Source organism: Bradyrhizobium sp. 521_C7_N1_3 (assembly GCF_052075975.1).
In the GTDB taxonomy this organism is placed as follows: domain Bacteria; phylum Pseudomonadota; class Alphaproteobacteria; order Rhizobiales; family Xanthobacteraceae; genus Bradyrhizobium; species Bradyrhizobium japonicum.
The window spans coordinates 173,014-229,071 of record NZ_CP197232.1 but is presented as its reverse complement, the minus strand read 5'-3'; the positions used below and the strand labels follow the sequence as shown (position 1 = coordinate 229,071).

Genomic DNA, 56,058 nt, shown 5'->3' with positions numbered 1-56,058 from the left:
GACATGCCAGTGCTTGCCGATGGCATCGAGCACCGCGCCGACCGTTGCGGGCTGCATCAGCGACGGCGTGCCGCCGCCGAGGAAAATCGAGGTGACTTCACGCCCGGGCGCACGCTGCGCCGTCGTTTCGATTTCACGCGCGAAAGCTGAAGCGAAGCGCGCCTCGTCGATCGCGGCGTGGCGGACATGGCTGTTGAAGTCGCAATAGGGGCACTTCGACAGGCAGAACGGCCAGTGCACGTAGACGCCGAAAGCTTGCTTAGCGCGGCTCAAGGCAGATCTCCGCCAGTTTCACGAAGGCGCGGGCGCGATGCGACAGGCCGAGGCCGAGCGGCGGCAGGCCGTGCTTCTCGATGCTGGTCATCTCGCCGAACGTGCGATCGTGGCCATTGGGCAGGAACATCGGATCATAGCCGAAGCCGGCGGTGCCGCGCGGCGGCCAGACCAGGGTGCCGTCGACGCGCGCCTCGACCTCTTCGAGATGATCGTCGGGCCAGGCGACGCAGAGCGCGGAGACGAAATGCGCGGTGCGCTTGTCCGGCGTGGTGGCGCCGCGCTCCTGCAGCAGCCGTTCGATCTGCGCCATCGCGGCGGCAAAATCCTTGGTTGGACCGGCCCAGCGCGCGCTGTAGATGCCGGGCGCGCCATCGAGCGCGTCGACCACGATGCCGGAATCGTCGGCGAAGGAGGGAAGCTTGGTCGCCTGCGCCGCCGCGATCGCCTTGATCGCGGCATTGCTGCGGAAATCGTTGCCGGTCTCGACGGGCTCGGGCAGGCCGAGCTCACCGGCCGACACCGCCTCGATGCCGTAAGGCGCGAGCAACTCCTTCATCTCGGCGAGCTTGCCGGGATTGTGGGTCGCGATGACGAGCTTTCCGGTGATTCGGCGGTGCATGGGCCTATTGACTACGCCACGGCCAGTTTCTGCAAGTCCACGAGCCGCGCGATGCCCTTCTGGGCCAGCGCCATCAGCGCGAGGAACTCGTCCTGTGTGAACGGTTCGCGTTCCGCGGTGCCCTGCACCTCGATGATGCGGCCATCGCCGGTCATGACGAAATTGGCGTCGGTCTGGGCTTCCGAATCCTCGGCATAGTCGAGGTCGAGCACGGGCGTGCCGTTGTAGATACCGCAGGAGATCGCGGCGACGTTGTCGCGCAGCACCTTGGCCTTGATCATGTTGCGCGCCTTCATCCAGTTGATGCAATCGGCGAGCGCGACCCAGGCACCGGTGATCGAGGCCGTGCGCGTGCCGCCGTCGGCCTGGAGCACGTCGCAATCGACCGTGATCTGGCGCTCACCGAGCGCTTCGAGATCGACGATGGTGCGAAGCGAGCGGCCGATCAGGCGCTGAATCTCGACGGTGCGGCCGCTTTGCTTGCCGGCGGAGGCCTCGCGGCGGGTGCGTTCGGAGGTCGCGCGCGGCAGCATGCCGTATTCGGCAGTGACCCAGCCGCGGCCCTGACCCTTCAGCCACGGCGGCAGGCGGTCTTCCAGCGTGGCGGTGACCAGCACATGGGTGTCGCCGAATTTCACCAGGCAGGAGCCTTCCGCATATTTGACCACGCCGCGCTCCAGCGTCACGGGGCGCAATTCGTCGGGCGCACGGCGGCTTGGCCGCATGGGAAATCCTCCAAAACTCTCGGAAAAGGGCTATTCGCGGTGCTTGTAGGTGGGGTGAGGGTGGGCGGCAAGGCTTTTTCACCCCGGGTTTTCCACCCCGCAAACGCCACGCTTGTCAGAACCCTCCGGGATGGACAAATTATAAGCGTCTGAGAGGAGTTACCGTCCGTGGCCCATCACGATCCGATCCATCTGATCGCGCCGCGCGCAGGCCTCGCCCAGCTCAACGAGCGTTCCCGCGACATCTTTCGTCAAATTGTCGAAAGCTATCTCGCGACCGGCGAGCCGGTCGGCTCGCGCAATATTTCGCGGCTGATCGCGATGCCGCTGTCGCCGGCCTCGGTTCGTAATGTCATGGCCGACCTGGAACAGCTCGGCCTGATCTATGCGCCCCACACCTCCGCCGGCCGCTTGCCGACGGAACTCGGCCTGCGCTTCTTCGTCGATGCCCTGATGCAGGTCGGCGACCTCAATGACGCCGAGCGGCAGTCGATCCAGAGCCAGCTCACCTCCGTCGGTCAGGCACAATCGGTCGAGGCGGCGCTGGACCAGGCGCTGACGCGGCTGTCCGGTCTCACCCGCGCCGCAGCGGTCGTGCTGACCCCGAAATCCAATGCGCGGCTGAAACACATCGAATTCGTCCGGCTGGAACCCGAGAAAGCACTGGTGATCCTGGTCGGCGAGGATGGTCAGGTCGAAAACCGCGTGCTGTCTCTGCCGCCGGGAGTTCCCTCCTCGGCGCTCACGGAAGCCGGTAATTTCCTCAATGCGCGGATCCGCGGCCGCACGCTGGCCGAGGCGCGGCTCGAGCTCGAAACCGCGCTCGGCGAAGCCCGTGCCGAGCTCGATCAGCTGACGCAAAAGGTGATTTCGGCCGGGATTGCCAGCTGGTCCGGCGGCGAGAACGAGGACCGCCAGCTCATCGTTCGCGGCCACGCCAATCTGCTCGAGGATCTGCACGCGCTGGAGGATCTGGAGCGTGTTCGCCTGTTGTTCGACGATCTCGAGACCAAGCGCGGCGTGATCGACCTTCTGGGGCGCGCCGAGACCGCCGAGGGCGTGCGGATCTTCATCGGTTCGGAGAACAAGCTGTTTTCCTTGTCAGGCTCCTCCACCATCATCTCGCCCTATCGGGATGCCGCCGGCCACATCGTCGGCGTTTTGGGCGTGATCGGGCCGACGCGGCTGAATTATGCCCGCGTGATCCCGACCGTGGACTACGCCGCACGCATCGTCAGCCGCCTCCTGGGGGGCTGACCGGCGTTTCCTCCGATCACGGGCGCTTGATTTTCGTCAGCTTAGGCACGATATCCGGGCCAACAATCCCTTGAGACGAGTTCGAGAAGAGAGCCGATGACCGATCGAGACCGGCAGCCCGACGACACGACCCCACCGACCGACGAGCCCGTGGTGTCAAAACCCTACATCATGCCCGACGATCCGGAGCCCGGCTCGGTCGAGCTGTTGCAGAAGGAAGTCGCCGAGGCGCGTGACCGCATGCTGCGGACGCTGGCCGAGATGGAAAATCTGCGCAAGCGCACCACCAAGGAGGTCGCCGACGCCCGGCTCTACGGCATCACCGGCTTTGCCCGCGACGTGCTCGACATCGCCGACAATCTCCAGCGTGCGCTCGATGCCGTTCCGGCCGAGGCCCGTGCCGCGGCCGATCCCGGCCTGACCTCGCTGATCGAGGGCGTCGAACTCACCGAGCGCTCGCTGCTCAACGCGCTGGAAAAGCACGGCGTGAAGAGGTTCGATCCGCAGGGCCAGAAATTCGACCCGAACTTCCAGCAGGCGATGTACGAGGTGCCGGATGCATCGGTGCCTGCGGGCACCGTCGTGCAGGTCATGCAGGCCGGCTACACCATCGGCGAGCGCGTGCTGCGCCCCGCGCTGGTCGGTGTCGCCAAGGGCGGCACCAAGGCTGCGGCCGCGGCGAACAGCAACGAGTCGAACTGAGTTCTGGCATCATTCCGGGTTCGGCTCTTCGAGCCGCCCCGGAATGACAGCGCGAAATGCTTACGCGCTCACCGCGATATCCGCGGACTGGATCCGCTTCACGCCGGCCTTGGCCATGTCGGCCCAGGCTTTTGCGAGCGACCCCTGCGTGTCGATGCCGCGGCAGGCGTCCTCCACCACATAAACCTCGAAGCCCGCCTTGCGCGCATCGAGCGCGGTCCAGGCGACGCAGAAGTCTGTCGCGAGGCCGGCGACGAAGACGCGCTTGATCTTGCGGCCCTTCAGGTAGCCGGCGAGGCCGGTCGAGGTCTTGCCGTCGGCTTCCAGGAAGGCCGAATAGCTGTCGACGTCCTTGTGAAAACCCTTGCGGATGATGAGCTCGGTATGCGGGATCGCGAGATCCTTCGACAGCGCGGCGCCATCGGTGCCCTGCACGCAATGGTCGGGCCACAGCACCTGCTTGCCGTAGGGGAGATCGACGGTCTCGAACGGCTTTTTGCCGGAGTGCACCGACGCAAACGAAATGTGGCCTGGCGTGTGCCAGTCCTGGGTCATCACCACGTTCGCAAACGCTTTCGCCATCTTGTTGATGACGGGAACGACCTGCTCGCCTTCCTTCACGGCGAGGCTGCCGCCGGGCAGGAAGCAGTTCTGCACGTCGATCACGAGCAGCGCGGAGGCATCGTCCGGCTTGATCGATGCGGCCGCAAGGAGCGCGGTTGGAGCAAGGGCTACGAGAGCGCTTGTCCCAAGCGCCGCGAGGATTTGTCGTCGATCAAGCATCGTTCGCCTCCCTCCAGGATGATCCAATGGAAGGAAGCCTAGTTCCGTTCGTATACGAACAGAAGCCCGAAAATGCAGCCGGTTCTGTCCAGCGCTTGGGCTAACCCTTGAGCTAACCCTTGAGCTAACCCTTGGGCTGGATGCCGTCGCGCACGGCGCGGAAGCGGGTGAAGGCGGCCGACCATTGGTCGCGCGGGGCGCTGGCGATGATACGCAGCGAGGCGCCGCCGCTCGAGAAGCGGATCCACTGCACCACGGTCACGGGCGTCTTGTCCTTGCCGCTGACGCCGTCGATCCGGGTCTCGAAACCCGGCTGGCCGTTGATGCGGATCGGCTCGGACATGGTGACGCGCGACTCGCGCAAGCCGGGGATCTGGAGCGCCGCCTCCTGGGCGAAGCGGGCGCGGTCGTCGGTCTGCTGCGGGGTGGCGCCGATCAGGCCGAGGATCATGAACGGCTTCGATTCATAACCCGCGCTCTCGTTGCCGTCGGCCAGGATGATGCTGGAGCCCGGCGCCAGGGTGCGGATGTCCTTGAAGTCGGCGAGATCGGTGATCTTGAACGGCATCAGCGCGATCTGCTCTTCGGCCGAGACCTGCTTGCGGGTGACGGTGCTCGCAAACATCTGCCGCACCGCTTCGTCGGTGTAGATCTTGCTCGCATTCTCCGGGATCTGCACCGCGACATAGCCGGAGAAGCCGGCGCCCGGCACGATCATCGAGTAGCGCTTCACCGGCGTCTCGCCGGCCTTGCCGCTTTCCGTGGTGAAATAGGCAAGACCCGCGGGGGTCTCGATCTTGTCCTGCTTGACGCCGGCGGCGCCGCCGGGATTGGAATTGAAGGCGCTCACGACCTCGCCATAGGCCGCCGGCGGCAGCTCGGTGATCAGCACCTTGACGCTGCCGTCCTCGCTCTCGAAGCCCGGAAACGTCTTGGCCGTGCTCAGGCCAACCAGCGGCACCATGCCGAGGCGCAAGCCGGGCGGGAAAACGGCATCGGCCGCAAGGGCTGGAAGCGCTGTGGCGACGAGGACGGCGAGCGCGGCGAGGGGGCGGATGAGCTTCATGGGCACTCTGATTGGTTCATATTGAGGCCGTTCGATGGTCGGCCGCTGGGCCGCTTTGTCGCGCGAAGCCGCCTCGATGGCGGCGGTCCGGCCGCCCGCCTTTTAACGGGTTTGGCCCGCCGGTAATAGGGCGGGGCAGATCACGGCGGCGGGGCCGGCTGACGCCTGAACCTGTTAATAATTCATCACCTGCAAGGGCGGTTGAGCCCGGATATGATCTTCCAAAACCCAATGTTTTCATGGCCGAAACTTGCGTTCGGTCCTTGCGGGCCCCTCCCCCCCTCCTATATGAGCGTCAACCATCGCAATATCGCGGATGTTTGATCTTAGGGGGTTTGGATCGGGTGCCTCTTGGGCCCAGCCAACCTGCCGCAAAAACAAGGATATCAGGACCATGGGAAAGGTCATTGGGATCGACCTCGGCACCACGAATTCGTGCGTCGCCGTGATGGATGGCAAGAACGCCAAAGTCATCGAGAATTCCGAAGGCATGCGCACGACGCCTTCGATCGTCGCCGTGACGGACGACGGTGAGCGCCTCGTCGGCCAGCCTGCCAAGCGCCAGGCCGTTACCAATCCCGAGCGTACGTTCTTCGCAGTGAAGCGCCTCATCGGCCGCCGCTACGACGACCCGATGGTCGAGAAGGACAAGAAGCTCGTTCCGTACAAGATCGTGAAGGCTTCCAACGGCGACGCCTGGGTCGAGGCCGACGGCCAGACCTACTCGCCCTCGCAGGTGTCTGCGTTCATCCTGCAGAAGATGAAGGAGACCGCGGAAGCCCATCTCGGCCAGAAGGTCGACCAGGCTGTCATCACCGTTCCCGCTTACTTCAACGACGCGCAGCGCCAGGCGACCAAGGACGCCGGCAAGATCGCGGGCCTTGAAGTGCTGCGCATCATCAACGAGCCGACCGCGGCCGCGCTCGCCTATGGTCTGGACAAGACCAAGACCGGCACGATCGCCGTGTACGATCTCGGCGGCGGCACGTTCGATATCTCCATTCTCGAAATCGGCGACGGCGTGTTCGAGGTGAAGTCGACCAACGGCGACACCTTCCTCGGCGGCGAAGACTTCGACATGCGCCTCGTGGGTTATCTGGCCGATGAGTTCCAGAAGGAGCAGGGCATCAACCTGCGCAACGACAAGCTCGCGTTGCAGCGCCTGAAGGAAGCTGCTGAAAAGGCCAAGATCGAGCTGTCGTCGACGACGCAGACCGAGATCAACCTGCCCTTCATCACCGCGGACCAGACCGGCCCGAAGCATCTGACGATGAAGCTCACCCGCGCCAAGTTCGAGGCGCTGGTCGACGACCTCGTCCAGAAGACGGTCGAGCCCTGCCGCAAGGCGCTGAAGGACGCCGGCGTCACCGCCGGTGAGATCGGCGAAGTCGTTCTGGTCGGCGGCATGTCGCGCATGCCGAAGGTCCAGGAAGTCGTGAAGCAGCTGTTCGGCAAGGAGCCGCACAAGGGCGTCAACCCGGACGAAGTCGTGGCGATCGGTGCCGCGATCCAGGCCGGCGTGCTCCAGGGCGACGTCAAGGACGTGCTGCTGCTCGACGTGACCCCGCTGTCGCTGGGCATCGAGACGCTGGGCGGCGTGTTCACCCGCATCATCGACCGCAACACCACGATCCCGACCAAGAAGAGCCAGGTGTTCTCGACTGCCGAGGACAACCAGAACGCGGTCACTATCCGCGTCTTCCAGGGCGAGCGTGAAATGGCGGCCGACAACAAGATGCTCGGCCAGTTCGACCTGATGGGCATTCCGCCGGCTCCGCGCGGCATGCCGCAGATCGAGGTGACCTTCGACATCGACGCCAACGGCATCGTCAACGTCTCGGCCAAGGACAAGGCCACGGCCAAGGAGCAGCAGATCCGCATCCAGGCCTCCGGCGGCCTGTCGGAAGCCGACATCGAGAAGATGGTTAAGGACGCCGAGGCCAACGCCGAGGCGGACAAGAAGCGCCGCGAGGCCGTCACCGCCAAGAACGAGGCGGATGGCCTGGTGCACTCCACCGAGAAGGCTCTGGCCGAGCACGGTTCGAAGGTCGCCGAGCCCGAGCGCCGCGCCATCGAGGATGCCGTCAGCGACCTCAAGGAAGCGCTGAAGGGCGACGATGCCGAGGCGATCAAGGCCAAGACCCAGACGCTGGCCCAGGCTTCGATGAAGCTCGGCGAGGCCATGTACAAGCAACAGGCCGAGGCCGACGCCAAGAAGGATGCGGCCAAGGACGACGTCGTCGACGCGGAATTCACCGAAGTCGACGACGACAAGAACAACAAGAAGTCCGCCTGAACCCCAAGAGGGTGACGATGCGGACGGCTTGGACCCAATACGCTTCACCGGCCTCCCCCCTCAGGGGGGAGGCCGTCGTGTCGGGCTCGGCGGGCGGGACGCCCGTTACGATCGATCAATTCCCTATCGTTATGCTCAACTCTGCAATGCAGCCCTCTGCCGCGAAGCGGAAGGCTGCCTATATCGTCGCGTGGCGACGTTGTTTCGCTCCGACTTGAATCGCGATTGGATAGACCGGGTCCGACATGTCCACCAAGCGCTGCTATTACGAAACCCTCGAAGTCGAACGCTCAGCCGACGATACCGTGCTGAAATCGTCCTTCCGCAAGCTTGCGATGAAATTCCACCCGGACCGCAATCCCGGGGACGACACCAGCGAAGTCAAGTTCAAGGAAATCAACGAGGCCTACGAGGTCCTCAAGGACAAGGACAAGCGCGCGGCCTATGACCGCTTCGGCCATGCGGCCTTCGAGCAGGGCGGCCCCGGCGGCGGCGCCGGTTTCGGTGCGGGCTTCGCCTCCTCCTTCTCCGACATCTTCGAAGACCTGTTCGGCATGGCCGGGCAGCGCGGCCGCGGCGGCCGCGAGCGTGGCGCCGACCTGCGCTACAACATGGAAATCACGCTCGAGGAAGCCTTTGGCGGCAAGACCGCGCAGATCGAGATTCCGGTCTCGGTCACCTGCGAGGCCTGCTCGGGCATCGGCGCCAAGGCCGGCACCAAGCCGAAGACCTGCTCGAGCTGCGGCGGCGCCGGCCGGGTGCGGCAGTCGCAGGGCTTCTTCACGCTGGAACGCACCTGTCCGAGCTGCCAGGGCCGCGGCCAGATGATCGAGGATGCCTGCCCGTCCTGCTCCGGCGAGGGCCGGGTCACCCGCGAGCGGACGCTGTCGGTCAACATTCCCCCGGGGGTCGAGGACGGCACCCGGATCAGGCTCGCCGGCGAGGGCGAGGCCGGGGTTCGCGGCGGCCCGCCCGGCGACCTCTACATCTTCCTGTCGCTGGCCCAGCACCAGCTCTTCCAGCGCGACGGCGCCGATTTGCACTGCCGGGTACCGATCTCGATGGTGACGGCCGCCCTCGGCGGCGAATTCGAGGTGCCGACCATCGACAGCGGCAAAACCAAGGTGAAGGTGCCGGCCGGAACCCAGTCGGGCCGCCGATTCCGCATTGCATCAAAAGGCATGCCGGTGCTGCGCTCGCGCCAGATGGGCGACATGTATGTCCAGGTCGCCGTCGAGACTCCGCAGAATCTCACCAAGAAGCAGCAGGAATTGCTGGCGGAATTCGAGAAGCTCTCCTCCGGCAATACCCAGCCTGAATCCGTCGGCTTCTTCGCCAAGGTCAAGGATCTCTTCAGCAATAGGGCGACCTGACTCGTCTTGACCGTACCGCCTTCGGCCTATACCTGTTTATGACCATTTTCTGACACGCCGCGGTCCTGCGGTCCCGTCCGGTCCAGACATGCCATTGCCATCGTCCGCGCGTGCGTTGAAGAAGCCTCGTCTCGACGACGAGGTGCGTTTTCTCAGATCGTGGATCGAAAAGCCGCTGCACATGGGTGCAGTGATGCCGTCGGGCAAGCTGCTCGCCCGGACCATGGCGCATTACGTCGACATTAATTCGGACGCACCCGTGGTCGAGCTCGGGCCCGGCACCGGCGCCATCACCTCGGCCCTGGTCGAGCGCGGCGTCGACCAGAAGCGCCTCGTCCTCGTCGAATACAATCCCGGCTTCTGCGCCTTGCTGCGCGACCGCTATCCGCAAGCCAAGGTGGTGCAGGGCGATGCCTATCGCCTGCGCGACACGCTCTGGAACGTGCTCAGCGCGCCGGCCTCCGCGGTCGTCTCCGGCCTGCCGCTCGTGACAAAACCGATGCTGACGCGGCTCCGGCTGGTCCGCGACGCCTTCGCGGCGCTGACGCCGGGCGCGCCCTTCGTGCAGTTCACCTATGCCGTGGTGCCGCCGATCCCGAAATCGCTACCCGGCGTGTCCACAGAGGCCTCGGAACGGATCTGGATGAACCTTCCGCCGGCCCGCGTCTGGGTGTATCGCAAGGACTAATTCCGCCGGCATTCCCCTTTGCACGGCGGGCTCGTTTCGCCGAACGCATGGAAGCGGATGTCCGCACCCAAAATCCTGATCATTCCCGGCTCGCTGCGTACCGGCTCGCACAATGCGAAGCTGGCGGCAGTCGCCGCCTATGAATTCGCCCAGGCCGGCGTCGACGTCACCCGCGTCTCGCTCGCCGATTTTCCGCTGCCGATCTACGACGGCGATCTCCAGGCCAAGTCGGGCGTGCCCAAGCACGCGATCAATCTCAAGCGCATGATCGGCGCGCATCATGGCGTGCTGTTCGTTTCGCCCGAATACAACGCCTCGGTGCCGCCGCTGCTCAAGAACGCGATCGACTGGGTCAGCCGCGTACATGAGCTGCACGAGACGCGCGGCGACGTGTTTCGCAACCGCGCCTTCGCGCTCGCCGGCGCCTCGCAGAGCCGGCTCGGCGCGGCCCGTGCACTCCAGGCGCTGCGGCTGATCCTGACCTCCTGCCACGCCAATGTGATTGCCAGCCAGCTCACGCTCGCCTTTGCCGACCAGGCCTATGACGATATGGACAGGCTGAAGAACGAGGGCGACATCGCCGCGTTGAAGGAGCTGGTGCGGCAATTGATCGACATTTCCCAACGCATGATGTGAGGTGACATGACGCCAGCCGAGATCGCCCCGAAGGACCGCCTGATCGTAGCGCTCGACCTGCCCAGCGTTGACGCCGCGGAGGCGATGATCGCAAGGCTCGGCGACAGCGTCACCTTCTACAAGATCGGCTATCAGCTCGCTTATGCTGGCGGCCTGCCGCTGATCGGCAAGCTCGCCGACAAGGGCAAGAAGGTGTTCGCCGATCTCAAGATGCACGACATCGGCAACACGGTGACGCGCGGTGTCGAGAGTGTCGCCAGGCTGGGCGCGACTTTCCTCACCGTGCACGCCTACCCGCAGACCATGAAGGGCGCGGTCGAAGGCCGCGGCAGCGCGAGTCTGAAGATTCTCGCCGTCACGGTGCTGACGTCCTACAACGACGACGATCTGCACGCGGCCGGCTATCGGCTCAGCGTCTCCGAGCTGGTCGAAGCGCGCGCGCAGCAGGCACAGGTGCTTGGCGTCGACGGGCTGGTGTCCTCGCCCGAGGAGGTCGGCGCCTTGCGCAAGATCGTCGGCCACCAGATGCATCTCGTCACGCCCGGCATCCGCCCGGCGGGTTCTGCGACGGGCGACCAGAAACGCATCATGACGCCGGGCCGCGCAATTGCGGCGGGCGCCGATTATCTCGTCGTCGGGCGGCCGGTGGTGGAAGCCACCGACCCCAAGGCGATCGCGGAAGCCATCCAGGCCGAGATCGCGCAGGCGCTCGGCGCATGATTCGGAAAAAGCGTGCAGCGGTTTTCCGGTCGGATCATGCTTAGATAGAGACCAGCAAACAGGGAGAAGAACAATGGCAAAGGGCTACTGGATCGGGCGCGTGGATGTGAGCAGCGACGAGGGCTACAAGCCCTATGCCGTCGCCAACGGTCCGATCTTCAACAAATGGGGTGGCCGCTTCGTCGTTCGCGCCGGCAAGTTCACCACCGTCGAAGGCCAAAGCCGCACCCGCAACGTCGTGATTGAATTTCCCGACTACGAGACCGCGATCGCCTGCTACAACTCGCCGGAATATCAGGCCAACATCAAGGTGCGCCAGCCGCACTCGATCGCCGACCTCATCATCATCGAGGGCTATGACGGCCCGCAGCCCTGAAGACGGATTTTCCGCGAGAACCGATCCTGGATTGACGCGAGCATTATCGGCTCTCGCGGACAGCACGCGCGTGCGATCATCGCACGCGATCGGGAGAGCGTCGCAGACGTCTCCGCTCGCACTCACGCCGACATCACCTTGCATCAGCTTGACGGACTCATTCGCTTGAACGCGTGAGTGACGTTCGCGCCTGAGACGAAGACTGTGGCCGTCATTGGGTCCACCAGCTTGCCGTATTCTTTTGTCCCCAAATGGGGATTGCTGCACCGCTCTCCTTTCATCCAAGGTTGCTTGATCGGAGCCCACATCAATCGGTGATGGGCATCAAGCCAAACCCGGAATCTGCGACGTTCATGACGGGCCGCAATGCGACCCGCGTCGCGCATTTCCATGCAAAGGGAGCGGACATCATGGCACTGATCATCGGAACAGCAGGCGACGATGTGTTGCCTGGCACGAATGTAGACGATCAGATCTTTGGCCTTCAAGGCAACGACACCATTACTGGCCTGGACGGCAATGATGACGTAAGCGGCGGCGCGGGCAATGATTCCATTGATGGCGGTGCCGGCAACGACACCCTTGATGGAAATGCCGGTATCGATACGATCACCGGTGGCGCCGGCGACGACACGATCAACGGCGGCGCGGGCGACGACACGCTGAACGGAAATGCCGGCGCCGACATCATCCATGGCGACCAAGGCGACGACACCATTGATGGCGGAACCGGCGCTGATCAGCTCTTTGGTGACGCCGGCGACGACGGCATCCACGGCGGCGACGGCAATGATGACATTCATGGCGGCGCGGGTGCCGACACCCTGTGGGGCGACGCCGGCGACGATACGTTGAGCGGCGACGCCGGCGATGACGTCTTGAATGGCGGCGACGGTAACGACCTACTCAACGGTGGATTCGGAGATGACATTCTGAACGGCGATGCCGGCAACGACACGCTGAATGGCGGACTTGGCAATGACCTGCTGAACGGCGGTACCGGTGACGACATCCTGAACGGCGGTTTGGGCGCCGATACGCTCAACGGTGGCGATGGCAACGACACCATGCACGGCGACGCGGGCGACGACATCATGGACGGCGGCGCCGGTAACGATACGATGTTCGGCGATGCCGGAGACGACGAGATGGCCGGCGGCGCGGGCAACGATGCCATGAGCGGCGGCGCCGGTGATGACGAAATGAGCGGCGGAACCGGCAACGACACGCTCGACGGCGACGCCGGAGATGACACGCTCGATGGCGGCGACGGCACCGATGTCCTGAACGGCGAGGCTGGGGCTGACATCCTGTCGGGCGGCGCCGGCAATGACACCCTCAACGGCGGTAACGGCGATGACGAGTTGGACGGCGGCAATGGCGCCGACACCCTCAACGGTGGACTCGGCGATGATGTGCTGACGGGCGGCGCTGGTACCGATACCCACAATTTCGGCGACAACACAGCCACGAACTTCGGCAACGATGAAATCACCGATCTCAGCTTTGCCGATGGCGATGCCGTTGTTGTCGACGCTCCGCCAGGCTTTGACCCGGCTACGGTGGTAGTGGACGACGACGGCACCAACACCGTGCTCGATTTCGGCTTCGGCGCCATCCAGCTCGATGGCATCACGGGCGGCGCGACACCGTTCGAGTCGATCGACGACATCAACACTGCCGCCGGTTATACGGCCGTTGACGTTGTCTAGTGCGTACCGGCGGGGCGGCTGTCACGACGCCCCGCCCTCATTTCAGTCAGTGATAGTGCCGGCAAGTGATGTATGCGCGTAACCGTGGTGTGATCCCAGCATCTGGTCAGAGATTGCTGGTGGCCTTGATTCCGGGACGATTCGCATTGGTGTGGATCGTCTGTTTCAGCGTGTCCGTAAACCTGCTGCTGCTGGTCGTACCTTTCTATTCCATCGAGGTGTTCGACCGCGTGCTCAGCAGCGGAAGCGTCGAGACGCTTGTCGGCCTCACCGTCATCGCCGTCGGTGCTCTCGCCTTCAGCGCCGCCTTCGACACGTTTCGTAACCGCCTGTTGAGCCGGTTCGCGGTCGGGTTCGAGCACTGCCTCGCTCCGATCATCCTTGAAGGCAGCATCACCGGCGCGGCGCCGGGCGACGGCCGGCAGCACGATCTGGTCAAGCTTCGCGAGTTGAGAACTTTCCTGTCGAGCGGAACGGTCACATCGCTGATCGATGCTCCATTCCTCCCGGTGTTCATCCTCATCCTGTTCTTCCTGCACCCTTGGTATGGCGTCATAGCCCTGATCGGGGTAGGGGTCCTGCTGGCGATGGGTGTTGCAAGCCACTGGATCGCGCGCGGGGAAATTGCGCAGGCTTCGCAGGCCGCGTTGAAGACGCAGGCGTTGCTCGATGGAATCGTCCGGCACTCCAGCGTGGTGCGGGCGATGGGCTGGACCCGGGGCGCCATCCGCGCGTTCATGAGCCTCAATGACGAAGCCCTGTCTCCGGTGGTGCGGGCCAGCGAACGCATCTACACGATTAGCGCCGCCGCGCGAATGGTCAGGACCATCCTGCAGATTGCCGCGATCGGATGCGGTGCGTGGCTCGTGCTCCAGAACGAGGTGCTCTCCGGCAGTCTGATCGCGAGCTCGATCCTGATAGCGCGCACGTTGCAGCCCATGGAAGGGTTGGTGTCGGCCTGGCGCGCGCTGGCATCTGCGCAGGACGCGTGGACGCAAGTCTGCAACGCCGCGATGCCGGTTCTTGCGCGTCCGCGGAAGACGTTGCTGCCGCCGCCAGCCGGCATCCTCCAGGTCGAGCGGGTGACATTCCGGATTGGCGGGACGCAGCGTCCCATTCTCGCGGGCATATCCTTTCGATGCCGTCCGTCCGAGCTTGTCGTCGTGATCGGACCGACCGGCGCCGGAAAATCCACATTGCTGCGCTTGATGGCGGGCCTCGAGCGGCCGACCAGCGGAACGATCCGGTTGGACCACGCTCCACTCCATACCTGGGATCCCGACCAGCTTGGGCAATTCGTCGGCTATCTCCCCCAGGACGTGCAGCTCCTGGATGGAACGGTGGCTGAAGCCATTGCCGGGTTCGACGAATACGCGCGGGACGAGGCCATCGTCGCCGCGGCCATGCTCGCGCAGGCGCATGAGATGATCCTGTCCCTTCCGGCCGGCTACCAGACCGAGATCGGCCGCGACGGCTGCAGACTTTCCGGTGGCCAGCGTCAGCGCATTGGTCTTGCACGCGCCTTCTTCGGCAATCGCAAACTGATCCTGCTGGATGAGCCCAATGCCAATCTCGACCCTGATGGTGAAGAAGCGTTGTGCTCCGCCATTCAATCGGCCAAGGCGCGCGGCGCAGCGTCGGTGATCGTCACCCACAGGCCGCGGCTGTTGACCATCGCCGATGCCGTGCTGCTGTTGAGGGACGGCAACCAGGTCGCCTTCGGACCGCCATATGACGTTCTTCGCGCCCAGCGGCCGGCACCGGTACCGGCTTCGGCAGGGCTCCCTCGCAATGTCGAGCCTCAGAGGCTGCCAGGCAGGAGGGTCATTCCATGACGCAGACTGGTCATGCCTCCGCGATGTCAGCGCCTGTTACCGGCCGGTCGAAGACGTGGCGGACGGAGCAACCGCGATCCGACATGCGACGGATCATCGCATGGGGCTGTGTACTGCTCGTCTTGCAATTTTGTGGCTTCGGCTTGTGGGCAACCACGGTTCCGCTCCGCGGCGCCGTCGTGGCACCAGGATTCATCAAGGTCCATTCGAAGCGCAAGGCGGTGCAACATCTGGAAGGCGGAATCATCAGATCGATCTATGTCCGGGAGAACGATCACGTCGAAGCCGGTCAACTCATCGCACGGCTCGACACCGCGCAGATCGAAGGGACCCTTGGTTCCCTCGAAACGAAGTTCTTTGCTGACCTGGCGATGGAGGCCCGGCTGGCGGCGGAGCAAGACGGTGCGAAGTCAATCCGGTTTCCGGACGAATTGCGGGAAAGTGCGACGCGTCTCTCCGCACGTATCGCCATTCAAACCCAGGAAGCCGAATTTGCCGCGCGACTGGCCGCGATTGAGAACGAGCGCAAGGTGATCGATCAACAGATGCTGCAAAACGCGGACACCATCCGCGGCCTGCAGAGCAACACCCAAGGACTTGAACAGCAACTCAAGCTGTTGCGGGAAGAGATCGCCGACACGAGTTATCTCCTCGCAAAAGGCCTCGCCCGGAAACCACGCTTGCTGGCCTTGCAACGGGCCGAAGCCGAGGCCACCGGACAGGTCGATCGCAATGCCGCGTCAATCTCGGAGATGCAGGGCAAGATCGCGGAGTTGCAGGACAGACGCCGGCAGCTGGGGTTCAACCAAAATCAGGACATCGCCAAACAGCGGCATGCGACGAGCGAAGAGATCGGCGACCTCAGACATCGAATTGCCGCGTTGCGTGCCCAGCTTGTCCGGTCTGAATTGCGTGCCCCGGAAAGTGGAAGGATCGTCGGCCTCAACAGCAGGGACCTCAATGCCGTGCTTGGACCTCGGGAAACCCTTTTGGAAATCGTTCCGACGCAAGATCGGCTTGTCATCGAGGCGACATTGAAGCCTGCCGATCGGGAAGAGGTCTATGTCGGACAGATGGCGCGTGTGCGGGTTCACGCGCTGAACATTCGCCGCCGGCCGATGCTCGAGGGAAGGGTGGTCGGCGTTGCGGCAGACGCACTGACCGACACCCGTTCCGGCGACAGCTCCTATTTGGCCGAGGTTGAGCTCGACCCCAACGCGCCGACGGCCTCCTACATCCCCACATTGATGCCTGGAATGCCTGTCGAGATATTTGTCGAGACGGGGGAACGAACCTTTGCGGAATATCTTTTGCAGCCAATGACGTTACGGATCAACCGTGCGTTCAGGGAGAATTAAGCGCTGGTAAGGGGTGGGCCGGCCTATGAGGGAGGCGACCGTGCATGAGTGCAGTAAGGCACTACCTTCCGCACAGGATGATTTTCGTTCCGATTGCGTCGAGCGCGCCTCGAAGCAAGGCAATGACGGATGCGGTCCGCCAGGGTCTTGTCCGGAGCCGCGCCCGCAACAGGCCGCAATGGAATATTTCGCGAAGGCCATGGCGGAATTGCTCGGTTGCCGGAGCTGCTACGTAGCCGTGCTATCCGCCTCCGGGCTGGAAGAAGCCAGAATCGGAGACGCTCCTGCCGATCCGTCATGCGCGACGATGGTTGAGCGCTTTGCGCGCAAGGGCACCGCCGAGGACATCGCCTCGCTCGAGCCGATCAATTCCCGGACCTCCTTCGTCCGCAAGTTGATCGGCGCGGAACCCCCGGTAAAGAGTCATTCGGTCATTGGCAGGTTTGCTTCCGATGAGCGAACCACGGTCGTATTCGTGGCCGGATGGCGACCGGCCGCGCTTGCGGCATCGGAGATTCCCGGTTTGGCGCATACCGTGCGCCCGTTATGGAAGGCTGCTCATTCACTCGCCCGGCAAGCGCCGGGGCAGGTCGATGCGCAACTCTGGCTCGAAGAGCTGACCTTTCCCGCCATCGTCGTGGACCATGGCCTGCACATTTACGCAGTCAATCGTGGTGGACGCGTGCTGCTTGCCAAGCGCGAGCTGCTCAGGATGGAAGGAGGCCGGCTCGCCGGCTCATGCGCTTCCGTGACCGAGAGCTTGCGGGGGGCAATCGGGAAAGTGCTCATCGAGAGCGGGACTCATGGATGGTTCAACACTACGGTACCGCTCTCGACGGATCGTCAGCAATTCGCCTTCGCCAAGATCGGCGCTGTTCCAACCCATGACAAGCTGGGACAGGCCCTCATCGTCGTGCCGCAATTCGATGACGTGCAGGGCGCGCACTGCATCGCATCTGCCTTCGGGTTGAACTGGGCCGAGGAAAGAATCGTCGCCCGGATTCTTCAATTCCAGTGCCCTCGCGATATTGGAGCCGAGCTTGGGCTGACTGAGGCAACGGTGCGAACCTACACCAAGAGGATCATGCTCAAACTGGGGATCAACCGACAGTCGGAGTTCTTTCTTCTGTATCATCTCACCCAGTCGCCTTTTGGCGCTGGCAGGCGCGAGAACTGGGTGAGCCGGCCGGCCTCCGACGGTCGATTGGACGAAGAGGGTCCGATGAGCTTGCGGACCGCCGGCAAGCATTCGCCTGACTGAGTACGGGGGTCTCCGCGATGTCGAGGCGCATGGGCTGCGCAGGTTTCCTCTACCAGGCGTTCGCTGCCCTGGCATTGGCCGGGGCCGGCTTCCCTGCCCATGCCCAGAGCATTCAATTGGCGCTGCCGGTTGCCTGCGAGCCTGGCCGTACCTGCTACATCCAGAATTACACGGATCTCGATCCGTCGCGGTCGGCGCGAGATTACAAATGCGGCACGCTGACATATGACGACCACAACGGCACCGATTTTCGTTTGCCCTCACTGGCAGTGCAAAAGGCCGGCGTGGATGTGCGCGCGGCGGCGGGCGGCCGTATTCTGCGTACGCGCAATGACGCTCCGGACGGCGCTTTCACAAAATCGGGACGCGAAGCGGTGCGCGAGGCCGAATGTGGCAATGGCGTCGTCATCGAACATCCGGAGCAGTGGGAAACCCAGTACTGCCACCTCGCCGCCGGCAGTGTGTTGGTCAAGCCTGGAGACAAGGTCGACCTCGGACAGCCGATCGGCCGTGTTGGTCTCTCCGGCCTCACGGAGTATCCTCACCTGCATTTCACCGTGAGGCACAACGGCGCGGTGGTCGATCCCTTTGCGTACGGCGTTCGCCCCGAGTCTTGCGAGGGCGGTCAATCGCTCTGGCTTGCTGCCCTCCGCCAGAAACTCGAGTACCAGGAACGAGCCATCCTCAATGCGGGCTTTACGACGGGGCCAGTCACGATGGAACTCATCGAGGACGGCAGTGCCGAGAGCCAAAAACCGTCCGCCGGTTCGATGGCGATCGTCGCGTTCGTGCGGGCTATCGGGCTGAAGGCGGGCGATGCGCAATGGCTGGTCATCAAGGATCCCCTCGACAACGTCATCGCGGAGAATCGCTCTGCACCACTTCAGGCCAACAAGGCGCAATTCATGCTCTTTGCGGGGAAGAAGCGGCCTTCCGGGGGGTGGGAACGCGGCTCCTACAAGGCCACTTACGTTGTCGAGCGCGATGGCCAGATCGTGCTCAGGAAAGACCTGGAGCTCATGCTCTAGCGTTGCGCCTGTGCTCGGGGAGACCCGCGCCACGGGCCTTTTGAAGGCCTGATCGGTTGCCGGAACGGCCCGCTCCCGCTATAGGGCGTGGAGAGGGTGAACCATGTCCGATATGCGTTTGATTGTTGCTGGAGCAGGCGGCCGGATGGGCCGGGCGCTGGCGCGAGCGATTGCCGACACCGAAGGCGCGGTGCTGGCGGGAGCCCTGGAGGCGCCCGGCTCGGAGCTGCTCGGCAAGGATGCCGGCGTGCTCGCGGGCCTGCCGGCCAACGGCATCAAACTCTCGGCCGACCTCTGGGCGATGTCGAAGGACGCCGACGGCATCCTGGATTTCACCGTGCCGGCCGCGACCATCGCGAATGTCGCGATCGCGGCCGAGCGCGGCATCGTGCACGTCATCGGCACCACCGGACTGTCGGCCTCCGACAACGCCGTGATCAAGAGCGTCACCAACCGTGCGGTCGTGGTGCAGTCGGGCAATATGAGCCTGGGCGTCAATCTGCTCGCCGCGGTGGTCAAGCGCGTCGCCAAGGCACTCGACGAGAACTTCGACATCGAGGTCGTGGAAACCCACCACCGCATGAAGATCGACGCGCCCTCGGGCACTGCGCTGATGCTGGGCCAGGCCGCTGCCGCCGGCCGCGGCATCTCGCTCGATGAGCATTCGGACCGCGGCCGCGACGGCATCACCGGCGCTCGCAAGCCGGGCGACATCGGCTTTGCCTCCTTGCGCGGCGGCACCGTCGCCGGCGAGCACAGCGTGACCTTCCTCGGTCCGTTCGAACGCCTGACGCTGTCGCATCTCGCCGAAGACCGCATGCTGTTCGCGCACGGCGCGCTCAAGGCGGCGCTGTGGGCGCATGGCAAGAAGCCGGGGCACTACTCCATGGCCGACGTGCTCGGTCTCGCGGACCTCTGAGCGAGCTGGAGCATGAGCCGGACCCGAAGGGCCGCGTCAGCGCAAGATGTGAAGCGGCTTTCCGCCAAGATCATTCCTCAACAATAACCTCAATGGAAAGCAGTCAATGAGCGAACGTCTCCTCGTGCTCGTGCGCCACGGTCAGAGCGAGTGGAATCTGAAGAACCTGTTCACGGGCTGGAAGGATCCTGATCTCACCGAGCTCGGCGTGAAGGAAGCCACGGAAGCCGGCCGCAAGCTGAAGGCGCAGGGCCTCGTGTTCGACGTGGCCTACACTTCGGTCTTGACGCGCGCGCAGCACACGCTCGATCTCATTCTCGGCGAGCTCGGTCAGAAGGGCCTGCCGACCTCCAAGGACCTCGCGCTGAACGAGCGCGACTATGGCGATCTCTCCGGCCTCAACAAGGACGACGCCCGCAAGAAATGGGGCGAGGACCAGGTACTGATCTGGCGCCGCTCCTACGACGTGCCGCCGCCCGGCGGCGAAAGCCTGAAGGATACGCTGGCGCGCGCGCTGCCCTATTACGTGCAGGAGATCCTGCCCGGCGTGCTCAACGGCAAGCGCACGCTGGTCGCCGCCCACGGCAACTCGCTACGCGCGCTGATCATGGTGCTGGAGAAGCTCTCGCCCGAAGGCATTTTGAAGCGCGAGCTCGCGACCGGCGCGCCGATCATCTACCGGCTCAACGCGGATTCGACGGTGGCCTCGAAGCTGGATCTGGCGGGCTAGTCTTCGCCGCAGACGGCAGAGCCGGAAGGTGGGCAAAGCGCAGCGTGCCCACCATGCATCGACGATTGGGGAAGAATGGTGGGCACGGCGCAATGCGCCTTTGCCCACCCTACGGCAGCTCGTCTACTGCATCCCCAGCTGCCCGGCTTCCCAGCCCAGCATCGCCTGCTTGCGGGTGATGCCCCAGTGATAGCCGGTGAGCGTGCCGCTCTTGCCGAGCGCGCGGTGGCAGGGCACGACGAACGAGATCGGGTTCTTGCCGACCGCAGCGCCGACGGCGCGTGAGGCCTTCGGGCTGTTGATGTTGCAGGCGATGTCGGAATAGGACACCGCGCGACCCATCGGGATCTTCAGCAGCGTCTCCCACACCCGCACCTCGAAATCGGTGCCGATCATGACGACGCGCAACGGCTGGTCCGGCCGCCACAGCTTGGTGTCGAAGATGCGCTGTGCGAGCGGTGCGGTGCCTTCGTGATCCTCGACGTAAGTTGCGTTGCGCCATCGCCGCGTCATGTCGGCGAGCGCGACCTTCTCCTCACCGGGATCGGCGAACGCAAGGCCTGACAGGCCGCGGTCGGTCGCGATCACGATCGCCGTGCCGAAGGGCGAGGGATGGAAGCCGTAGCGCAGCGTCAGACCTGCGCCGCCGTTCTTCCATTCGCCGGGCGACATCGCTTCATGGGTGACGAACAGATCGTGCAGCCGGCCCGGTCCTGAAAGACCCGAGTCGAGCGCGGCATCGAGAATGCTCGCGGAGTCCCGCAACAGTGCCTTGGCGTGATCGAGCGTCAGCGCCTGCATGAACGCCTTCGGCGTGATCGAGGCCCAGCGGCGGAACAGATGGTGCAGCTCATCCGGGGTGACGCCCGCCGCATCCGCCATCGCTTCGATGGCCGGCTGGGTGCGCCAGTTCTCCGAGATGAACGCGATCGCCCGGCGCACGGAATCGTAATCGCGCAACGCGGCGTTCTGGGAGCCCGGCTTGGCCAGGCGCTGGTCATTTATGGCGAGTGTCATCATGCGTGGAAATGTAGGCGTGGCGCCGGGCCGAAACCACCCGATTTCCGATCCGGAGTCAGGAGATCGGGTTGTAGGTCGGGCCGCGCTTGGCGGCGTTCAGGGCTTCAACCAAGCCTTTGTAAAAGCTTGCCTTTTCGTCCGGACCGAGGAAGCGGGCGATCTGGATCTGGTGGCCGCGCGAGATCAGATAGAGATGCTCGATGCCAAAATCCTCGTCGATCTCCATATCGAGGCGAACCCAGAGCGGATTGAACGTCCATTCGGCGACCTGGCCGCGATGACTGACGCGCCGCACCCGCAGCTCGGACACCGTGACCGAAATCTCCTCGCGCGCCTGCGCGGTGCGGAAATTGGCCTTGAAGGCCCACCAGACGACGAGCACGTCGAGGCCGAAAAAGCCGAGCACCGGCCAGGCGCCCTTCATCAGGAAGGCGAGTCCGGTGGCAAAGCTCACCGCGCTCAGGAACAGCATCACGGCGAGGAAGCCGGTGCGGTTCAGTGAGCGGTGCGGTGTCAGCAGTGCGGAGAAGATCTGCACTTCGCTTTCGCGCTCAATTTCGTTGCCTGTGCTCATCGTCCCTCAGTATATCCCGATCATGGCGAAAATCACCCGCAAGCCGGCGCCGCGCAAAGCGTCCGTGCCGAAGAAAGAGGCAAAGGCGATAGTTGCGAAGCCGAAGGCTCCCGCCAGGAAATCGCTCAAGGCTACGAGACCCAAGTCCATCAAACCTTGGACGCCGGCCGAGATCCACGAGGTCTTCAGCCGTTTCCGCAAGGCCAACCCAGAGCCGAAAGGCGAGCTCGAGCACGTCAATCCGTTCACGCTGCTGGTCGCGGTGGTGCTGTCGGCACAGGCCACCGATGCCGGGGTCAACAAGGCGACGCGCGCATTGTTCGAGATCGCCGACACGCCGCAGAAGATGCTCGACCTCGGCGAGGAACGCTTGCGCGAGTACATCAAGACCATCGGCCTCTATCGCACCAAGGCCAGGAACGTGATTGCGCTGTCGGCAAAGGTGCTCAGCGAATTCGGCGGCGAGGTGCCGCGCACGCGCGCCGAGATCGAGTCGCTGCCCGGTGCTGGCCGCAAGACTGCCAACGTGGTGCTCAACATGGCCTTCGGCGAGCACACCATGGCGGTGGACACGCATGTGTTCCGCGTCGGCAACCGCACCGGGCTCGCGCCGGGCAAGACGCCGCTCGAAGTCGAGCTTGGTCTCGAAAAGGTGATCCCGGCCGAGTTCATGCTGCACGCCCATCATTGGCTGATTCTGCATGGCCGCTATACTTGCCTCGCGCGCAAGCCGCGCTGCGAGGTTTGCCTGATCAACGATCTCTGCCGATGGCCGGAGAAGTCGGTCTGAGGTGGCGGCCTCCGTCAATCCGGGTCTGGTCCTTCGGACCATCCCGGAATGACGATGGTGAGATTTGTGTTTGAACAAGTGGTTTGGGGTCATCCGTGAGTCAACAAGAACAGATCGCACCGCCACCTGCCGCCGCTCCTCCCGCTCCAACCGCGCCGCCCAAGCCAACGCAGCCGCCAGCCAGCTCGCTGTGGAGTCGGCTCGCGATCCCGCTGTTCGCCGTCATCGTCGCGCTCGCGTTCGTCGCACTGGCGACGCTGCGCTTTGACGAATGGGTCGGCAACGCCGTGGTCCAGACCACCAACGACGCCTATGTGCGCTCCGATCTGACGCGGCTTGCAAGCCGCGTCTCCGGCGAAGTGCTGACCGTCGGCGTGACCGACTTCCAGCGCGTCAAGGCCGGCGATCTCCTGATCCAGATCGATCCCGCCGACTACGAGGCCCAGGTCGCGCAGTCCGAGGCCGCTGTCGCCGCCGCGCAGGCCGTGCTCGACAATCTGAGCAACCAGATCGAGCTGCAATATGCGACCATCGCGCAGGCGCAGGCCGCGCAGCTGTCCGCGGAAGCGTTGGAAGTCGAGGCCCGGCAGGAGCAGGATCGCCAGAAATCGCTGACGCAGACGGAAGCCGGCACGCGGCAGCGGCTGGAACAGGCCGTCGCGGGCTATGCGAAGGCGCAGGCCGACGTGCGTGCCAGTCGCGCCGTCATCGCCGCGCAGCAGCATCAACTCGAAGTTCTGCAGGGCACCAAGAAGCAGCGCGCCGCCGATGTCGCGGCGGCGAAGGCGACGCTGGCGAGCGCGAAGCTGAAGCTCGGCTATACCAGGATCACCGCGCCGTTCGACGGCGTCGTCGGCGAGCGCCAGGTGCAGCCCGGCGACTACGTCAACATCGGCACCAACCTCATCAACGTGGTGCCGCTGCCGAAGGTCTATGTGATCGCGAACTACAAGGAGACCCAGCTCACTCATGTCGCGCCGGGCCAACCGGTCGAGATCACCGTCGATGGCTTCCCGCGCGAGAAGCTGCGCGGCAGGGTCGAGCGCATTGCGCCCGCGACCGGCGCGCAAGTGGCCCTGCTGCCGCCGGACAATGCGACCGGCAATTTCACCAAGGTCGTGCAGCGCATTCCCGTGCGCATCCAGTTCGACGACAACCAGCCGCTGCTGGCGCGGCTGGTGCCGGGCATGTCGGTCGTCACCAGCATCGATACGCAGGCCGCGAATGGCGGAAAATGACGATGCCGGCCACGGACCTCTCTCGCGCGGCGGCATCGCGCCGCAGCCCTTGTTTGCCGTGGCGGCGGTGCTGCTCGGCTCGTTCCTCGCCAATTTCGACAGCCGGCTGACCACGGTCGGCCTGCCGGACCTGCGCGGTGCGTTCTCGCTCTCGTTCGATGAGGGCGCCTGGCTTTCGACCGCCGGCATCGGCTCGCAGATCCTGATTGCGCCGGCGGTGGCGTGGCTTGCGACGGCGTTCGGCCTGCGCCGCGTGCTCGGCATTCCGAGCCTCGTCTACGCCGCGGTGTCGTTGATCATTCCCTTCGTGCACGATTATCCGACGCTGCTCGCGCTCAGCGTCGTGCATGGCCTGCTGCTCGGCACCTTCGTGCCTGCGACGCTCATGATCGTGTTACGAAACCTGCCGATCCGATGGTGGGTGCCAGCGATCTCGCTCTATTCGATCCGGGTCGGCTTTGCGCTGGACACCTCGAGCTCCCTGGTCGGCTTCTATGTCGACCATCTCGGCTGGCAATGGCTGTACTGGCAGAGCGTCGTGATCGCGCCCTTGATGGGCCTGATGGTTTATCTGGGCACGCCGAGCGAGCCGGTGAACCGCACGCTGCTGCGCGAGGCCGATTGGGGCGGCATGCTGCTGCTCGGCGCCGCGGTCTCGATGATCTATGCCGGCCTCGACCAGGGCAATCGCCTGGACTGGCTGGGTTCCGGCACGGTGATAGCGCTGCTCGTCAGCGGTGTGGTGCTGTTCGCAGGCTTCCTCGTCAACGAGTCGCTGGTGCGACAGCCCTGGGCGCATGTCAACGTGCTGTTCTCGCGCAATGTCGGATTGGGGCTGGTCCTGATCCTGCTCTACACGCTGACCAGTCTCTCGAACTCGTCGCTGGTGCCGAACTTCCTCGGCAATGTCGTTCTGCTCCGGCCGGAGCAGAGCGGGATGTTGCTGCTCACCTATGGCGCGCTGCCGATGTTCGTGCTGGTGCCGATCTCGATCTGGCTGCTGCGCCATTTCGATACGCGGTTCATCGTGGTGCTGGGCTTTGCCTGCTTTGCCGCGGCCAATCTCTGGGGCACGCAGCTCAGCCATGTCTGGGCGCGCGAGGACTTCATCGGCATCGTGCTGCTCCAGGCGATCGGGCAGTCGCTGCTCCTGCTGCCGATCATCATCACACTGCTGTCGAACGCCGATCCGAGCCGCGCCACCTCCTTTGCCGCCTACATCCAGATCATGCGGCTCGGCGGCGCCGAGATCGGCATCGCGCTGATGGGAACGTGGCTGCGCGTGCGCGAGCAGGTCCATTCCTTCTATCTCGGCCAGAACCTTATGGTCGGCGATGCCGACCTGGTGGGTAGGCTCAAGCAACTCGCCGATTACTTCGCGGTCCATGGCACCGGCATGGCGCAGGCGCGCGCGGTCGGCACGCTCGCGGGCCTGGTGCAGCGCGAGGCCAATGTGCTCGCCTATATCGACGGCTTCTGGCTGTGCTTCTGGCTCGCGATCGCCGCGCTCGGGGTCGTCGCGCTGATCACCCGGGCGCGCCCGGGCCCGTTCACGCCGGCACCGTTCGGTTTCGCCAAGATGCTGCTGCGCAAATGCGGGGCGCAGGTGAACTAAGAGGTGAACCGAGAGGTCTCACCGCATCTGCCGCGCCGGCTCGATCAGTTCGGGCCGCGGGCCGGACAGGCGCTTGTGCATGTGGACCATGAACGCCATGCCGAAGATCGGCGTCGCCAGATTGACGATCGGGATCGAGACGAAGGCCGCAATGAAAAGGCCGGCGGTGAAGATGGTCGCAGCATTGTCGCGCCGCATCGCCTTGGCTTCCTCCGGCGAGCGGAAGCGCATCGCGGCGAGCTCGAAATATTCGCGCCCGAGCAGCCAGGCGGCGGCGACGAAGAAGATCAGAAATCCGGCACCGGCGAACAGGACCAGCGGCAACGCCACCAGATAGACCACGATCGTCAGGAGCGCGGTCTTGACGCCCTCGGAGATCGCCTGGCTGAACGGCAGCGCAGCGCCCGGCCGCTCGGCGGGATAGTGCTCGCGCTCGACGATGTCGGCGACGTCGTCGACGAACAGGCTCGCCACCAGCGAGGTGATCGCAGGCATCAGGAACACGCCGCCGAACACGACGCCGAGGCCCGCCGCAATCGAGACGATCCAGGCGAGGACCTCGAGCGAGGAATGCCAGCTCGGCCCGAGCAGGCCTTCCAGCCAGACCTCGCCATAGGTCGCAAACCAGCTCAGCAGCCGCTGCAAGCCGATCGCCAGCACGATGATCAGGACCAGTGCGAGCCCGATCGAACGCCACAGGATCGAGCGCATCGGCGGCGAGATCAATTGCGACAGCGCCTTGACGGCGGCATCCAGCATCGAAGTACCTCTCAGAAAAACCACCCGCGAGAGGTAGACATGCCCGGAAGGTTCGACAAGAGGCCGAGCCTTCCGGGACAGATTGCCGCGCCCGGAGCCTTGGTTCTGATTCAATCAGAACGGCAGTTCAAGGCGCTCGTCTTGACGCGCTTTCTTCACGCGAGCAGGCAGTCCCAGTTCGCTTGAAGACGCTCTAGCTCACCCTGATGACGAGGGCGTAGTTCTGCGGCGCGACGGCGATGGAATGAGCGATGACCGATATCACCGCTTCGCCGGGCGGCAGGTTTTCGAAGATGACCTGCTCGACATTGTTCCGGCGGTCGAAGTCCTTCGAGCCGGCCGGCATATTGCCATGACGTTCCTGCTTGTTGGCCACCACGACGAGATCGAGGTCGCTTTGCAAGCCTTCGCCGGGCGGATCGGTCCAGACCAGCGTGACCTTCAGGCGGCTGCTTCCCGCCGGTATCGTGACCGTGCGGTCTTCGCGGTCGCCGGCGTCCAGCTTCTTCTTCTCGTCGAAGAACTGCAGCTCTTCGTTCGCGGCATGGGGGCCCACCACGGCCTGAACGTCGACCCGGCCGAAGCCCTGGCTGTTGTTCGCGACGGACCCCGCCTCCGACGGATGGTATTGCCCGGCAAGACTGCGCGCTCCGTTGATGATGAGCGCCTTGAGCAATGCGGCGCTCGGCGATTTCAGTCCCTGGCTTTTCCTCAGGAACGCCCGGATCACCGCGACGGACCCGGCCACCAGCGGCGTCGCCATGCTGGTGCCGCCCTCGAACATGTAGAGCGGGTCTTGCGAGAGCTTCCATCCCTTCGATTTCGTGGCGCGGGATCGGGTTGACAGAATGAAGGATCCCGGCGCCACGACGTCGGGCTTGATGCGTTCGTCGTTGGTGGGTCCGCGGCTGCTGAACGCCACCATCCCTTCGGGATTGTTGGCCACACGATCGGAGCTGATCGGCGTGGCCGGAAAATCGTCTGGCCATGCCCTGCCGTAGGTCATGGCCTCGTTGGGACGATTGTTCTCGCAGGCGCCGATGGTGAGGCAGTTCTTCGCCGTCCCTGGCGGCGTCACGGAGTTGGGGTCGACCTGGCCATTGCCATCCTTGTCGCTGCCTTCATTTCCGGCGGCGAAGCAGATCAGCATGTCGCGGTGCGCGTAGACGAACGTGTCGAGCTCGTTGGCCTGGGAGTCGTACACGCCGAAATTTCCGACGCTGCCCCAGGAGTTGGAATGGATTCGCGCCTTGTCCGTCTTGTAGGGCGGACCGAACAGCGCATCGAGGCTGTCGGGCAGGCCGCCGAGATTGCCGCCGCTGTCGAGCACGGATTGCAGAACCAGCTTGGCGCCGGGCGCCGTGCCGCGGATCGGCCCGTCGCTTTTCGATACGCCGTCGCCGAGGGCAGAACCCGCGACATGGGTGCCGTGACCATCAGGATCGTCTTTGCGCCCGGGCCGCCCGAGCGCGTAGAGCTTCTTGACGCGCCCCTTGAAGGCCGGGTGCGTGTTCGTGGTCGATCCCTTGTCGAAACCGGTATCGGCGATCGCGATGATCTCGCCCGCGCCTTCGCCGCCATTGCTCGGCGTCGCCGCGGGAACGCGAAGAATGCCCCGCGCGATGTTGTTGAGCAGCTTGCGTGGAAAGACCTTCTCGACGCTGCGTACCTCGTCGAGCGCCGCGACGTCGGCAAGACGGCGCATCTTCAGCGTCACACGCACCTTGGTCGTGCCCGGGACGACGTCGTCGAGCTGCACATGCGCCGCTTCCGCGATCTTCTTTGCGGCGGCCTTCACGCCGACATTGCGGTGGAGCATGACGTCGACGGTCACGCTGGTACGGTCGAGCGCCGCCGGCCTTGCCGCAAGCGCGCGCGCCGCGGCGACGCCTCCCGGTTGGGTGTCGAGGTTGCGCAGTGCCGGCGCGATCTTCACGACGCCAGGGTAGAGGTCTGCCCATGCCACGAACGGCAGTTTCCGCACCTTGTCGAGCCCGGTCGCCGGAAAGTGACAGATGACGGCGCTGCCCGGGACGGCTTCCAGGATCTCGGCGCCGGCCTTGGCGAGCTGCCCTCTGCGCTCGGCGTTGAGCGGCTGGTTGGTCTGCACGATGATGTAGTCGGAATCCTTCGCATTCGCATGATCCAGCGACAGCGCCGCGCGCTCCGCGTGCGGAGCCGAAGGATCGATCGTGATGCCGTTGATCGTGATCTGCGCCATGGCCGTTCCCCTCTCCCTGATTGATCGTCCGTCCTTTGTCGTCTGCGCCGACGGGATCGCTCGGCTCAAGGCTCCGCCGCGATGCTGGCCCAGCAGGTGATGGCGCTACAGACCGTGCTCCAGCGGCCGAACCCCTTGTAGATCTGGGCTGCGATCTGCTCCTGCTGCTGCAAGGTGCCTTCGGCCTTGATCTGCGGATCGGAAACGTTGCGGATCGCTAGCCAACGCGGCGCGTTATCGCCCATCTCCTGCGCGACCAGGCCAAGGATGGCATCGCCCATCTCGGAGACGTCGCCGAGCCCCTGGAGATGGAAGTGGTCGTCCGAGGTGTCGAAGCCGAAGAAGTCGGTGGTGACCACGGAGGAGGACAGGCCGCTCGGCTTCACGACGAAGATCTTCGGCGCCCTTGTATTGTCCTTCGGCAATTGCCCGGCATTGGCCTTGAACAGCGTCTTGGCCTGCGCGAACTTCTTCGTCACGGCGGATCTGCTGGAAAAATGCTCCTGCGCGAACGGCTGCTTCTTGAACTTCGACAGGCAGTCGAAGCGAACGATCGGGCTGACGACGACGTCGCCGACCTCGAACTCCCTGCCGATGCCGCCGGCCGTGCCCGTGGTGATGACGAGCGTCGGCTGCACCTCGGTGATGATCTGGCGCCAGACGTCGATGTTCGGCAGCTGCGGGCCGTCCTGCGACATGTGCGAATCGGATTTGAAGATCACGACCTTCTTCTTGCCGATCGTGGTGGTCCAGTAGGTCCCGAGCCGTTTCAGCTCCTTGGCCGGACAGCCGTTGCGCATCTTCTTGGAGATGGCCGCGTAATTATGCGTATAGGGTACGTAATCGTTGCGGGAGTCCTTGCCCGGCGTCAGCACGCGGCTGAGGGCGTGGCCCTCGTCGACGGTCCAGGTCACGACCAGCACGTCGGCGCGCGGCAGCGGTCCCTTGCCGTTGCCCTTCGGCTTCGGCCCGGTTTGCGGCGCCAGCCCTTTCGGCCAGGCAATGTCGGTGAAGCGCGACAGCCCGGTCGAGGTCGAGAAGGCCATGAACTCGCGGCCCTCGCTCGACTCGGAATCGAAATCGATGATCTCGCGCCGAAAGTCTTCGGTCGTGACCTTCGCGGATCTCTTCACCGCGCCCTTGGCCACGCGTTTCACCACGAAGGTGTCGGGAGGGGGCGGCGTCGTGATCGGATCAAAACCGAGATTTCTCTCAACCCATTTGCGGTCAGCACGCATCGCATTGTCTCCGCCAAATTGATTTTCAGACGTCTGATTCTGACAAGCGTCTTCCGTTGGTCGGCCAGACAAGCCAACGGTTGCAATTTTAAATCGAAATCCTTGTCGCCGAATGGTCGTGAATATTGACCGATTCCGTGCCGATCTGAGCCAGTCGGATGTTGCCTCTGCCAAACAAGAGGTTTCCTGAAAAAATATCGCTCAAATGCCTGAACCAATTTGCGCTTGAGATTACACCTATAGTTGAGGTGCGACAATCTGTCTTCCAATCACAAACGGAGGAAGTCATGGCAAGCTCGACCACGCGCGTGGCGCTGGCGAACAGCGCACGGAAATTGCCGAAGGGGGCCAAGCTCGTCGGCGCGGCCGACCCCAAGCAGGAAATCGAGATCAGCGTTCGCCTGCGCGCGAAGCGGGCCGACGATGAGCAGGTGATGGCGCTCGGCGCGCAACCGCCGCGTGAGCGCCAGTATCTCTCGCGTGCCGAGTTCGGCGCAGCGATGGGCGCGGACCCCGCCGACGTCGCCAAGATCGACGATTTCGCGCATCACCACGATCTCAACGTCAAGAGCGTGCATCTGGCGTCCCGCACCGTGAAGCTGACCGGGACGGTGAAGGCCATGAGCGCGGCCTTCGGCGTCAAGCTCAACAAGGTCAGATACGAAGGCGCGACCCATCGCATGCGCAAAGGCAGCGTGCAGATCCCGGAGGCGCTCGCAGGTATCGTGGTCGGCGTGCACGGGCTGGACAACCGGCCGGTGGCGCAACCCCACTTCCGCCGCAAGCTGCCGCAGAAGGGCGCAGCCGCACGCGCCGCGCAGGGCGGCAGCTTCTCGGTCGATCAGATCGCCCAGCTCTACAATTTCCCGGGCGGAGAGACCGGCGCCGGCCAGTGCATCGCCATCATCGAGCTCAACGATATCGACCAGAAGGGCCATCCCACGGGCGCCGGCTACAAAACGTCAGACCTGCGCACCTTCTTCAAGAGGGCGGGCATCCCGATGCCGAAGGTCGCACCCGCGAGCGTTGACGGCGGCGCCAACAAACCCGGCCATTCCGACGCCGACGGCGAGGTCGTGCTCGACATCGAGGTGGCCGGTGCGATCGCGCCCGGCGCCAGGATCGTGGTCTATTTCGCGCCCAACACCACCAACGGCTTCATCGATGCGGTCAAGGCCGCCGTCCATGACACCGCGCGAAAACCTTCGGTGATCTCGATCAGCTGGGGCGGGCCGGAAGACCAGGAAGGCTCGCAGCAATTCCTCGACGGCCTGAACGAGGCGATCCGCGACGCCGCCGCGATGGGCGTCACCGTCTGCGTTGCCTCCGGCGACAATGGTTCGGCCGATATGGGCGCGGACTGGGACGGCAAGCCACACGCGGATTTCCCCGCCTCGAGCCCGTTTGCACTGGCCTGCGGCGGCACCAATCTGAAGGCGCCGAACGGCGATATCAACGAAGTGGTCTGGAACGGCGGGCCGCAGGGCGGCGCAGGCGGCGGCGGTGTCAGCGTCGTGTTCCCGCGGCCGCAATACCAGGCCCAGGCCCATGTGCCGAAATCACCGACGCATCACAATGGCCGCGGGGTGCCCGACGTTGCCGGCGATGCCGATCCCGCGACCGGCTACCAGATCTTCCTCAACGGCGTCGGCACCACCATCGGCGGCACAAGTGCCGTGGCGCCGCTGATGGCGGGGTTGATCGCCCGCATCAACGAGGCGACGACGAAGAAATTCGGCAAGACCGTCGGCTTCATCAACCCGTTGATCTACGCCGCGCACACGCAAGGCGTGTTCCGCGACATCACGGTCGGCAACAATGACATCACCGGCGATCTGCACGGCATGTACAAGGCCGGCCCCGGCTGGGACGCCTGCTCTGGCCTCGGCGTCCCCAACGGCGAAGCGCTGCAGAATCTGCTCTCGGCGTGATCGGTTCTTCCCTCGCGGGAAGAGGCCTGACTCTCGTGTCCCGGACGCAGCGCGGCATGCAATGACGCGCTGCTGAGCCGGGACCCAGGAATTTGTGGCGAGATGGGCCCCGGCTCTGCAGCGCACCGCTGAGGAAGCGCTGCACTGCGCGTCCGGGGCACACAAGCTCCCAGCTACTCGTGCCGGTGCCCGTGCTTGCGCGCCTTCGCCTGCTTCCCTTCACCCGTCGGGATCATCACCACGCGGCCGTAGCGGACGCCGCGTTCGGCGATGATGTGGTCGGCGAAATGCCTGACCTCACCGGCGTCGCCGCGCAGCGCCGTCATCTCCATGCAGTTGTTGTCGTCGAGATGGACGTGCAGGGTGGCCAGCGCGAGGTCGTGGTGGCCGTGGAATTCCTGCACCAGGCGTTTCGAGAGATCACGCGCGGCGTGGTCGTAGACGTAGACGAGGCCGGCGACGCAGGGGCCGGTCTGTGCGGTGTCCTCGGTGCTCTGCTGCAGGCCGGCGCGCGCGAGGTCGCGGATAATCTCGGAGCGGTTCTGGTAGCCACGCGCTTCCGCCGCCGCGTCGATCTCGGCCAAAAGATCGTCCTCGATGGTGATCGTAATCCGCTGCATCAGGTCCTCTCCGCGCGTACTGCTCTTGTTACCTCGCCCCGCTTGCGGGGAGAGGTCGGAATTCAAGCGTAGCTTGAATTCCGGGTGAGGGGGACTCTCCACGAGTCCAATTGTCACCGTGGTCGCGGAAGCAGCCCTTCACCCCGACCCTCTCCCCGTAAGAACGGGGCGACGGAGCGCACCGTCATCCTCACAGCCGGGTCCCGCGCAGCCGCAGCGCATTCCCGACAACGCTCACCGAGGACAACGCCATCGCCGCCGCGGCGATGATCGGGGACAGCAGGATGCCGAACGCCGGATAGAGGATGCCGGCCGCGATCGGAATGCCGGCGGCGTTGTAGATGAAGGCGAAGAACAGGTTTTGCCGGATGTTGCTCATGGTCGCCTGTGACAGTCTTCGCGCACGCACGATGCCGGTGAGATCACCGCCCAGCAGGGTGACGCCGGCGCTCTCCATCGCAACGTCCGTGCCGGTGCCCATGGCGATGCCGACCTCGGCGGCCGCCAATGCGGGCGCGTCGTTGACGCCGTCGCCCGCCATCGCAACGCTGCGCCCGGCCTTTTGCAGCTTCGTCACCACCGCGCTCTTCTGGTCCGGCAGAACCTCGGCCTCGACCTCGGCGATACCGAGCCGGCGCGCCACCGCTTCCGCCGTCGTGCGATTATCGCCGGTCAGCATGATGACCTTGATGCCTTCATCGGCCAGCGCCCTCAGCGCTTCCGGGGTCGAGGCCTTGACCGGATCGGCGATCGCGAACAGGCCGGCCAGCTTGCCGTCGACGGCCATGTTGATCACGGTGGCGCCGTCCTGGCGCATCCGCTCGGCCTCGGCATCGAGCGCCCTGGTGTCGATGCCGATCGACCCCAGATATTTCGCGTTGCCGAGCACGATGCTCTTGCCGTCGATTTTTCCGGTCGCGCCCTTGCCCGTCGGCGAGTCGAACTGTTCGACCTGAGCGAGGGTGAGTTGCTTCTCCTTCGCGGCGCGCACGATGGCGTCGGCGAGGGGATGCTCGCTGGCGCGCTCGACGCTGGCGGCAATGCGGAGGATGTCGTCCTCCGCAAATTCGGCAGCCGGAACGATTGCGACCACCTTCGGCTTGCCCTCGGTCAGCGTGCCGGTCTTGTCGACCACCAGCGTGTCGATCTTCTCCATCCGCTCCAGCGCCTCGGCGTTCTTGATCAGCACGCCCGCCTGCGCGCCGCGGCCGACGCCGACCATGATCGACATCGGGGTCGCCAGGCCGAGCGCGCAGGGGCAGGCGATGATCAGCACGCTGACGGCAGCAACGAGCCCGAACGCCAGCCGCGGCTCCGGTCCGAACCAGGCCCAGGCGGCAAAGGCGGCGATGGCGACGACGATCACGGTCGGTACGAACCAGCCCGCGACCTGGTCGGCCAGCCGCTGGATCGGCGCGCGCGAGCGCTGCGCGTCCGCTACCATCTGCACGATCTGCGACAGCAGTGTCTCGCGCCCGACCTTGTCGGCGCGCATGATGAAACCGCCCGACTGGTTGAGCGTGCCGGCGATGACTTTTGCGCCCGGCTCCTTGGTGACCGGCATGGATTCGCCAGTGACGAGGGATTCGTCGAGCGCGGAACGTCCCTCGAGGATGATTCCGTCGACCGGCACCTTCTCGCCGGGACGGACACGCAAATGGTCGCCGGCGTGGAGCTGCTCGATTTCGACCTCATGCTCGCCGCCATCGGCATCGACGCGGCGCGCGGTCTTCGGCGCAAGCTGCAACAGCGCCTTGATAGCGCCCGACGTCGCGTCGCGGGCGCGCAGCTCCAGCACCTGCCCGAGCAGCACCAGCACGGTGATCACAGCGGCGGGCTCGAAATAGACGGCAACGGCGCCATCATGACCGCGGAAGGTCGCCGGGAAGATCTGCGGCACGACGGTCGCGACGACGCTGTAGACATAGGCGACGCCCGTGCCCATCGCGATCAGCGTGAACATGTTGAGGTTGCGGGTGACCAGAGACTGCCAGCCGCGGACGAAGAACGGCCAGCCGGCCCACAGCACGACGGGCGTGGCGAAGGCGAGCTGGATCCAGTTTGACAGCACCGGATCGATCCAGTCGTGAGGGCCGGCGAGATGGCCGCCCATCTCCAGCACCACCGCCGGCAGCGCCAGCGCGCCACCGATCCAGAACCGCCGCGTCATGTCGGCAAGCTCGGGATTCGGGCCGGTCTCCAGGCTCGCGACCTCCGGCTCCAGCGCCATGCCGCAGATCGGGCAGCTGCCGGGTCCGACCTGGCGGATCTCCGGATGCATCGGGCAGGTGTAGATCGTGCCTGCGGGCATCTCGGGTTCGGGCGCCTTCTCTCTGGCGAGATACTTTGCGGGATCGGCGGCGAATTTGGTGCGGCAGCCGGCCGAGCAGAAATGGAAGGTCTCGCCGTGATGTGTGTGGTGATGCTTCGAGGTCGCGGGATCGACCGTCATGCCGCAGACGGGATCGAGGACCTTGGTCGCGGCGGCGCCATGGTCATGCGCGTGATGATGGGCATGATCGCCGTGCCCGCCGCAGCAGGAGGAAGGCTTGTCGACTGGCGGAGCAGCCTTGGCGGAACAGCCGCATCCGGAAGATGTTTCCGACGTGTGATGGTGCCCGTGTTCGGCGTCGTTCATTGCCATGCTCCGGCCTTGCAACATATACCCTAGGGGGGTATATAGAACGCATGCGCAAGGACATCAAGGCATCCGTCGGAAAACGTCTTGGCCGGATCGAGGGTCAGGTTCGCGGCCTCTCGAAGATGGTCGAGGAGGACCGCTACTGCATCGACATCGTGACGCAGATCTCGGCCGTGCGTGCCGCGCTGCGCCGGGTCGAGGAAGAGGTTCTGAAAGATCACGTCGCCCATTGCGTCGAGCACGCGATCGCGAGCGGCGACAAGGCCGATCAGCGCGAGAAGATCGCGGAGCTCATGGCGGTGATCGGGCGGGCGGAACGGTAGGCTCTCACCATCGTCATTGCAGGGAGCCATCCGGCCCGCCGGAGGCGGGACCGGGTGGCTCGCAATGACGGTGGAAAGAGCGGTGCAACGTCTCTCCCCGCGTTCGCGGGGACGACAGCGGGGCTACGCCGCTATCTCCTGCGCCCGTCCCCGCGCGCGGTACATCGCCAGTTCGTTCAGCAGCACAAAATGCTCGGAGCAGTTGGCGCCCATCTCGGCAGGCTGCGCGCTCACTTCTTCAGCCGGAACTTCAGCCGGCGCTTCTTCGTCAACCGTCTCAGGAACGAGCGGCGGCGCACGGAGCGTTTCTGGAAACACACTGAATGTGCCCGCTACCTCCTCGAGCGGCTTCTGCTTGTCGGCCCAGTGCAGCGCGGTGTAGTCGAAGCCGTGCACGATGGTGGGTTTGACGACTTCGAAATAGGGCGAGATGTCGAAGTCGCGGGGCATGTAGAGCGAGGAATCGCGGATGTGCAGGATCTCGCGGCGGGCAGCGCGGCTGCCGGCCTTGGTGATCTTCGGCAGGATCGGATAGCGCACGGCATCGAACGCCTGCGCGATCAGCGCCGAGCAGATGATCTTTGTCGGATCGCCCGATCCGATCGCGATCATGCGCCGTCGCCAGCGTTGCGGGATCGGCAGCGGGAACAGGAAGCGCATCAGGTCGATGATGTTCTTGGTGTCGTAGCCGAAGCCGATGCGGTTGATCGCGTAGCGGCAGACCGTGGTGCGGTCCTCATAGGACAGCCCGACAGGGCGGCAGACGCGGGTGTGATACGGGAAATATTTCGACAGCGGCGCCGAGGTGACGCCCTCGCCGATATTGGCCTCGATCAGCACATGCGGCTCGCCGTTGGGCTCCGTGGCGCCCTCGACCGGACCGACATAGAGCGCGGCATGGGACCAGGTCGACTGCGTCAGATACTTGATGATGCCGGAGATGCGGTTGTTGCCCTCGACCAGCAGCACGTCGCCAGGCTCGATGACGCCGCGCAGGTGCTCCGGGTCGCTCGGCGTGAACGGCTCGTAGCCCGGCACCTCCTTCGAGAGATACGCGGCAATCAGCTTGCCGACTGAGTCCAGAACCGTCCCCATTTCAAACTCCCCCCACAGCCTTTTCCGGCCGTCTTTTTCCCTTCTCTATCATGGTCGAAACGTGTTGCAATTCGGTTCATCACTCTGTGAGATCAAGCACGATTGATTCACCATGATGGTTGCCGTGAAACACCAGATGCAGCAAGGTTCGCGGGCTGTTCCCGTTCGCCGCAAGTTCCCGGAAACCATGACATGACAATCACGCGCCGCAGCTTCCTATCGGCGTCGGCGGCTCTTGCCGCGATGCCGGTCCTGCGCGCGACTGCCGCACCCCTTCCGCGCGAGGCCGACATCGTCGTGATCGGTGCGGGAGCGGCCGGAATTGCCGCGGCGCGGCGCATCATGGCGGCCAATCGCAAGGTCGTGGTCGTGGAAGCCGCATCCCAGATCGGGGGCCGCTGTATCACGGACAGCACGACCTTCGACGTGCCGTTCGATCGCGGCGCGCGCTGGATGCACAATCCCGAGACCAATTCGATGATCCGGCTGGCGCGCAGTGCCGGGCTCGATGTCCTGCCGGCACCGACTGGCCAGAAGATGCGTATCGGCCGCCGCAATGCGCGTGCGGGCGAGACCGAGCAATTCCTGGCGGCGCTGGTGCGCGCCAACCGCGCCATCGACGAGGCCGGGCGCGGCAAGCTCGATACGGCCTGCGCCTCGGTGCTGCCGAAGGATCTCGGCGACTGGGCCGGGGCGGCCGAATTCGTGCTCGGTGCGAGCTTTGCGGGCAAAGACCTCAAGGATCTGTCGGCGATCGACAAGGCGCGCGCGCAGGACCGCAACGCCGCGATCGCCTGCCGCCAGGGCCTGGGGACCCTGATCACCAGGCTCGGCGAACAGGCGCCGGTGGCACTGTCGACGCCGGTGAGCAGGATTGCCTGGAGCAATCGCGATGTCAGCGTGGAGACGCCATCCGGCAGGATCGCCGCACGCGCCGCCGTCGTCACGGTCTCGACCAATGTGCTGACGTCGGGCGCGATCAAGTTCGGGCCTGATATTCCCAAGCGCACGCTCGATGCCGCGTCGAAGCTCACGCTCGGCAGCTACGATCGCATCGTGCTGCAACTGCCGGGTAATCCGCTGGGGCTCTCGCGCGACGACATCCTCATCGAGCAGAGCAATTCGACGCGCACGGCGCTGATGCTCGCCAATATCGGCGGCTCCTCACTGTGTTCGATCGATGTCGGCGGCTCGTTCGGCCGCGATCTCTCCGAGCAGGGCGAGAAGGCGATGGTCGCCTTCGCCAGGGAATGGATCACGAAGCTGTTCGGCAGCGAGGCTGCGGCCGCCGTGCAGAAGACTACCGCGACGCGCTGGAACGCCTCGCCTTTCGTGATGGGCGCGATGTCGGCATCCTCGCCCGGCGGGCAGCTCTCGCGAAAAATCCTGACCGAGCCGATCGGCAACATGTTTCTCGCCGGCGAAGCCACGCACGAGACGCTGTGGGGCACCGTCGATGGCGCCTGGGAAAGCGGCGAGCGCGCGGCGGATGCGGCCTTGCGCAAGATCGGCGCGCTCAAGGACGAGTCGGCCGACGTGCCGACGCAGTCGATGAAGAAGCGCCGCGCGCCGCGGCAGTAGGGTAGTTGAGCCTCTACAATCTCCGCAGTCGTCCCGGACAAGCGAAGCGCAGATCCGGGACCCATAACCACAGGAAGTGGTTTGGCGAAGACTCGTGGTGACCAGCTCGCCCTACAACTTCTCCCTGGGGCTATGGGTCCCCGCGTTCGCGGGGACGACCCGTGGAGGGAGCTATCGCAAAATCCCATCCAGCGCCGGTAGCCCGAAGACAACCGCCAGTGCAATCAGACCGTAGCAAATCGCGCGAAACGCTTTTTCGCTGGCGCGGCCGAACAGCGACGCACCGAACGCGACGCCTATCGCATAGACCGGGCCGACGATCAGCGACAGCACCAGCGACTCGCGTGAGATCAGTCCGGTCGCCGCGTAGCTGACCATCGAGAAGAAATCCGACGCGCCGAAGAACAGCAGGATATTGGCGCGCGCGACGATCGGCGCGATGGGGCGGCCGAGCCAGTAGCCGACGATCGGCGGGCCGCCGGTCTGCGCCAGTCCGCTACAGAAGCCCGAGAGGCCGCCGATGCCGACCGAGAGCCAGGCGTGGTCCTTGCCGCGATAGCGCCAGCCGGACAGCAGCAGCAGCAGCAGCGCAGCGACGAAGCAGGAGATGATCCAGCGCGTGGTGACGGGCTCCAGCACGCTGAGGAAATAAGTGCCGACCGGCACGCCGACCAGCGCGCCCAGCACGATCACCGCGGTGGCCTTGCGGTCGGCCTTGCGCCAGGCGTCGGGCAGCAGCGGCGCGGCCGCGACGAAATCGATCACGAGGAGCAGGGCGGCAACGAGACGTGGTGCCGCGATGCTGCTCGCCAGCGGCATGAAGATCAGCGCCGAGCCGAAGCCGGAGAAGCCGCGCGCGGTACCTGAAACGAAAGCGACGGCGCAGAGCGCCATCGCAATGGTGAGGCTGACGTCCTTCGGAAGAAAATCCGCAAGGGTCATGCAAGGGTCATCCGCGCAGGACGCCGCCGGTCTTCTTCGTGACCTCGGCCACGACCTTTGCCGCAACGGCCTCGATCTCCTGATCGGTCAGCGTCTTCTCGCGCGGCTGGATCGTCACGGCGATCGCGATCGACTTCTTGCCGTCATCGATGCCTTTGCCCTCGTAGACGTCGAAGACATTCACGCCGGTGATCAGCTTCTTGTCGACGCCTTGGGCGGCGCGAACGATGTCGCCGGCCTTGATGGTGCGGTCGACAATGAAAGCGAAGTCGCGCGACACAGGCTGGAAGGCCGACAGTTCGATCACGGGCTTGGCGCGGGTCGGCTTCTTCTTCGCCTCGGGGATGCGGTCGAGAATCACCTCGAACACCATCAACGGGCCGTCGGCGCCGAGCGTCTCGAGCGCGCGCGGATGCATCTCGCCGAAATAGCCGAGCACGTTCTGCGGGCCGATCTGGATCGTGCCGGAACGACCCGGATGCAGCCAGGCTGGCCCGCCCGCGACGATCTGCAGCGCCTGCATCGGTGCGCCGGCAGCGGCAAGCACCGCGAGCGCGTCGGCCTTGGCGTCGAACAATTCGGCCTGCGCCGAACCCGACCAGTGCCGCCCCAGGCCTTCGGACGAAGCAAAGCCGCGGCGCACGCCGCTGGCCGCCATGAACTGATCCTGCGGGCGGTCGCCCTTGAACACCTGGCCGACCTCGAATAGCGCGACATCGCCGAAGCCGCGATCGGCATTGGCCTGCGCCGCCGCGATCAGGCCCGCCAACAGCGTTGGCCGCATGTCGGACAGATCCGAGGCGATCGGGTTGGCGACTTCGAGCTCGCGCTGGCCGCCGCCGAACAGGGTTGCCGCAGACTTCGTGATGAAGGACCAGGTCACCGCTTCGATGATGCCGCGGCTCGCCAGTGCACGCCTGGCGCGGCGGGTGCGGAGCTGCAGCGGCGTCAGCACCGGCTTGCGCGCGTCCTCGCCGCGCTCGAACGGCGTCATCGGCACCTTGTCGACGCCGTAGATGCGCACGATCTCCTCGACGATGTCGGCCTTGCCATGCACATCGGTGCGCCACGAGGGCACCGCGACCTTCACCACCGGACCCGGGCCGGCCATCATGAAGCCGAGATGGGTCAGGATGCGTTTCATCTCCGGCTGCGGCACCTCGATGCCGGAGAGCCGCTTGACCTCGGTGACCGGAAAATCGATCACGCGATCGTCGCCGAAGGCCTTGCCGACGACGACGTTCTCCGACGGCGCGCCGCCGCACATCTCCATCACCAGCTTGGTGGCGAGCTCAAGTCCCGGCACCATGAAGGCCGGATCGACGCCGCGTTCGAATCGGTAGCGCGCGTCCGAATTGATGCCGAGCTTGCGGCCGGTCTGGGCGATGTTGATCTCGTTCCACAGCGCCGATTCGATCAGCACGTCGGTGGTATTCTCGTCGCAGCCCGAGGCTTCGCCGCCCATGATGCCGGCGAGCGATTCGACGCCGTGCTCGTCCGCGATCACGCAGATGCCGGGATCGAGATTGTAGGTGCGGCCGTCGAGCGCGAGCAGCGTCTCGCCATCGCGGGCGCGGCGCACGACGAGATTGCCCTTCACCTTCTTGGCGTCGAACACGTGCAGCGGGCGGGCGCGGTCGTAGGTCATGAAGTTGGTGATGTCGACCAGCGCATTGATCGGACGCAGCCCGATCGCGGTCAGCCGCTTCTGCAGCCATTCCGGCGAGGGCCCGTTCTTCACCCCGCGCACCAGGCGCAGCGCGAAGCCCGGACACAGCGTGGCGTCCTCGACCGTGACCTTCACGGGGCACGGGAATTCACCCTTGATCGGCTTGATGGTCGGGTCCTTGAACTTGCCCATGTCGGCGGCGGCGAGATCGCGCGCGATGCCGTGCACGCCGGTGCAGTCCTGCCGGTTCGGCGTCAGATTGATCTCGACCACGGGATCGCCGAGGCCCGCCCATGCGGCGTAAGCCGCGCCGATCGGCGCATCCGCCGGCAGCTCCATGATGCCGTCATGGTCGTTGGAGATCTGGAGCTCGGCCGCCGAGCACAGCATGCCGCGGCTCTCGACGCCGCGGATGGTGCCGACACCGAGCGTGATGTCCTTGCCGGGAATGTAGGTCCCCGGCGGCGAGAACACGCTGACCAGGCCCGTGCGCGCATTCGGCGCGCCGCACACGACCTGCACCGGTGCGCCACCATCGCCGGTGTCGACCATGCAGACGCGCAGGCGATCCGCATTCGGATGCTGCTCGGCCGAGATCACCTTCGCGATGGTGAAGGGCTTCAGCGCCTTCGCCTTGTCCTCGATGTTCTCGACCTCGAGCCCGATCATGGTGAGCTTGTCGGCGAGCTTTTCCAGGGGCTCGTCGGTGTCGAGATGATCCTTCAGCCAGGAGAGGGTGAATTTCACGAGCTCAGTCCTCCCGCAAGCGTCGGCACTTCGAGCGGCTTGAAGCCGTAATGGGACAGCCAGCGGACGTCGCTGTCGAACAGCTGGCGCAGATCGGCGATGCCGTATTTCAGCATGGCGATGCGGTCGATCCCCATACCCCAGGCAAAGCCCTGGTACTCGTCGGGATCGATGCCGCAGGCGCGCAGCACGTTCGGATGCACCATGCCGCAGCCGAGAATCTCGAGCCAGTCCTCGCCCTCGCCGAAGCGGATCTCGCCCTTGTCGCGGCGGCACTGGATGTCGACTTCAAGCGACGGCTCGGTGAACGGGAAGAACGACGGCCGGAAGCGCATGTTGATGTGGTCGACCTCGAAGAACGCCTTGCAGAACTCGTGCAGGATCCATTTGAGGTGGCCGAGATGCGAGTGCTTGTCGATGACGAGGCCTTCGACCTGGTGGAATTGCGGCGTGTGGGTCGCGTCCGAATCGATGCGGTAGGTGCGGCCCGGGCAGATCACGCGGATCGGCGGCTTCTGGCTCAGCATGGTGCGCACCTGCACCGGCGAGGTGTGGGTTCGCAGCAGCATGCGCGAGCCGTCCTCCTTCGGATGGAAGAAGAAGGTGTCGTGCATCTCGCGGGCGGGATGGCCTTCCGGGAAATTCAGCTTGGTGAAGTTGTAGTCGTCGGTCTCGATGTCGGGGCCTTCCGCGACCGAGAATCCCATGTCGGCGAAGATCGTCGTCAACTCGTCCCAGACCTGGCTCAGCGGATGGATGCGGCCGGCTTCAGTCGGCGCATCGCGCAGCGGAAGGGTGACGTCGATGGTCTCGGATGCGAGCCGCGCGTCGAGCGCCGCCGACTTCAGCACGTCGCGCCGCGCGGCGAGGGCCTGGGTGACCTCGTCCTTGGCCTGGTTGATCGCGGCTCCTTGCGTCTTGCGCTCGTCCGGCGACATCTTGCCGAGCGTTGCAAGCAAGGCCGAGATCGAGCCCTTCTTGCCGAGAGAGGCAACGCGGACGGCTTCGAGGGCGGCTTCGTCCCCGGCAGCACTGATCTGCGCGAGGATGGATTGGACGAGACTGGCGAGGTCGGACACGGTCGGATCCTTTCAAAACGCTGCCGGTTGTGGCCGCAGCCGGGCCGGAACGTCAAGCCGTATAGCCGTCGTAAATGCAGGGCATTTGAACCCTATAGGCATGGCTGGCACCAACCTGAAGTCGAGGGAGAAGACGATGCGTTTACGATCCTGGGTGGTCGGCTTGAGCTTGGTTCTTTTGGGGAGCGCGGCTCACGCCGCGGAGGAATGTCCGGCCAAATCGACGTCGATGGATGACATCATCGCGGTCCTGAACGCGGCGCCGAGCTGCGACCGAGCCATGACGCTGTTCGATGCTTGCGCGTACGGCGCCAGCGGCGACGTGCAATTCGGCGAAGCGGTCGAGAAGAAGTGCGAGGCCGATTTTGTCGGCCGGCTGAGAACGCCGCAGAAGCTCAGCTATCAGCGCGAGTTGCGGGTCTGCGACCGGAAGTACCGGAACAAGTCCGGCACCATGTATATCTCGGCCACGGCCTTTTGCCGGGCGGAGGTCGCCCAGCGTTACTCGCGACGTGCGCTGAAGGCCGGCGGAGCCGGCCGTTAGTGCTGGGCTTGCTCTGAAGCAGCCTCTTAGGCGGCCAGCGCCGCCTTGGCCTTCTCGGCGATCGCCTGGAACGACGCGGGCTCGTGGATCGCGAGATCCGACAGCACCTTGCGGTCCACGGTGATGCCCGACTTGGCGAGACCGTCGATAAATCGGCTGTAGGTCAGGCCGAACGGACGCACGGCGGCGTTGAGACGCTGGATCCAGAGCGCGCGGAAAGTCCGCTTCTTGCGCTTGCGATCACGGAACGCGTACTGCTGGGCCTTTTCCACGGCCGGCTTGGCGGCGCGGATGGTGTTCTTGCGGCGGCCATAGAAACCCTTGGCGGCCTTGTAGACTTTCTTGTGCTTGGCGTGGGCGGTCACACCGCGTTTGACGCGAGACATGACAAAATCCTTCAGAGATGACTTGGTTTTCGGATCGCCGCGCGAGCGCGGCGGAGGTGGCAATGATCTTCGACGATCGTGGACGCGATCAGGCGTTCGGCAAGAAGTACTTCTTGACGTTGTCGCCGTCGGTCTTGAACAGCACGCGAGTGCCGCGCAGCTGACGGATCTGCTTCTTCGTCCGCTTGATCATGCCGTGACGCTTGCCGCGCTGGGCGTGCATCACTTTGCCGGTAGCAGTCACCTTGAAGCGCTTTTTAGCGCCCGATTTGGTCTTCAGCTTGGGCATTTGGCTCTCCTAATGGCCACAGAAATCCGCCCGCGAAGGCGGCTGGCCGTCAAAAATGCTCGTTAGAGCGTTGATTGTGCTCAGGTTTTACGAAACCCGCACGGACACCGCCACGGCAGCCCTTAATCAGCCGGGCGATGAAGGCTGGGCTTATGACAGAGGACAAGCCAAATGGCAACGCTGAACCGCCGAAACCTGCCCGGCGACTATTCGGAGTTACCACCCATATGTCCAAGCCGTGTCGCCTGGAGCAGGACCAAAATGGCCCATTTTCCCCGATCGCTTTCGTCTTTAACCGACCTCGCCCGCCCGCGCCGCCTGGCGCTGCTTGCCGCGCTCGCTATGACCGCGCTGCCCTCGACCGCCGACGCCCGCATCGGCGGCTATGACGGCATCTGGAACGTCACTTTCGCCACCACGCGAGGCAATTGCAGCTCCGGTTACAGCGTCCCCTTCACCGTCACCGGCGGCCGGGTGTCGTCCGCCGGCGGCGGCCGGGTCTCCGGCACGGTTCGTCGCGGCGGCGCCGTCGCGGTCCAGGTCTCGGTCGGAGCGTCCCACGCCAGTGGAGGTGGCCGGCTCGGCGGGATGTTCGGTACAGGCTCCTGGAACGGCATCATTTCCGGCGACCGCTGCAGCGGCACCTGGCATGCGACCCGGTCCTGATACAGAAACGGCCCGCCGGAAATCCGGACGGGCCGTTGAACTCTCAGTCCTGAAAAGCGGACGTCAGCGCGGCGCCAGCACCATGACGACCTGACGGCCCTCGAACCTGGCGTCCTGCTCGACCTTGGCGAGCTCGGCGACGTCGCTCTTGATCTTGTCCAGAAGCTTGGTGCCGATCTCCTGATGCGCCATTTCGCGGCCGCGATAGCGCAGCGTGATCTTGACCTTGTCGCCCTCTTCGAAGAACCGCTGCATCGCGCGCATCTTCACGTCGTAATCGTGATCGTCGATCATCGGGCGGAGCTTGATCTCCTTGATCTCGACGATCTTCTGCCGCTTGCGGGCTTCGGCGGCCTTTTTCTGGGCGGAATATTTGTACTTCCCGTAGTCCATGATCTTGCAGACGGGAGGGCTGACATTCGGCGAAATCTCGACCAGATCCATGCCAGCTTCCTGGGCCATGCGGATGGCCATGACGGTTTCGACCGTGCCCTTGTTTTCACCGGTCTGATCGATCAGCTGGATTTGCGCATTGCGAATATCATCATTGATGCGCGGCCCGTCTTTGCTGGCAACGGGCGGGGCTTTATTGGGACGGCGAATGGGTGGTTCTCCAAAATTGTGAAAGAGGCGGCTAGTCTGAAGGAAGATGCGTTTGCGGGCAAGCAAGTCGCGTGCGGGAAGCGTAAAAGCCTCAAATGCGAGGCATTTTGGTCACGCCCATGGGCACGCAGCAGGACATAGACACCTTGCTTCTGTTCCGCAAGCGTCCCAAAGGGCAATAGCGATGCTGGGCTGGGCCTCGGAACGCATCCAGACAGTTCAAACCGAACAACCAGAGTAAACGTTCCATGAGCAATGCAATTCCCGAAGCCGTGCTCGGCTTCATCGATGTGGGCGAGGGCCCGTCCGCACGCAGGATCGCGGTGCGCAGCCGCGCTGGTCGAGGACCCGGACTGGTCTGGTTCGGCGGGTTCAAGTCGGACATGCAGGGCGGCAAGGCCGTGGCGCTGGATGCCTGGGCCGCGGACCATGGCCGCGCCGTGGTCCGGTTCGACTACTCCGGCCATGGTGAATCCGGCGGCGATTTCGCCGATGGAACCATCGGAAGCTGGCTCGAGGACAGCGTGGCGGTGTTCGAGCGGTTCTGCGACGGCCCGCAGGTTCTGATCGGTTCCTCCATGGGCGGCTGGATGGCGCTGCTGCTCGCGCGCGAGATCAGGAAGCGGGCCAGTAAAGCGTCGCTTGCGGGCCTGGTGCTGATCGCGCCGGCGCCCGACTTCACCGAGGAGCTGATGTGGAAGAATTTTTCGGCCGCGGTGAAGAAGGAAATCGAGACCAACGGCTTCTGGCTTCGGCCGTCGGACTATGGCGATGGCTCGCCCTATCCGATCACGCGGAATCTGATCGAGGAGGGACGCAATCATTTGGTGCTCGGCAGCGCCATCGATCTCGGCTGTCCCGTCCGCATCCTCCAGGGCGCGCAGGATCCGGATGTGCCCTGGCAGCACGCCTTCGCGCTGACGCATCGCCTGCCGGCCGACGACGTGGTGCTGACCATGATCCAGGATGGCGATCACCGCCTCTCTCGTCCGCAGGACATCGCCCGCATTCTTGCCGCGGTGGCCGAGATCGGGTGAGACTGCCGCCCAACGTTCGGTGTCATCGCCCGACTTGATCGGGCGACAGCGAGACAGGGAGAAATGCCAATGACCGCCACTGCCATGCTGCGCACCTTTTGCGACGCCGTCGAACAGCGTAACGGAAAAGCCTTCGCGGATCTCTTCACCGAGGACGGCGTCTATCACGACGTCTTCTACGGCGCCTTCGAAGGCCGCTCCAAGATCGCAGCGATGGTCGACGACTGGTTCTATCGCACGGCGACGGATTTCCGCTGGGACATGCATGATCCCGTCACCGACGGCACCACGCTCTATGCGCGCTATACTTTCAGCTATCGCTCGACCTTGCCCGAAGCGAACGGTGCGCGGGCGATGTTCGAGGGCGTCGCGATCATGACGCTGCGCGACGGCAGGATCGTGAGCTATCACGAGGTCGCCAACACCGCGCCGGCGTTCGTCGATCTGAAGTTTGCGCCGGAACGGATTGCGAAAATCGTCGGCAAGCAGGGCGCCGAGCTGAAAGCGCGGCCGGAGATGAAGCGGCATCTGGCGTAGGCGCGCGCCCTCTCTCCTCTCGTCATTCCGGGGCGTGCCACTTGGCGCGAGCTATGGTGCGCAATTGCGCACCTGAGAATCCATACTCCCGATCGTGGTTATGAATTCCGGGCTCGCGCTACGCGCGCCCCGGAATGACAGTAACGACTACCGCTTCGACGGATTCGCCATCGGCTTGCGCTGTGCCAGTGCTGCGACCGTGGCGGTGCCGATCGGGCCCTGCTCGTCGTAGAGCCAGCATTCGCCGATCGCGACACCATCGGTCGCCTGGTGATTGACCACGTCGAAGCCGATCCAGTTCGTCACCGGCAGGCGGTGCAGATAGATCGTCACGTCGCTGTTGATGTAGCCGAGCCCCTTGTCGCCGGCGTTGGCAAAGGGGCTGGCGAAATCGGCGCCGACGGCGACATGCACGAACGGCGTCATCGGCACGCCGGCCACGAGCTCGCGCACCTCGCTCATCCAGAGCCGGCGCGGACCGAGCGAGCCCATATGGCCGACGATCGGCCGCGTCGTCCACTTGCCGTTCATGCCGAGCCTAGGATCGGTGGGCTTGGGAATGTCGTCCGGCTTCGGCACGTCCCAGTTCGGCGGCGACCAGACGTTGCCTTCCGGATTCTGCGTTTTGCGCAGCAACTGGCACGAGGCACGCGCCATGCTGACGCCGCCGGAGACAAATTCGGCCTCGACCACGCGAATGCGCAGTCCGTCGCGCACCGGCCGCGTCGTCACCTCGATCGGCTTGTCGATGGTCGGCAGCCGAAACATGTCGACCGTGAGCCGTGCAGGGACGAATTCAGGGCCGGAATGGCGCTCCTCGATGGCGAAGCCGAGCAGTCCGACGATGACGCGTCCGTGCAGCGATTTCGGATCCCAGGGACCGTTGGCCACTTCCGTCGGATGGAATGTATCGCCGTCGCGGGTGAAGAAAGGCATGTTTGTCATGACGCGCGACTTTGAGGAAACGCGTGAGGAAATCAAGGGGCGGCGAGACGCGCGCGACGAGCAACAACGCCGCTGTCATCGCCCGGCTTGACCGGGCGATCCAGTACTCCGAGGCAGTCGTGATTGAACCGATGGGCCGCGGCGTACTGGATGCCCCGGTCAAGCCGGGGCATGACACCGAGAACTAGGAAGCGGCTTGCCACTCCTCACGCACGCTGTCGTCGTGCTCGTTGCTCGCCGCGGCAGACCTCATCGCCTCAAACTCTCCGCGCGACACCAGCTGCTCCAGCGCCCACACCGCAGCGCCACGCACCAAAGCGCTCTCATCGCCCAGCAATCGCCGCGCTTCTTCCGCCAGCATCGCCTCACCGGAGTTACCGATCGCGATCAGCACGTTCCGCAAAAAACGGTCGCGGCCGATGCGCTTCACCGGCGACTTCGTGAACAGCGCGCGAAACGATGCATCGTCGAGCCGTGCGAGTTCGGCGAGCGACGGCGCGCGCAATTCGTCGCGCGCGGCGAGCTTTGCCTCGCGCCCCTCCTGCGCGAACTTGTTCCAGGGACAGGCCGCTAGGCAATCGTCGCAACCATAGATGCGGTTGCCGATGGCCTTGCGAAACTCGCGCGGAATCGGTCCCTTGTTCTCGATGGTCAGATACGAGATGCAGCGCCGCGCATCGAGCTTGTAGGGCGCCGGAAACGCCGACGTCGGGCAGATGTCGAGGCACGCCTGGCACGAGCCGCAATGATCGATCTCGGCGTCGTCGCGCGGCAGCTCGAGCGTGGTGTAGATCGCGCCGAGGAATAGCCAGGAGCCGAACTCGCGCGAGACGAGATTGGTGTGCTTGCCCTGCCAGCCGAGATGCGCGGCTTGCGCCAACGGCTTCTCCATCACCGCCGCGGTGTCGACGAACACCTTGACGTCCGACGGCGCGGTCGCGACCAGCCAGCGCGCCAGCGCCTTCAGGCGCTTCTTGATGAGATCGTGATAGTCGTCGCCCTGGGCATAGACCGAGATCGCGGCGCGCGTGCGCTGCTGCAGGATCGCGAGCGGATCCTGGTCGGGCCCGTAATTGACGCCGAGCATGATGACGCTGCGCACGTCCTGCCACAGCCCGCGCGGATCGACGCGGCGCTCGGGGTGTGCTGCAAGCCAGTCCATGTCGCCATGGCCGCCCGAGGCGATGAATTCGAGAAAATGCTTTCCGGCGTTTTCGATCGTGCCGGGTGCGGTGATGCCGATGCAGTCGAAGCCGAGCGCGCGTGCCTCGTTTGCAAGCGCGGCCTTCAGTTCGGTCGGATCCGAGTTCAGAAGTCGAGGTCCACGTAGGTCCGCGATGCCGGCACGCCCGCCAGCCATTCGCTCAGCAGCGGACGGAACGACGGGCGGGATTTCACCCGCGCGTACCACGCCTTTGCTGCGTCGTCCTCGCTCCATGGCACGTCGCCCAGATAGTCGATCGCCGAGAGATGCGCCGCGGCGGCGAGGTCCGCGTAGGTGAGCCGGTCGCCGGCGAGGAAGTTCCGCGTCTGCGCCAGCCAGCCGATATAGGCCAGATGATAGCGCACGTTGGCCTTGGCGGCTCGCATCACGTCGGCCGAGGGCGCGCCGCCGCCGTCCTCCTCGCTCATGAAGCGCTTGTAGATGCGCTCGGTGACCAGAGGATGCGAGACCTCCTCGAAGAATTTCTCGTTGAACCAGGCCATCAACCGGCGCACCTCGATGCGCTCGGCGACCGTTTCCGGCATCAGGCGCTTCGGTCCCATGTCGGCGCCATAGGCCTCGTCGACATATTCGGCGATGATCGCGGCGCCCGGTATGGGCGATTGTTCCTTGTCCACCAGGACGGGCGTGGTGCCGGCCGCATTGAGCAGCAGAAATGCCTCGCGCCGCTCCCAGCTGCGCTCTTCGACCAGCCGCAATTCGAGCCCGTATTCTCCCGCGATCAGGCGGATGAAACGCGAATGCGGGCAGAACGGATGATGAAACAGCGTAAACATGAAGCCTTTGACTATTTGATGGTGATTAAGAATCCATCAATGTTTGTGCGGCGCCACACTAGTCCTTCAAAACCGCGAGGCAAGGGCGTGACGTCGCATTTTGCGATTGCGAGAGCAGGACGAATAGGCGAGAAGAGCCCCGCTTTTCCAGCGGAAATGGACCGTAAATATGTCAGACGCAATACGGGCAGTGATCCTCGGCATCATCGAGGGCGTGACCGAGTTCCTTCCCGTGTCCTCGACCGGCCACCTTCTGCTCGCGGAGCGCTTCTTCCATCTCGGCGAAGGCGCCTTCTGGGATTCGTTTACCGTTCTGATCCAGCTCGGTGCGATCCTTGCGATCGTCGTGCTGTACTTCAAGAAATTGTGGGACGTCGCGATCGGCATGTTCACCGGGGACGCCTATGCGCGCCGCTTCGTGATCGGCGTGCTGGTGGCGTTCCTGCCCGCGGTCATCGTCGGTCTCGTCGCCGGTAAATACATCAAGAGCCTGCTGTTCAATCCGTGGGTCGTGTGCTTCTCGCTGATCGTCGGCGGCGCCATCCTGCTGTGGGTCGATCGGCTCAATCTCAAGGCCCGCGAGCATGACGCCACCCGCTTTCCGCTGCTGATGTATCTCTATATTGGTATTGCGCAGTGCATCGCGATGATCCCGGGCGTGTCGCGCTCCGGCGCCAGCATCGTCGCCGCGATGTTTCTGGGCGCCGACAAGCGCGCGGCGGCCGAGTTCTCGTTCTTCCTCGCCATCCCCACCATGATCGGCGCGTTCGCCTACGATTTCTACAAGAACCGCTCCGAGATGACGATGGACCACATGGGCGTCGTCGCGATCGGCTTCGTGGTGTCGTTCATCACCGCGATCATCGTGGTGAAGACGTTCTTGAGCTACGTCACCCGCCACGGCTTCGTGTTGTTTGCCTGGTGGCGCGTGATCGTCGGCACGCTCGGCCTGATCGCGCTGGCGCTCGGCCATTAACTTTATGCCCCGTAGCCCGGATGGAGCGCAGCGTAATCCGGGATCGTGCCACAAGCGCTGACGGCCCCGGATTATGCTACGCTCCATCCGGGCTACGCCGCCCGGTTAGACCGGCGCTCTCAACGTAAAATAAGCTTTTGATCGGTAGGCAGTTTCCAGAGCAGGGCGGCGCGCGCCCGGCACAGGAGCTGAGCCATGACCCTCGTCAGCGGCTGGGGGCGTTTCCCGGTCGTCGATAGCGAGCTGCTGCGGCCGCGGTCGTTCGAGGCCGTGGGTGAAGCCGTGGTGACGGGCGCCGTGGCCAGGGGCAATGGCCGCGCCTATGGCGATGCCGCGATCGGCGCCATCAGAACCATCGCGATGACGGGGTTCGACCGGGTCAGGTCGTTCGATCCCGTGACCGGGCGCATCCGGCTCGAAGCTGGCGTGCTGCTGTCGGACCTGATCGACACCTTTGGCCCGCGCGGTTTCCTGCCCTTCGTCGTGCCCGGCACGCGCTTCGTCTCGGTCGGCGGCGCCATTGCCGCCGACGTCCACGGCAAGAACCATCATTGCGAGGGCGGTTTCGGCCGCTATGTCGACAGCATCCTGCTGCGCACCGGGCAGGGCGAGACCATCGAGGCCTCGCGCGAACAGAATTCCGATGCCTTCTTCGCAACCGTCGGCGGCATGGGCCTCACCGGGGTGATCCTCGAGGCGACGATGCGGCTGCGGCCGGTCGAAACAGGGTGGATCCGCGAGCGGGTGATCTCCGCATCCGATCTCGACGCCGCGATGCGCGCGCTCGATGCGGGCGATTCCGCGACCTATTCGGTGGCCTGGATCGATTGTGCCGCGCGCGGCGGCGATCTCGGCCGCTCGCTGATCTATCTCGGCGAGCACGCAAGGGCAGACGAGCTCGCCGACGGCGCCGGTGCATTTCCCGCCGGCAAAAATCCCGGCCTCGCGGTGCCCGTCGACCTGCCGTCGATGACGCTGAACCGCTACAGCATCCGCGCCTTCAACGAGCTCTACTACCGCATGGGCGCGCGGCGCGCCGGCGGCAGCCATGTGGTCTCGCTCTATCCTTATTTCTTCCCGCTCGACACCGTCGCCGACTGGAACCGCATCTACGGCCGGCGCGGCTTCCTCCAGCATCAATGCGTGATCCCGGAGCTGGGCGCCCGCGCCGTGCTCGGCGAGATCCTCGATCGCGTCGCCCGGCGCGGCGATGCTTCCTTCCTCGCGGTGCTCAAGAAACTCGGCCAGGGCGACGGCATCCTGTCGTTCCCGCTGCCCGGCTACACGCTGGCGCTGGATTTCCCGGTGAAGGGCGACATCCTGAATTTCCTCGACGAGATCGACCGCCTGGTCGTCGCCGCCGGCGGCCGGCTTTATCTGGCCAAGGATGCCCGCCAGTCGCGCGCCACGTTCGAAGCCGGCTATCCGGCCTTGCGGCGCTTCAACGCGATCCGCAAAGCGCTCGATCCCGCCGGGACCATCCGCTCAAAACTTTCACAACGCCTGTTCGATGAGGTTTAAGCCGTGACGTCACGCAAGACCGCAATTGTGCTCGGTGGCTCCTCCGATATCGGCCGCGCCGCCGCGCGCGCCTTTGCCAAGGCCGGATACGATGTCGCCCTCGCAGGCCGTGACGTCGCCGCACTGGAGCCTGACGCCGCCGATCTGCGCGCGCGCTACAATGTCGAGGTTGGGTTCTACAAATTCGATGTGCTCGATACAGCTTCGTTCGAGGGCTTTGTGAGCGGCCTTGCTGCGTTGCCTGATGTCGTCATCTCGATCGTCGGCCTACTGGGCGCGCAGCAAAATGCCGAGAGCGATCTCGCGCACGCCACCACGATCATGCGCTCGAATTACGAGGGCCCCTCGCTGATTCTCGGCCTGTTCGCGGAGAAATTCTTGGCACGCGGCAGTGGTACGCTCGTCGGCGTCTCGTCCGTCGCCGGCGATCGCGGCCGCGCCTCCAATTATGTCTACGGCTCGGCCAAGGCAGGCTTCTCCGCCTTCCTGTCGGGCCTGCGCGCCCGCGCCAGCCGCGGCGGCGTTCACGTCGTCACGGTGAAGCCCGGCTTCGTCCGCACCAAGATGACGGAGGGCATGAAGCTGATCGGCCCGCTCACCGTCGAGGCGCCGGTCGTCGGCGATGCGATCCTCGATGCCGTCGAGAAGAAGACCGACGTCGTCTATGTCAGCGGCAAATGGCGTCTCGTGATGCTGATCATCAAGACGCTGCCGGAAGCGATTTTCAAGAAGCTGAAGTTTTGAGGCTTGAAGGAATTGCACTGCGGCCGCAGCGGCGGTGCGCTCCCTCGCCCCGTTCTTACGGGGAGAGGGTTGGGGTAAGGGGCCTCTCTCCCCACGCGAGATCGTCGAGAGACCTGTACCCCTCACCCGATCGCTTCGTGATCGACCTCTCCCCGCAAGCGGGGCGAGGTGAAGAAAAACCTACGCGCTCTTGCGCTGGAACTGTCCGGCGGCGCGGAAACGCCAGAGATATTGCGGGGCGATCGCCTCCAGCGAATCGGCTGCTATGCCGAGCCCTTCCAGCGTCAGCCCTGCCGCCTTCGCCGCATCCGACACGACATTGTCGCGCGCGAGCAGCGTGACCTGGTCCGGCGTCAGCTTCAGCGCGCCGGGCGCGAATTGCAGGAAATTGGCCTGGAAACGGGCAAGGGAGAACGACAGCGGCACCAGCATGGGCTTGCGGTCGGCGATTGCGACGATGGCCTCGATGATCTCGCGCATGGTCAGCACTTCCGGCCCGCCGAGTTCGTAGGTCGCGCCCGCCTTGGCCTTGCCGTCGACGGCATCCGCGATCGCGGTGGCGACGTCGCCGACATAGACCGGCTGCATTCTGGTCTCGCCGCCGATCAGCGGCAGCACCGGCAACATCCGCGCCAGCGCGGCAAAGCGGTTGGTGAACTGGTCCTCGGGGCCGAACATCACGGAGGGACGGAAGATGGTGGCCGAGGGCACTGCGGCCAGCACCGCGGCTTCGCCGGCTGCCTTGGCCCTGGCATAGCGCGAGGGCGATTCCGCATCGGCGCCGATCGCGGAGACATGCACCAGGCGCGCACCGGCGGCGGCGGCCGCCTTGGCGACGGTCTCGGCGCCCCTGGCCTGGACGGCGTCGAAGCTCTGCGCGCCGCCCTCGGTGAGGATGCCGACCAGATTGATCACGACATGCGAATCACGCAGCGCCGCCTCCACCGAGGCCGGATAGCGCAGATTCGCCTGCACGGTGTGGACCTGCCCGACCTTGCCGGAGGGCTGGAGATACCCGGCCAGTTCCGGCCGGCGCACCGCGACCCGGACCCGGTAGTCCTGCCGGCACAGCGCGCGGACGACATTCCGGCCCAAAAACCCCGATCCGCCGAAAACCGTGACGAGAGTTTCCAGATTCGATGCCATGGGATCCATTCCTGGGGTCCATTCCTGCGGAAAGAGTGCGTGTTATCAGGCTTGTATCGGGCCGGTTTGCGATGCGCAATCCGCATCCCCGCGCAGGTGCCAAGCAGCATTTGACAACCGCGTCACCGAACCGTAGTAACCGCCTCCGTGCCCCTAACGGCATGCCCAGGTGGTGGAATTGGTAGACGCGCTGGCTTCAGGTGCCAGTGGCTTAACGGCCGTGAAGGTTCGAGTCCTTTCCTGGGCACCACCCCCAACCCAAGTGGTTGAAATCGCTCAATAGCAGGGAATTTGAGCCGCTGACCGGTACACAAGACCGGGACACAGCCCACGTGAACTACCGAATGGCCTACATCTCCCTCGACACGGATTCCTCGAACTACAACTTCAGGATCCGGACACCGTCCGACGTCTCCGCATCCGGTCTGCGCCAGAAGTGGTCCAATTGGTGAGTTTGGCCTGTGGCCGGAGCCGACGTGCTGCACTCAGGCGGACATACCCGTTGGCAACGAGAGATTTTGATTTGGCGCAAAACCGATAGCGAAAATCCGATCAAGTAAGCTCTACGGCCACCTGTTCGCGAACAGAGGCTGGCACGCTCAAGGTGGCCATCGCCAGACTGGTCGCCGGGCGCGGTTGGCCGGAGAAGAGATTGATCATGCGGGACAAAACTGCCCCCGCCCAAAGCCGTGACGGAGATCTCACAACCGGGGCGGAATGGCACGCGTTCTCCTGGGAACAAGTGGTCAAGGCCCTGGAAGCCTCGACGGAAGCGGGCCTGAATGCGGCCGAGGCAGCGCGGCGGCTCACAACGTCGGGAGAAAACCGCCTGAGCGAGGCGCCGCCCCGTTCGCCGCTTGCGGTGCTGCTAGTCCAGTTCAAGAACGTGCTCATCCTGGTCCTGGCGGCGGCCGCGGTCATCGCTGGGGTGGCGGGTGATCTCAAGAATGCCACCGTCATCCTCACCGTGATTATCCTCAATGCTGCGCTTGGCTTCTATCAGGAGTATCGGGCCGAGCGCAGCTTGCTGGCGCTCCGCCGCATGCTGCCCCGGAAAGCGCGCGTGCGCCGCGACGGAGCCGTGCAGGAGATACCCGCGCAGGCCGTGGTCCCCGGTGATATCCTCCTGGTCGAGGCCGGGGATAAGGTCGCCGCGGACGGGCGGGTGACCCTCTCTGCTGGACTCCAGGTGGACGAATCCGGACTCACCGGCGAATCCCAGCCTGTCACCAAGGAGGATAACGTCTGCTTGCCGGTGGGCACGCCGCTGGCCGACCAGCGCAACATGGTTTTCATGAACACTGTCGCGACCCGCGGGCGCGCCGAGATTGCGGTGACGGCGACGGGCATGGCAACCGCGATAGGACGCCTGTCGCATGAGTTGGCGGAGGCCCGGGAGCCGCGAAGCCCACTCCAGCAGCAGCTGGATGCCGCGGGCAAGCGCCTCGGCCTCATTGCGCTTGCGCTAGTGGCCGTCCTGCTCACGCTCGCTCTCGCCCGCGGCGAAGCGCCGCTCCACGTCCTGATGGAGTCGATCTCGCTTGCCGTGGCGGCCGTCCCAGAGGGCTTGCCGGCGGTGGTCACGATCACGCTGGCCCTTGGCATGCGGAGGATGGCTCAGCGGCATGCCCTGGTGAAGCGCCTGGCCAGTGTCGAGACTCTCGGATGTGCGACTGTGATCTGCTCGGACAAGACCGGGACGTTGACAGTCAACCAGATGACCGTGCGGGCGTTCACGTTCGGGCGTGACCGTTTCTCCGTGTCGGGCGAAGGCTATGGCCTGGAGGGCCAGATCGCCCAGACATCGGGCGGAACGCCGCCTGACCTGGCGCCCCTGCTAGTGCCGGCCGTGCTCTGCAACGACAGCGCGCTCAAGGACGGGGAGCTGATTGGAGACCCGACCGAGGGCGCCCTTGTCGTGTTAGCCGGCAAGACCGGCCTTGATGTGGAGGAGATCCGCCGCCGACACCCCCGGATCGCGGAGTTGCCCTTCGACTCGATGCACAAGTTCATGGCGACGGCTCACCGGCAACAGAACGGCATCTGGATTTACGTGAAGGGGGCCCCGGATGTTCTCTTGGCGCGCTGCGTTCAGTTCCTGGAGAATGGCGGGACCGTGCCGCTCGGCGATGTGGAGCGGCTTTGGCTCCTCGGGGAGTACCAAGCCTTGGCCGGCCAAGGGCTGCGCGGTCTCCTGATCGCGGATGCGATCATCCCTGA

The 56,058-nt window shown here is 64.8% G+C and carries 53 protein-coding genes and 1 tRNA gene (2 of these 54 cut by a window edge); 31 read left to right on the top strand and 23 right to left on the bottom strand.

Translation table 11 applies throughout. From position 1 onward, the window contains the following. The 3 genes in view from hemW to rph are tightly spaced (at most 11 nt apart) and all read right to left on the bottom strand, a layout consistent with a single transcriptional unit that may run on beyond the window. Positions 1-273 carry the 5' portion of a radical SAM family heme chaperone HemW gene (gene hemW / locus AB7008_RS00995; RefSeq protein ID WP_135213984.1) on the bottom strand. The gene continues 882 nt to the left of window position 1, outside the view, so the window shows 273 of its 1,155 coding nt (coding positions 1-273); it begins with the start codon at positions 271-273; its stop codon lies off the left edge, out of view. Continuing rightward, a complete protein-coding gene (gene rdgB / locus AB7008_RS00990; protein WP_028155511.1) occupies positions 260-895 on the bottom strand; it encodes an RdgB/HAM1 family non-canonical purine NTP pyrophosphatase in 636 nt (211 codons plus the stop codon). Before rdgB ends, hemW begins: the two co-directional genes overlap by 14 nt. A gap of 11 nt (positions 896-906) precedes the next feature. Further along, positions 907-1,620, bottom strand: a complete 714-nt coding sequence (gene rph, locus AB7008_RS00985) for a ribonuclease PH (protein ID WP_028148792.1) — start codon at positions 1,618-1,620, stop codon at positions 907-909. 168 nt (positions 1,621-1,788) lie between these two features. On the opposite strand from rph, the gene hrcA reads away from it, so the two are divergent. Then, positions 1,789-2,877 carry a heat-inducible transcriptional repressor HrcA gene (gene hrcA, locus AB7008_RS00980; protein ID WP_014490831.1) on the top strand — a complete coding sequence of 363 codons (1,089 nt, stop codon included), beginning with the start codon at positions 1,789-1,791 and terminating at the stop codon, positions 2,875-2,877. 96 nt (positions 2,878-2,973) lie between these two features. After that, positions 2,974-3,579 (top strand): nucleotide exchange factor GrpE, encoded by a 606-nt coding sequence (grpE, locus tag AB7008_RS00975; RefSeq protein ID WP_304492239.1) that lies wholly within the window; start codon positions 2,974-2,976, stop codon positions 3,577-3,579. A 60-nt stretch (positions 3,580-3,639) separates the two neighbouring features. Here grpE and pncA read toward each other — a convergent pair whose 3' ends face one another. Together pncA and AB7008_RS00965 are read right to left on the bottom strand one after the other, a co-directional pair. Beyond that, positions 3,640-4,362, bottom strand: a complete 723-nt coding sequence (gene pncA / locus AB7008_RS00970; RefSeq protein WP_441258293.1) for a bifunctional nicotinamidase/pyrazinamidase — start codon at positions 4,360-4,362, stop codon at positions 3,640-3,642. 124 nt (positions 4,363-4,486) lie between these two features. Further along, positions 4,487-5,428, bottom strand: coding sequence for a hypothetical protein (locus AB7008_RS00965; protein ID WP_248880801.1), 942 nt, complete (start codon positions 5,426-5,428; stop codon positions 4,487-4,489). A gap of 394 nt (positions 5,429-5,822) precedes the next feature. Here AB7008_RS00965 and dnaK point away from each other — a divergent pair, with 394 nt between their 5' ends. The 13 genes from dnaK to AB7008_RS00900 all read left to right on the top strand — a co-directional run bounded on the left by dnaK (position 5,823) and on the right by AB7008_RS00900 (position 20,360). Then, positions 5,823-7,724, top strand: coding sequence for a molecular chaperone DnaK (gene dnaK, locus AB7008_RS00960; RefSeq protein WP_028148797.1), 1,902 nt, complete (start codon positions 5,823-5,825; stop codon positions 7,722-7,724). Between the two features lie 245 nt (positions 7,725-7,969). Next, positions 7,970-9,097 carry a molecular chaperone DnaJ gene (gene dnaJ / locus AB7008_RS00955; RefSeq protein ID WP_441258292.1) on the top strand — a complete coding sequence of 376 codons (1,128 nt, stop codon included), beginning with the start codon at positions 7,970-7,972 and terminating at the stop codon, positions 9,095-9,097. An 88-nt stretch (positions 9,098-9,185) separates the two neighbouring features. After that, positions 9,186-9,785, top strand: a complete 600-nt coding sequence (locus tag AB7008_RS00950) for a class I SAM-dependent methyltransferase (protein WP_028155506.1) — start codon at positions 9,186-9,188, stop codon at positions 9,783-9,785. Between the two features lie 57 nt (positions 9,786-9,842). Further along, positions 9,843-10,421, top strand: coding sequence for an NADPH-dependent FMN reductase (locus AB7008_RS00945; RefSeq protein ID WP_014490838.1), 579 nt, complete (start codon positions 9,843-9,845; stop codon positions 10,419-10,421). Positions 10,422-10,427: 6 nt separating this feature from the next. Beyond that, positions 10,428-11,141, top strand: coding sequence for an orotidine-5'-phosphate decarboxylase (gene pyrF, locus AB7008_RS00940; protein WP_028155504.1), 714 nt, complete (start codon positions 10,428-10,430; stop codon positions 11,139-11,141). A gap of 73 nt (positions 11,142-11,214) precedes the next feature. Continuing rightward, positions 11,215-11,517 (top strand): DUF1330 domain-containing protein, encoded by a 303-nt coding sequence (locus tag AB7008_RS00935; protein ID WP_441258291.1) that lies wholly within the window; start codon positions 11,215-11,217, stop codon positions 11,515-11,517. 317 nt (positions 11,518-11,834) lie between these two features. Continuing rightward, a complete protein-coding gene (locus AB7008_RS00930) occupies positions 11,835-13,229 on the top strand; it encodes a calcium-binding protein (RefSeq protein WP_304494303.1) in 1,395 nt (464 codons plus the stop codon). Between the two features lie 119 nt (positions 13,230-13,348). Then, positions 13,349-15,064: a type I secretion system permease/ATPase gene (locus tag AB7008_RS00925; RefSeq protein WP_441258290.1), complete on the top strand. Its 1,716-nt coding sequence runs from the start codon at positions 13,349-13,351 to the stop codon at positions 15,062-15,064. A gap of 83 nt (positions 15,065-15,147) precedes the next feature. Then, entirely contained in the window at positions 15,148-16,422 is a 1,275-nt protein-coding gene (locus AB7008_RS00920; protein ID WP_441258289.1) for an HlyD family type I secretion periplasmic adaptor subunit, read from the top strand. Positions 16,423-16,600: 178 nt separating this feature from the next. Next, positions 16,601-17,683 (top strand): helix-turn-helix transcriptional regulator, encoded by a 1,083-nt coding sequence (locus tag AB7008_RS00915; RefSeq protein WP_028155500.1) that lies wholly within the window; start codon positions 16,601-16,603, stop codon positions 17,681-17,683. A 17-nt stretch (positions 17,684-17,700) separates the two neighbouring features. Continuing rightward, entirely contained in the window at positions 17,701-18,711 is a 1,011-nt protein-coding gene (locus tag AB7008_RS00910; protein WP_441258288.1) for a M23 family metallopeptidase, read from the top strand. 103 nt (positions 18,712-18,814) lie between these two features. Further along, the gene (gene dapB / locus AB7008_RS00905) at positions 18,815-19,630 is read left to right on the top strand and encodes a 4-hydroxy-tetrahydrodipicolinate reductase (protein WP_028155498.1); all 816 of its coding nucleotides are present in this window, start codon (positions 18,815-18,817) and stop codon (positions 19,628-19,630) included. A 106-nt stretch (positions 19,631-19,736) separates the two neighbouring features. Continuing rightward, positions 19,737-20,360: a 2,3-bisphosphoglycerate-dependent phosphoglycerate mutase gene (locus tag AB7008_RS00900; RefSeq protein WP_304492234.1), complete on the top strand. Its 624-nt coding sequence runs from the start codon at positions 19,737-19,739 to the stop codon at positions 20,358-20,360. A 123-nt stretch (positions 20,361-20,483) separates the two neighbouring features. On the opposite strand, the gene AB7008_RS00895 is transcribed toward AB7008_RS00900, so the two are convergent. Both AB7008_RS00895 and AB7008_RS00890 read right to left on the bottom strand, forming a co-directional pair. After that, positions 20,484-21,380 (bottom strand): bifunctional helix-turn-helix domain-containing protein/methylated-DNA--[protein]-cysteine S-methyltransferase, encoded by an 897-nt coding sequence (locus AB7008_RS00895; RefSeq protein WP_304492233.1) that lies wholly within the window; start codon positions 21,378-21,380, stop codon positions 20,484-20,486. 55 nt (positions 21,381-21,435) lie between these two features. Further along, the gene (locus tag AB7008_RS00890) at positions 21,436-21,954 is read right to left on the bottom strand and encodes a DUF2244 domain-containing protein (RefSeq protein WP_441258287.1); all 519 of its coding nucleotides are present in this window, start codon (positions 21,952-21,954) and stop codon (positions 21,436-21,438) included. A 22-nt stretch (positions 21,955-21,976) separates the two neighbouring features. Between AB7008_RS00890 and nth the strand changes: the two genes are divergently transcribed. From nth to AB7008_RS00875, 3 genes are all read left to right on the top strand, one after another. Continuing rightward, on the top strand, positions 21,977-22,744 hold the full coding sequence (nth, locus tag AB7008_RS00885; protein WP_441258286.1) for an endonuclease III: 768 nt from the start codon (positions 21,977-21,979) through the stop codon (positions 22,742-22,744). A gap of 95 nt (positions 22,745-22,839) precedes the next feature. Further along, positions 22,840-23,982, top strand: a complete 1,143-nt coding sequence (locus tag AB7008_RS00880; RefSeq protein WP_248880787.1) for an HlyD family secretion protein — start codon at positions 22,840-22,842, stop codon at positions 23,980-23,982. Then, positions 23,969-25,597, top strand: coding sequence for an MFS transporter (locus AB7008_RS00875; RefSeq protein ID WP_441258285.1), 1,629 nt, complete (start codon positions 23,969-23,971; stop codon positions 25,595-25,597). The genes AB7008_RS00880 and AB7008_RS00875 overlap by 14 nt, the downstream gene beginning before the upstream one ends. Positions 25,598-25,615: 18 nt before the next feature. On the opposite strand, the gene AB7008_RS00870 is transcribed toward AB7008_RS00875, so the two are convergent. From AB7008_RS00870 to AB7008_RS00860, 3 genes are all read right to left on the bottom strand, one after another. Then, positions 25,616-26,356, bottom strand: a complete 741-nt coding sequence (locus AB7008_RS00870; RefSeq protein WP_041957241.1) for a sulfate transporter family protein — start codon at positions 26,354-26,356, stop codon at positions 25,616-25,618. 193 nt (positions 26,357-26,549) lie between these two features. Then, on the bottom strand, positions 26,550-28,577 hold the full coding sequence (locus AB7008_RS00865) for a S8 family serine peptidase (RefSeq protein ID WP_441258284.1): 2,028 nt from the start codon (positions 28,575-28,577) through the stop codon (positions 26,550-26,552). A gap of 65 nt (positions 28,578-28,642) precedes the next feature. Further along, positions 28,643-29,815, bottom strand: a complete 1,173-nt coding sequence (locus AB7008_RS00860; RefSeq protein ID WP_441258283.1) for a phosphorylase family protein — start codon at positions 29,813-29,815, stop codon at positions 28,643-28,645. 287 nt (positions 29,816-30,102) lie between these two features. Between AB7008_RS00860 and AB7008_RS00855 the strand changes: the two genes are divergently transcribed. Further along, a complete protein-coding gene (locus AB7008_RS00855) occupies positions 30,103-31,746 on the top strand; it encodes a S53 family peptidase (protein ID WP_441258282.1) in 1,644 nt (547 codons plus the stop codon). A 173-nt stretch (positions 31,747-31,919) separates the two neighbouring features. On the opposite strand, the gene nikR is transcribed toward AB7008_RS00855, so the two are convergent. Beyond that, on the bottom strand, positions 31,920-32,366 hold the full coding sequence (nikR, locus tag AB7008_RS00850; RefSeq protein ID WP_028148816.1) for a nickel-responsive transcriptional regulator NikR: 447 nt from the start codon (positions 32,364-32,366) through the stop codon (positions 31,920-31,922). 190 nt (positions 32,367-32,556) lie between these two features. Continuing rightward, complete coding sequence (locus tag AB7008_RS00845) at positions 32,557-35,004, bottom strand: heavy metal translocating P-type ATPase (RefSeq protein ID WP_041957233.1); 2,448 nt, start codon at positions 35,002-35,004, stop codon at positions 32,557-32,559. Between the two features lie 50 nt (positions 35,005-35,054). Here AB7008_RS00845 and AB7008_RS00840 point away from each other — a divergent pair, with 50 nt between their 5' ends. Continuing rightward, positions 35,055-35,330, top strand: coding sequence for a metal-sensitive transcriptional regulator (locus AB7008_RS00840; RefSeq protein ID WP_007598521.1), 276 nt, complete (start codon positions 35,055-35,057; stop codon positions 35,328-35,330). A 123-nt stretch (positions 35,331-35,453) separates the two neighbouring features. Here AB7008_RS00840 and AB7008_RS00835 read toward each other — a convergent pair whose 3' ends face one another. Beyond that, a complete protein-coding gene (locus tag AB7008_RS00835) occupies positions 35,454-36,425 on the bottom strand; it encodes a YiiX/YebB-like N1pC/P60 family cysteine hydrolase (RefSeq protein WP_441258281.1) in 972 nt (323 codons plus the stop codon). 192 nt (positions 36,426-36,617) lie between these two features. Here AB7008_RS00835 and AB7008_RS00830 point away from each other — a divergent pair, with 192 nt between their 5' ends. Then, the gene (locus AB7008_RS00830) at positions 36,618-38,006 is read left to right on the top strand and encodes a flavin monoamine oxidase family protein (RefSeq protein WP_441258280.1); all 1,389 of its coding nucleotides are present in this window, start codon (positions 36,618-36,620) and stop codon (positions 38,004-38,006) included. Between the two features lie 171 nt (positions 38,007-38,177). Here the strand turns inward: AB7008_RS00830 and AB7008_RS00825 are convergent, their stop codons facing one another. Genes AB7008_RS00825 through pheS form a run of 3 tightly spaced genes read right to left on the bottom strand, consistent with a single transcriptional unit; the run spans position 38,178 to position 42,443 of the window. Continuing rightward, a complete protein-coding gene (locus AB7008_RS00825) occupies positions 38,178-38,948 on the bottom strand; it encodes a sulfite exporter TauE/SafE family protein (protein WP_441258279.1) in 771 nt (256 codons plus the stop codon). Between the two features lie 7 nt (positions 38,949-38,955). Beyond that, complete coding sequence (gene pheT, locus AB7008_RS00820; protein WP_441258278.1) at positions 38,956-41,364, bottom strand: phenylalanine--tRNA ligase subunit beta; 2,409 nt, start codon at positions 41,362-41,364, stop codon at positions 38,956-38,958. Further along, the gene (gene pheS / locus AB7008_RS00815; RefSeq protein ID WP_038932708.1) at positions 41,361-42,443 is read right to left on the bottom strand and encodes a phenylalanine--tRNA ligase subunit alpha; all 1,083 of its coding nucleotides are present in this window, start codon (positions 42,441-42,443) and stop codon (positions 41,361-41,363) included. Before pheS ends, pheT begins: the two co-directional genes overlap by 4 nt. 136 nt (positions 42,444-42,579) lie before the next feature. Here pheS and AB7008_RS00810 point away from each other — a divergent pair, with 136 nt between their 5' ends. Next, positions 42,580-42,987 (top strand): hypothetical protein, encoded by a 408-nt coding sequence (locus AB7008_RS00810; protein WP_028148823.1) that lies wholly within the window; start codon positions 42,580-42,582, stop codon positions 42,985-42,987. Between the two features lie 26 nt (positions 42,988-43,013). Here the strand turns inward: AB7008_RS00810 and rplT are convergent, their stop codons facing one another. Then, positions 43,014-43,373: a 50S ribosomal protein L20 gene (gene rplT / locus AB7008_RS00805; protein WP_014490867.1), complete on the bottom strand. Its 360-nt coding sequence runs from the start codon at positions 43,371-43,373 to the stop codon at positions 43,014-43,016. An 88-nt stretch (positions 43,374-43,461) separates the two neighbouring features. Continuing rightward, positions 43,462-43,662, bottom strand: coding sequence for a 50S ribosomal protein L35 (rpmI, locus tag AB7008_RS00800; protein ID WP_008539890.1), 201 nt, complete (start codon positions 43,660-43,662; stop codon positions 43,462-43,464). A 261-nt stretch (positions 43,663-43,923) separates the two neighbouring features. Here rpmI and AB7008_RS00795 point away from each other — a divergent pair, with 261 nt between their 5' ends. Continuing rightward, the gene (locus tag AB7008_RS00795; protein WP_441258277.1) at positions 43,924-44,328 is read left to right on the top strand and encodes a hypothetical protein; all 405 of its coding nucleotides are present in this window, start codon (positions 43,924-43,926) and stop codon (positions 44,326-44,328) included. A 63-nt stretch (positions 44,329-44,391) separates the two neighbouring features. Here the strand turns inward: AB7008_RS00795 and infC are convergent, their stop codons facing one another. Further along, a complete protein-coding gene (infC, locus tag AB7008_RS00790) occupies positions 44,392-44,931 on the bottom strand; it encodes a translation initiation factor IF-3 (RefSeq protein ID WP_080583890.1) in 540 nt (179 codons plus the stop codon). 248 nt (positions 44,932-45,179) lie between these two features. Here infC and AB7008_RS00785 point away from each other — a divergent pair, with 248 nt between their 5' ends. Both AB7008_RS00785 and AB7008_RS00780 read left to right on the top strand, forming a co-directional pair. Next, entirely contained in the window at positions 45,180-45,968 is a 789-nt protein-coding gene (locus AB7008_RS00785) for an alpha/beta hydrolase (protein ID WP_441258276.1), read from the top strand. A gap of 69 nt (positions 45,969-46,037) precedes the next feature. After that, a complete protein-coding gene (locus AB7008_RS00780; RefSeq protein ID WP_441258275.1) occupies positions 46,038-46,505 on the top strand; it encodes a nuclear transport factor 2 family protein in 468 nt (155 codons plus the stop codon). Positions 46,506-46,652: 147 nt separating this feature from the next. Here AB7008_RS00780 and AB7008_RS00775 read toward each other — a convergent pair whose 3' ends face one another. After that, positions 46,653-47,450, bottom strand: a complete 798-nt coding sequence (locus AB7008_RS00775) for an acyl-CoA thioesterase domain-containing protein (RefSeq protein WP_441258274.1) — start codon at positions 47,448-47,450, stop codon at positions 46,653-46,655. Positions 47,451-47,473: 23 nt separating this feature from the next. On the opposite strand from AB7008_RS00775, the gene AB7008_RS00770 reads away from it, so the two are divergent. Next, positions 47,474-47,638, top strand: a complete 165-nt coding sequence (locus tag AB7008_RS00770) for a hypothetical protein (RefSeq protein WP_441258273.1) — start codon at positions 47,474-47,476, stop codon at positions 47,636-47,638. On the opposite strand, the gene queG is transcribed toward AB7008_RS00770, so the two are convergent. Together queG and AB7008_RS00760 are read right to left on the bottom strand one after the other, a co-directional pair. Continuing rightward, positions 47,635-48,810 carry a tRNA epoxyqueuosine(34) reductase QueG gene (gene queG / locus AB7008_RS00765; protein ID WP_441258272.1) on the bottom strand — a complete coding sequence of 392 codons (1,176 nt, stop codon included), beginning with the start codon at positions 48,808-48,810 and terminating at the stop codon, positions 47,635-47,637. The two genes, AB7008_RS00770 and queG, sit on opposite strands and share 4 nt — an antisense overlap. Continuing rightward, complete coding sequence (locus AB7008_RS00760; protein WP_028155477.1) at positions 48,759-49,451, bottom strand: glutathione S-transferase family protein; 693 nt, start codon at positions 49,449-49,451, stop codon at positions 48,759-48,761. Before AB7008_RS00760 ends, queG begins: the two co-directional genes overlap by 52 nt. 169 nt (positions 49,452-49,620) lie before the next feature. Here AB7008_RS00760 and AB7008_RS00755 point away from each other — a divergent pair, with 169 nt between their 5' ends. The 3 genes from AB7008_RS00755 (at position 49,621) to AB7008_RS00745 (ending at position 52,692) form a co-directional block, all read left to right on the top strand. Continuing rightward, a complete protein-coding gene (locus tag AB7008_RS00755) occupies positions 49,621-50,427 on the top strand; it encodes an undecaprenyl-diphosphate phosphatase (protein ID WP_028155476.1) in 807 nt (268 codons plus the stop codon). 195 nt (positions 50,428-50,622) lie between these two features. Further along, positions 50,623-51,948 (top strand): FAD-binding oxidoreductase, encoded by a 1,326-nt coding sequence (locus AB7008_RS00750; protein WP_441258271.1) that lies wholly within the window; start codon positions 50,623-50,625, stop codon positions 51,946-51,948. A 3-nt stretch (positions 51,949-51,951) separates the two neighbouring features. Continuing rightward, positions 51,952-52,692 (top strand): SDR family oxidoreductase, encoded by a 741-nt coding sequence (locus AB7008_RS00745; RefSeq protein WP_441258270.1) that lies wholly within the window; start codon positions 51,952-51,954, stop codon positions 52,690-52,692. Positions 52,693-52,872: 180 nt separating this feature from the next. Here the strand turns inward: AB7008_RS00745 and AB7008_RS00740 are convergent, their stop codons facing one another. Then, positions 52,873-53,838 (bottom strand): complex I NDUFA9 subunit family protein, encoded by a 966-nt coding sequence (locus AB7008_RS00740; protein ID WP_441258269.1) that lies wholly within the window; start codon positions 53,836-53,838, stop codon positions 52,873-52,875. Between the two features lie 163 nt (positions 53,839-54,001). Here AB7008_RS00740 and AB7008_RS00735 point away from each other — a divergent pair. After that, a tRNA-Leu gene (locus AB7008_RS00735) sits at positions 54,002-54,088 on the top strand. 408 nt (positions 54,089-54,496) lie between these two features. After that, a protein-coding gene (locus tag AB7008_RS00730; RefSeq protein WP_441261170.1) for a cation-translocating P-type ATPase crosses the window boundary here: on the top strand, positions 54,497-56,058 show its 5' portion. Its footprint extends 1,195 nt past the window's final position; 1,562 of the gene's 2,757 nt are visible here — the first part of the coding sequence; its start codon is at positions 54,497-54,499; its stop codon lies off the right edge, out of view.

Coding starts and splice junctions, on each gene's coding strand:
- rdgB (WP_028155511.1), bottom strand. CDS start 895: ATGCACCGCCGAATCACCGGAAAGCTCGTCATCGCGACCCACAATCCC.
- rph (WP_028148792.1), bottom strand. CDS start 1,620: ATGCGGCCAAGCCGCCGTGCGCCCGACGAATTGCGCCCCGTGACGCTG.
- grpE (WP_304492239.1), top strand. CDS start 2,974: ATGACCGATCGAGACCGGCAGCCCGACGACACGACCCCACCGACCGAC.
- pncA (WP_441258293.1), bottom strand. CDS start 4,362: ATGCTTGATCGACGACAAATCCTCGCGGCGCTTGGGACAAGCGCTCTC.
- AB7008_RS00965 (WP_248880801.1), bottom strand. CDS start 5,428: ATGAAGCTCATCCGCCCCCTCGCCGCGCTCGCCGTCCTCGTCGCCACA.
- dnaK (WP_028148797.1), top strand. CDS start 5,823: ATGGGAAAGGTCATTGGGATCGACCTCGGCACCACGAATTCGTGCGTC.
- dnaJ (WP_441258292.1), top strand. CDS start 7,970: ATGTCCACCAAGCGCTGCTATTACGAAACCCTCGAAGTCGAACGCTCA.
- AB7008_RS00950 (WP_028155506.1), top strand. CDS start 9,186: ATGCCATTGCCATCGTCCGCGCGTGCGTTGAAGAAGCCTCGTCTCGAC.
- AB7008_RS00945 (WP_014490838.1), top strand. CDS start 9,843: ATGTCCGCACCCAAAATCCTGATCATTCCCGGCTCGCTGCGTACCGGC.
- pyrF (WP_028155504.1), top strand. CDS start 10,428: ATGACGCCAGCCGAGATCGCCCCGAAGGACCGCCTGATCGTAGCGCTC.
- AB7008_RS00935 (WP_441258291.1), top strand. CDS start 11,215: ATGGCAAAGGGCTACTGGATCGGGCGCGTGGATGTGAGCAGCGACGAG.
- AB7008_RS00930 (WP_304494303.1), top strand. CDS start 11,835: ATGGGCATCAAGCCAAACCCGGAATCTGCGACGTTCATGACGGGCCGC.
- AB7008_RS00920 (WP_441258289.1), top strand. CDS start 15,148: ATGCGACGGATCATCGCATGGGGCTGTGTACTGCTCGTCTTGCAATTT.
- AB7008_RS00915 (WP_028155500.1), top strand. CDS start 16,601: ATGGAATATTTCGCGAAGGCCATGGCGGAATTGCTCGGTTGCCGGAGC.
- AB7008_RS00910 (WP_441258288.1), top strand. CDS start 17,701: ATGTCGAGGCGCATGGGCTGCGCAGGTTTCCTCTACCAGGCGTTCGCT.
- dapB (WP_028155498.1), top strand. CDS start 18,815: ATGTCCGATATGCGTTTGATTGTTGCTGGAGCAGGCGGCCGGATGGGC.
- AB7008_RS00900 (WP_304492234.1), top strand. CDS start 19,737: ATGAGCGAACGTCTCCTCGTGCTCGTGCGCCACGGTCAGAGCGAGTGG.
- AB7008_RS00895 (WP_304492233.1), bottom strand. CDS start 21,380: ATGATGACACTCGCCATAAATGACCAGCGCCTGGCCAAGCCGGGCTCC.
- AB7008_RS00890 (WP_441258287.1), bottom strand. CDS start 21,954: ATGAGCACAGGCAACGAAATTGAGCGCGAAAGCGAAGTGCAGATCTTC.
- nth (WP_441258286.1), top strand. CDS start 21,977: ATGGCGAAAATCACCCGCAAGCCGGCGCCGCGCAAAGCGTCCGTGCCG.
- AB7008_RS00875 (WP_441258285.1), top strand. CDS start 23,969: ATGGCGGAAAATGACGATGCCGGCCACGGACCTCTCTCGCGCGGCGGC.
- AB7008_RS00870 (WP_041957241.1), bottom strand. CDS start 26,356: ATGCTGGATGCCGCCGTCAAGGCGCTGTCGCAATTGATCTCGCCGCCG.
- AB7008_RS00865 (WP_441258284.1), bottom strand. CDS start 28,577: ATGGCGCAGATCACGATCAACGGCATCACGATCGATCCTTCGGCTCCG.
- AB7008_RS00860 (WP_441258283.1), bottom strand. CDS start 29,815: ATGCGTGCTGACCGCAAATGGGTTGAGAGAAATCTCGGTTTTGATCCG.
- AB7008_RS00855 (WP_441258282.1), top strand. CDS start 30,103: ATGGCAAGCTCGACCACGCGCGTGGCGCTGGCGAACAGCGCACGGAAA.
- nikR (WP_028148816.1), bottom strand. CDS start 32,366: ATGCAGCGGATTACGATCACCATCGAGGACGATCTTTTGGCCGAGATC.
- AB7008_RS00845 (WP_041957233.1), bottom strand. CDS start 35,004: ATGAACGACGCCGAACACGGGCACCATCACACGTCGGAAACATCTTCC.
- AB7008_RS00840 (WP_007598521.1), top strand. CDS start 35,055: ATGCGCAAGGACATCAAGGCATCCGTCGGAAAACGTCTTGGCCGGATC.
- AB7008_RS00835 (WP_441258281.1), bottom strand. CDS start 36,425: ATGGGGACGGTTCTGGACTCAGTCGGCAAGCTGATTGCCGCGTATCTC.
- AB7008_RS00830 (WP_441258280.1), top strand. CDS start 36,618: ATGACAATCACGCGCCGCAGCTTCCTATCGGCGTCGGCGGCTCTTGCC.
- AB7008_RS00825 (WP_441258279.1), bottom strand. CDS start 38,948: ATGACCCTTGCGGATTTTCTTCCGAAGGACGTCAGCCTCACCATTGCG.
- AB7008_RS00810 (WP_028148823.1), top strand. CDS start 42,580: ATGCGTTTACGATCCTGGGTGGTCGGCTTGAGCTTGGTTCTTTTGGGG.
- rplT (WP_014490867.1), bottom strand. CDS start 43,373: ATGTCTCGCGTCAAACGCGGTGTGACCGCCCACGCCAAGCACAAGAAA.
- rpmI (WP_008539890.1), bottom strand. CDS start 43,662: ATGCCCAAGCTGAAGACCAAATCGGGCGCTAAAAAGCGCTTCAAGGTG.
- AB7008_RS00795 (WP_441258277.1), top strand. CDS start 43,924: ATGGCCCATTTTCCCCGATCGCTTTCGTCTTTAACCGACCTCGCCCGC.
- AB7008_RS00785 (WP_441258276.1), top strand. CDS start 45,180: ATGAGCAATGCAATTCCCGAAGCCGTGCTCGGCTTCATCGATGTGGGC.
- AB7008_RS00780 (WP_441258275.1), top strand. CDS start 46,038: ATGACCGCCACTGCCATGCTGCGCACCTTTTGCGACGCCGTCGAACAG.
- AB7008_RS00775 (WP_441258274.1), bottom strand. CDS start 47,450: ATGACAAACATGCCTTTCTTCACCCGCGACGGCGATACATTCCATCCG.
- queG (WP_441258272.1), bottom strand. CDS start 48,810: ATGGCTGGCGGGCGTGCCGGCATCGCGGACCTACGTGGACCTCGACTT.
- AB7008_RS00760 (WP_028155477.1), bottom strand. CDS start 49,451: ATGTTTACGCTGTTTCATCATCCGTTCTGCCCGCATTCGCGTTTCATC.
- AB7008_RS00755 (WP_028155476.1), top strand. CDS start 49,621: ATGTCAGACGCAATACGGGCAGTGATCCTCGGCATCATCGAGGGCGTG.
- AB7008_RS00750 (WP_441258271.1), top strand. CDS start 50,623: ATGACCCTCGTCAGCGGCTGGGGGCGTTTCCCGGTCGTCGATAGCGAG.
- AB7008_RS00740 (WP_441258269.1), bottom strand. CDS start 53,838: ATGGCATCGAATCTGGAAACTCTCGTCACGGTTTTCGGCGGATCGGGG.